We start from the raw sequence: 57671 nt of genomic DNA on the forward strand, positions 1-57671 counted from the left end.
GTTCACTCCGTGCATCCAGGCACTCCGCCCTTCGGGCCATCGCAAGCGATGTTACTCCGGTCGTTCCTCCCTCCGTTGCCGGGTCGAGGCACCATATTAGAGAGAAGCGCTCGACCGGGCGTCCCCACCGCAACATTGACGCTTTTTTCGTTTAGCGGCTGTACCAATTCCCAAGCGCAAGACTTCAACTGGCCAACATCGCTGCGAAACCCTCCCTCTCTTCGGCCCAAATGTCGGAAAAAACCCGCATTTTGCAGCGAACTTGTATTTATCAGCTTCTTTACTAGGCTCAAACAGCACCCGCACAGTACGGGAGCACTCAAATAGAGCAACAAAAGGAATTGATGATGAACAAATCACTAAGTGCACTGACACTGGGCCTGCTGTTGGCCTTTGCTACCACCTCTGCCCAAGCCAAAGACGAAGGCTTCTATATGGGCGCATCTCTGGGCTCGGCCAGTATCGAACAGGATGGCGCGGATCCGGATCTGGGCGACTTCGATTTCGATGAGAACGACTTTGCCTGGAAAATCTTCGGCGGCTACCAGTTCAGCGGTCTTCTGGCCGTCGAAGGTGGCTATGTGGATCTGGGCTCCCCTTCAGACTCTGGCACCAAGGTCGACCCCTATGGGCTGGATATCTTTGCCGTTGCCGGCATTCCCCTGGGCCCGGTCAGGGTCTTCGGTAAGATAGGCGGCATCTACTGGGACTCTGACATCGACATCGGTGACAGCAGTAGCAGCGATGACGGCTTCGATGCTGCCGGTGGCGTTGGGCTGGAGTTCGAGCTGGGCAGCTTTGCCCTTCGTGGCGAAGTAGAGTACCTGGATGTGCTCGATGGCACCTGGATGTATACCCTGGGCGCTACCATCACCTTCTAAAGCTTGCCAGGCCGCCGCTGGCGGCCTGATTCCCCCCGTCATTGCCAATCCGCCCCATAGCCACTAGCTTAAAAGGCAGTCACCCCAAGGATATGGAGCATCTATGATCACCCTCTATGGTTTCCCCCGCACCCGCTCACTGAGAATCTCCTGGCTATTGGAGGAGCTGGGACTGGAGTGGCACTACTCCCTGGTCAACTTCAACAAAGGGGAACACCGCAGCGCCGATTTTCTGGCCGTAAACCCCGCAGGCAAGGTACCCGCACTGACCGATGGCGAACTGACCCTGTTGGAGTCTGGTGCCATCTGTCTGCACCTGGCGGAGAAATATGGTAATCATTGGCTACCCCAGCCTGGCACAGACGACGGCGCACGACATCATCAGCTGCTGCTCTTTACCCTATGCGAGCTGGAACAACCCCTTTGGACCATAGGCAAACACAAATTTGCTCTGCCTGAGGAGTTACGGGTTCCTCAGGTCATTGAGACCGCAACCTGGGAATTTGCCCGGGCCGTCTCCCTGATCGAGCCCTGGGTACCGGAACAGGGCTACCTGTTGGGGGAAAACCCCACCGTGGCCGACATTCTGCTGGCCCACACCCTTAACTGGGCTCACAGTTTTAAGATGCCCTTACCGGAAAAGCTCGAAAGCTACCGCTCAAGGCTGTCTTTGCGCCCCGCCCTGGGCCGGGCACTGAAGCGCGAAACAGAGGCCCTCTCAGACGAGTCGTGACCCGCTCCTGGTAACAAAGGCTGAATTCCGAAGGGATTTCAGCCTCTTTGGCTAGATTTATGGCTAGGCTCAATTTTCTTTGGCGTTTTTTTCATCAAAACACTTGCTTTTAGCTCTACAAAGAGTAATATGCGCGCCCTCGGGATCTATCTCCCTTATTGGGAGGCTATTAGCGCCATACAACGTCTGCCGGCCAGGGCGGCTCTAAATGGGTTGTTGTTTGGGCTAATGCCTCGTTGCTCCGCTTCGCAGCCAAGCTGCGACAACCTGACTGGATATACATGTCTGATACCACTATTGATTTTGCTGGCTTAAATCTGCCGGCTCCTCTGCTTGCGGCCGTTACTGACCTGGGCTTTACCGCCCCCACGCCGATTCAGGCCCAAGCCATCCCTTACATGATTGAGGGCAACGACATTCTGGGTGAAGCCCAAACCGGTACCGGTAAAACCGCTGCCTTTGGTCTGCCCGGGCTGGCCCGTATAGATCCCAGCCAGCGCCACATTCAGATGCTGGTGCTCGCCCCGACCCGTGAACTGGCAATTCAGGTTGCCAAATCCCTGGAAGAGTTCGCTGTAAACCTGCGCGGCCTGCGCGTAACCACCCTGTACGGTGGCCAGCCCTACGGCCCTCAGCTGCGTGATCTGGAGCGTGGCTGCCAGGTAGTCGTGGCCACTCCCGGCCGCCTGATGGACCACATTCGCCGTGGCAGCATCGATCTGGAGAAGGTCAGCTGCTGCGTGCTGGACGAAGCCGATGAGATGCTCAACATGGGCTTCCTCGAAGATATCGAATGGATCCTCGAGCACCTGGACTCCGAGACTCAGATGGCGCTGTTCTCCGCCACCATGCCTCAGCAGATCCGTCGCATCGCCCAGCGCTTCCTGAAAGATCCTAAACACGTCAAGATCGCTGCAGATGTAAACGCGAAGGCCAACATTACCCAGAAAGCCTGGAAGGTTACCGGCGTTTCCAAGCAGACCGCCCTAGAGCGTCTGGCAGAGACCCTGCCCTACGACGCCATGATCGTGTTTGTGCGCACCCGTGGTGACACCGTCGATCTGGCCGCCCACCTGAATGGTCTGGGTTTCAAGGCCTCCGCCCTCAACGGTGACATGAGCCAGCAGCAGCGTGAACACACCGTTGCTCAGCTGCATAAGGGTCGCATCTCCATCCTGATCGCCACCGACGTTGTCGCCCGTGGCCTGGATGTGCCCCGCATCACCCACGTAGTGAACTACGACCTGCCCATGGACTCCGAGTCCTACGTGCACCGTATTGGCCGTACCGGCCGTGCCGGTCGTGAAGGTGAAGCGATCCTGTTTGCCCGCCCACGCGAAATGCGCCTGCTGCGCAACTACGAGCGTCAGACCAAGGGCACCATCATCCCTATGGATCTGCCGACCGCTGAAGAGCTGGGCCGTCACCGGGTTGGCCGTCTGCAGGAGGAGCTGACCACCTGCATCGACGAGCGTGACCTGGAAGAGCTGAAGAGCATGCTGACCGAAATGGCCGAGAAGACCGAGAAGGACATTCTCAGCCTGGCCGCCGCCCTGCTGTTCGAACGCCAACGTAAGAAGCCTCTGAAGCCTAAGCCGGATCCAGAGCCGCGTTTCGAGCGTCGCGAGCGTTCCGAGCGCCGTGACCGCGACGGCGATGATCGTCGTCCACGTCGCGAGAACATCAATTTCGACACCTATCGCCTGGCCGTTGGTCGCGAGCATGGTGCCCAGGTGAAGGACATCGTTGGCGCTCTGGCCAACGAGCTGCAGCTGGAGAGCCGTCTCATCGGTCAAATCCGCCTGTTCGATGCCCACACACTGGTGCAGCTGCCTCAGAACATGCCTCCTTACGTTCAGAACGACATGCGTAAGATCCGCATCCGCAACCGCCAGATAGACGGCCAGATCACCTCTGAGCAGATCCCGCCTCGGGATCGCGATGACAACCGCCGTCCACGCCGCGATGGCGAGTTCCGCGGTCGCCGTGATGGTGAGTTCCGTGGTCGTCGCAACGACGGTGACTCCCGTGGCCGCCGCAACGAAGGTGAATTCCGCCCTCGTCGTGAAGATGGCGAATTCCGCCCTCGCCGCAACGACGGTGAATTCCGCCCTCGTCGCAACGAAGGTGAGTTCCGTGGTCGTCGCGAGGATGGCGAGTTCCGCGGTCGCCGCAACGACGGTTATCAGGGCAAGCGCCCGCGCCGCGAATTCAACGACTAACAGGTATTGAGCGGGTCATTCCGCTTAACACCCAGGTCTGATAAGCTGCCCTCCTTCTTGGAGGGCAGCTTTTTTTTATGAAAAATCTCTTAGTATCTCTGGCATTTATCGCCAGCTTTGGGGCCAACGCCTCCTTTACTGACAACAGCAGTGACCTGCTGGAGTTTGCCCTGCCGGCGGCGGCAGCATCCATCGCCTACTTCGTCGAGGAGGATGAAGAGGGGCTCTGGCAGTTTGGTTACAGCCTGGGTGCCACCGCCCTGACCACCTACGCCCTGAAGGCAGCGGTCGACAAGGAGCGCCCCAACGGCAAGGACAACGATGCCTTCCCCAGCGGTCACGCCGCCCTCACCTTCTCCAGCGCCGGTTTCCTGCACCGCCGCTATGGTTGGCAATACGCCCTGCCGGCCTACCTTCTGGCTGGTTACACCGGCTATGCCCGGGTCCAGACCGACAACCACGAAGTGGTGGACGTACTCGCCGGTGCCGCCATCGGCATGGCGTTCAACCACTTTATTGTGTCGCCGCACCCGGATCTGGCCATCGCTCCCTACTATGATGGTGAGACTGCCGGCCTGGTCGGCCAATTCAAGTTTTAGGAGAGACTATGTTTGAGCTACACGAAAGGCTGGAGCAAGACTCCATGTTGATTGGCCACCTGAACCTGTGTCAGGTAAGGCTCTCCAAGGACGGTCGTTATCCCTGGCTTATCCTGATCCCTGAACGCAATGACATTAAGGAGATCCACCACCTGAGTGACGCCGAGCAGCAGCAACTGATGCGCGAATCCTGTCAGGTCGCCGAAATCATGGAGGAGGTGCTGAGCCCGGATAAGGTGAATGTGGCGTCACTGGGGAACATGGTGCCTCAACTGCACCTGCACCACGTGGCCAGGTTTGCCAGCGATGACGCCTGGCCTGGCCCCATCTGGGGCGCCCACCCGGCGCTGCTGGAGTCTGAGCATGAGCTGGAGCAGAAGAGCCATCAGTGGCAGCAGTGGCTCTCCCGAATCGAAGGCTTTGTGGTCGCCTGATCCCCTTAACCGGCGCGCTGACGGCACTCAGGCTCGACTGAGACGGAGCCGGTTTCGGTGGAGAGCATGCACTGGCCATCCATGATATTGGCCTGCAGGCGGATGTTTCTGTCCGCCAGATCCGCCAGGCCATTGAACGCCTCATCGGACAGGCTCCAGATGGTCAGGTTGTCATGGCGGGCCAGATTACCCTGGTTCTGCTGCCACCACACCTGAGCAGAACGCTCACCATAGTTGAACAGCACCACCTGCCTGGCACGGGCACAGGCTTTTTTCAGGCGCTTCTCATCCGGCTGTCCCAGCTCAATCCAAAGCTCGATCTCTCCGGCATCGTTTTTCAGCCACAGCTCCGGCTCGTCATCAGCACACAAGCCCTTGGTAAACTCCAGCTTCTCCCCGGCATACATGCACCAGGCCAGCAGCCGCACCATCAGCCTGCCGTCGGTTTCCGAAGGGTGGCGGGCCAGAGTCAGACTTTCACTCAGATATTGGTGGCGATCCATATCCGCCAACTCGACGTGGGCACGGAACACCGTCGCTTTCAGGGCCATCAGTTCTCAATTCCAGAAGTAAACAAAGTAACCGATGGAGTGTACCAGCATTTGATTGCTGGCCGTCACCTTCTGGCCAAAATTCAAAGCGGCAAAGACAAATTTCGGGAACCCTGGGTCCAATCACCGGTCATACCCCCTGTTTATACGAATAACCCTTGCATAATGGGCGGTTAGCCCTAATAGTAGTTGGGATGTTTTTAGGGAGAATCCAATGCGCACTCTATTTAAGATCGGCCTGGTAGCCGCAGCCGTCGCTCTGGCCGGTTGTCAGGATAAAGCCGCCGATACTCAGGCAGAACAGGTTAAGCTGGACACCGAAGATCAGAAGATCGCCTACGCCATCGGCGCCTCTTTCGCCGGTAACCTGGCCAGCAGCCTGGACCAGCTGAACGAGCTGGAGATTTCCGTGGACCGTGAGCTGGTTCTCCAGGGTATCAAGGCAGGCCTGGCTGGCAACAACCAGCTGAGCGAAGAGGAGATGGGCCAGCTGCTGCAGGCATTTGACACCAAGATCGCCGAAGCCGCCCAGGCCAAGGAAGCCGCCGAAACTGCAGCCGTGAAGGCTGAAGGCGAAGCCTTCCTGGCAGAAAACGCCAAGAAAGAGGGCGTGAACGTCACCGAGTCCGGCCTGCAGTATAAAGTCATCACCGAGGGCGAAGGCGCCAAACCTGCCGCCACCGATACCGTTGAAGTGCACTACCGCGGCACCCTGATCGACGGCACCGAATTCGACTCCTCCTACAAGCGTGGCGAGTCCATCAGCTTCCCGCTGAACGGCGTGATCAAGGGCTGGACCGAAGGCCTGCAGCTGATGAACGTGGGTTCCAAGTACGAACTGTACATCCCCTCCGATCTGGCCTACGGTGAACGTGGCGCCGGCCAGTCCATCCCTGGCAATGCAGCCCTGGTGTTCGAGGTGGAACTGCTGGGCATCCCCTCCCAGGAGAAACAGGAGATGGGCGTCGAGGAGCAGTAAGCTTCGACCCATCGAAGAAAAGGCGCCCGTTGGCGCCTTTTTTGTATCACTCGCGTTCAGGAGGAAAGATGATCCTGCTTACCGGCACCAGCCGCCCCTTCGGTGATGGCCACAGCGCCATCCATAAACAACCCGTCAACGGAGCGCTGTTCTGCTCTGTTCTGGGACTGCCCGGTGACGACGTGGCCGACCCCAGGTTTCATGGCGGCGCCGATCGTGCCCTGCATTACTACCCGGAGGAGCACTACCAGTTCTGGGCCCATTATTGGCAGAGCCTGGGGCTGGCCGCCGCACCAACCCCTTTCGAGGCTGGCGCCTTCGGTGAAAACCTCTGTGGCCAGGGTTGGACCGAACACACCGTCTGTGTCGGCGATCGCTTCCGCCTGGGGGGAACCCTGCTGGAGGTGAGCGAACCTCGTTGCCCCTGTCACAAGCTCAACACCCGCTTTGACTACGGCCACATGGCCCTGCAGGTTCAGCTGACCCATCGTTGTGGCTGGTTCTTCAGGGTTATCGAGGAGGGCGAAATTGACTCAGGGGACACCCTGGAGCGGGTCGAGAGGGACCCCAGGGGGCTGACCCTGGCACGGTGCAACACAATCCTTTATGGCCAGCCCTTCCACCGGGAGGATCTCACCCTGCTGGCAGAGCACCCCAGGCTGACCGCCGTGTGGAAGAACCATGCCAGGCGGTGGATCGAAACCGGCATCGGCGGGGACTGGCACAAACGCCTGTTTAGTCATCCCGCCACCTCTCAATAACACAGGACAGACCACCGTGCTGAATACCCATTCACATAGACTCGGCAGTGACTCCTTGGAGTAAAACTTCGTTTTAAACACCCAAAATTGTCGTTAACCCAACTGGCAAAACCCGGTATCTTTCCGCCCTAACTTATGCTTTTTTCGTAATATTACCACGAACGATGTTTTTTCCGTCAGTCACTTTCAGAGCAAAATAAACGTAAAATCGGCGATTATTTAACCCGGGATCAAAAATAACGTGATTCAGGTCACACAAGCCAAGGGAAGTCATATTCGCCGCTTGATGGAGGAGCAGTGTCGGTATATGGCTGTGACATCAACTTTTCTGGATAAAAGTTGCTTAAAGAAAATTACTACAATCGCGAGGATAAGATGATGAAAGCAATCGCCTCTACTGCGGCCGCAGTAACTCTGGCTCTGACATCCTTCGTCGCCGGCGCAGCAGACTTCAAACCTGCCGTGGCCTATGACGTAACCGGTAAGTACGACAAGTCCTTCAACCAGGCAGTTTTTGAAAATGGTGTAACCCAGTTCAACAACGACAAAGGTATGAAGATCCGTGAGTTTGAACCTGCCAACGATGCTCAGCGTGAGCAGGGTCTGGAGCGTCTGGCTAAGCGCGGCTTCAACCCCATCGTAGTTGTAGGCTTCATGTACGGCACCGCCCTGGAAAAAGTGGCCAAGAAGTACCCCGACAGCCAATTCGTCATCATCGACTCCGTTGTAGATCTGCCAAACGTTAAGTCCATCGTGTTCAAAGAGCACGAAGGTTCCTTCCTGGTAGGTGCTCTGGCAGCCATGAAGTCCGAGTCCAAGAAGCTGGGCTTCGTTGGCGGCATGGACATCCCTCTGATCCGTAAGTTCGCCTGTGGCTACGAGCAGGGTGCCAAGTTCGTCAACAAAGACGCCGAAGTATTCCAGAACATGACCGGTTCCACCGTTGCTGCCTGGAACGATCCAGCCCGTGGTTCCGAGCTGGCCAAGTCCCAGTTCACCAAAGGCGCTGACGTCGTATTCGCCGCCGCCGGCGGTACCGGTGTGGGTGTTTACCAAGCCGCTAAGGACGAAGGCAAGTTCGCCATCGGCGTAGACTCCAACCAGAACTACCTGCACCCAGGCATCATGCTGACCTCCATGGTTAAGCGTGTTGGTCTGGCAACCTACGAGATGTTTGCCGACGCTCAGAACGGCAAGTGGGACGCTGGCATCAACGCCCTGGGTCTGAAAGAGAACGGCGTAGGCTGGGCTCTGGACGACTACAACCGCTCCCTGGTTTCTCCTGAGATGGAGAAGCAGCTGAACGACATCGCCGCCAAGATCAAGTCTGGCGACATCGTGGTTCACGATTACATGAGCGACAACACCTGTAAGTACTAAGCTTACCGCTCCAAACCCGGAGAGGTCCGCCTCTCCGGGCTTTCCCCTCCCAGCATCTCATGCCAGATAGCAAAGAGAACTCTGCTATGTCAGATCGAACTGAAAAACCGTTCGCCCTGGAACTAAAAGGCATCGACAAACGTTTCGGCGCAGTACACGCCAACAACAATATCGACCTTCAGGTCCCCGCAGGGACCATCCATGGCATCATCGGCGAGAACGGCGCCGGTAAGTCCACCCTGATGAACATCATCTACGGCTTCTACGAGGCCGACAAAGGTGAAATCCTGGTGGACGGAAACAAGTGCAGCATCAAGACCTCCCGGGCCGCCATCGAGGCAGGCATCGGCATGGTGCACCAGCACTTCATGCTTGTAGACAATTTCACCGTACTTGAGAACGTAGTCCTGGGCGCTGAGGAAGGCGCAATGCTGGCAGGGAGCCTGACCAAAGCCCGTAAAGAGCTGACTCGTCTCGCCAAGGAGTACCAGCTGGACGTGCCTCTGGACGCCCTGGTCGAAGAGCTGCCTGTCGGTCTGCAGCAGCGGGTTGAGATCCTCAAGGCGCTCTACCGAGGTGCCCGAATCCTGATCCTGGATGAGCCCACCGGTGTGCTCACCCCCCAGGAAACCGATCACCTGTTCCGCATCCTCGATGCCCTGCGCGATCAGGGGGTCACCATCCTGCTGATCACCCACAAGCTGCGGGAGATCCTCGCGGCCACCGACAACGTATCGGTAATGCGCCAGGGCGCCATGGTCTCCCACGTGGTCACCAAAGAGACCAACAAAGAGGAGCTGGCGGAACTGATGGTGGGTCGCAAGGTGCGTCTTAAGGTGGACAAAGAAGCCTCCAAGCCCAAGCAGACCCTGCTCAAAACCGAAGATCTGCGCGTGGTGGACAGCCGCGGCGTAGAGCTGCTCAAGAGCGTCAATATCGAACTCAAGGCCGGCGAGGTCGTGGGTATCGCTGGTGTATCCGGCAACGGCCAGTCCGAACTGATGGAGGTGTTAAGCGGCTTACTCACCCCCACCAGTGGCATGGTGGTTATCGGCGACACCACCATCTCTGCAGACACCCCCAGCGATCCGGCCTCGGTACGGGAGATGGGGGTGGCGCACGTACCCGAAGATCGTTTGGCCATGGGTCTGGTCAAGCCCTTCGCCGCCAAAGAGTCCGCCCTTCTGGGCTACCACGAGCAAGAGAAGTACAACGGCAAGGTTCTTACCAAGACAGGGGTCATCGAGTCTGAGTGTAAGCGCCTGATGGATGAGTGGGATGTGCGGCCGCGCAACCCCAATCTGCGCAGTTCTCTGTTCTCCGGTGGTAACCAGCAGAAGCTGATCATCGCCCGTGAGGTGGACCAGAACCCTGATGTACTGCTGGTGGGTCAGCCTACCCGTGGTGTGGACATCGGTGCCATCGAATTCATTCACAAGCGCCTTATCGAGCTGCGCGACGAAGGCAAGGGCGTGCTGCTTGTCTCCGTTGAGCTGGATGAGATCCTCTCCCTGTCCGACCGCATCATCGTGATGTTTGACGGCCAGGTGGTGGGTGAAGTCCAGGCTGACAAGGCCAATGAACGAATTCTGGGCATGATGATGGCCAACGTTATTCCAGATGAATTGAAACAGGCCAATTCGGCCGAAGGAGATGCAGCGTGAGCGACTCCAAAATGCCGGCGTGGGCCAATGTAGGCCTGCTGCCGTTGTTGAACGTCACCCTGGCGTTCGCCGTATCCGCCCTGGTTTTCATGTTTATTGGCATCGATCCTGTCGAAGCCGCCGAGGTGATGTTGTACGGTGCACTGGGCTACGAAGAGGGTATTGGTTACACCCTGTTCTACGCCACCAACTTTATCTTCACCGGCCTGTGTGTGGCCCTGGCGTTCTCCGCCGGGCTGTTCAACATCGGTGGTGAGGGTCAGGCCTACATCGGTGGCCTGGGCGTGGGTCTGGCCTGTCTGGCCCTGGACTCAGCCCTGCCCTTCTGGGCCCTGCTGCCCATCACCATGGTCGCCGGCATGGTGTTCGGTGCCCTGTGGGCACTGATCCCTGGCTACCTACAGGCCTATCGCGGTTCTCACATCGTGATCACCACCATCATGTTCAACTTCATCGCCTCCTCGCTGATGGTGTACCTGATGGTGAACGTGCTGAAACTGGACGGCCAGATGGCACCGGTTTCCCGGGTGTTTGAACAGAGTGCCCAGTTGCCCTTCATGCATGAGATCATGGGCTGGTTTGGCATCACCATCGAAGAGTCTCCGCTGAACCTGGCGTTCATCATCGCCCTGCTGACCGGCTTCTTCCTGTGGGTCCTGCTGTGGCACACCCGCTGGGGCTTCGCCATCCGCGCCATGGGCAGCAACCCCACCGCCGCCCGCTACGGCGGCATTGATCCCAAGAAGCTGACCGTTATCGTCATGCTGATCTCCGGTGCCATGGCTGGCCTGGTGGGCATCAACGAGGTGCAGGGTTACTCCGGTCAGATCAAACTGGACTTCGTGGCCGGTTACGGCTTTACCGGTATCGCCGTAGCGCTGATGGGTCGTGGTCACCCGGTCGGCATCATCCTGGCGTCCATTCTGTTCGGCCTGCTGTTCCAGGGGGGCGCCGAGCTGGCGTTCGAATACCCTGAGCTGGACCGTAACATCGTGGTGGTGGTTCAGGCCCTGGTGATCCTCTTCTGTGGTGCTCTTGAGTACATGCTCAAGCCCTACATGGAGAAGTTCTTCGCCGCTGTATCATCCAGCAAGCAGCAGACTGCGGAGGCCTAAGCTATGTACGAGAATATTATCCTGATCCTCGACGCCACCCTGCGGGTATCCACCCCTCTGCTGCTGGCCGCCATGGCTGGCATGTTCTCCGAGCGCTCCGGCGTGGTGAACATCGCCCTGGAGGGTAAGATGCTGTCCGCGGCCTTCGCCGCGGCCGCCACCGCCACGGCCACCGGCAGCGTCTGGCTGGGCCTGCTGGCTGCCATCCTGGTGGGCATCTGCATGGCGCTGATCCACGCCTTCGCCTCTGTGACCCACAATGGTGACCAGGTGGTGTCCGGTGTGGCCATCAACATCCTGGCTGCAGGCCTGACCATCACCCTGGGCCGCTACTGGTTCGGCCTGGGTGGTCAGACGCCAACCCTGACCGATGAGCAGCGTTTCAACCCCATCACCTTCCCGTTTGCGGACGCCCTGGCAGACGTTCCCCTGATTGGCGGGCTCTACTCGACCCTGCTGTCCGGGCACAACCTGCTGGTGTATGGCGCCTTTGCGCTGGTGCCCGTGTGCTGGTGGATCCTGTATCGCACCCGCTTCGGCCTGCGCCTGCGTGCTGTGGGTGAAAACCCTCACGCGGTGGACACCGCCGGTATCTCCGTGGCCTGGCTGCGCTACCGGGCGCTGATCATCGCCGGCATCCTCTGCGGCATCGCCGGTGCCTACCTGTCCACCGGTCAGAACGCCGGCTTCGTACCCAACATGAGTGCGGGTAAGGGTTTTATCGCCCTGGCGGCGCTGATCTTCGGTAAGTGGCGCCCGCTGACCGTGATGCTGGGCTGCCTGCTGTTCGGCTTCCTGGATGCCGTTGCCATCCGTCTGCAGGGCGTGTCCCTGCCCGGCGTGGGTGAAGTACCGGTTCAGGCTATCGAGGTGCTGCCCTACATTCTGACTGTGCTGCTGCTGGCAGGTTTCATCGGCCGCTCCGTGGCACCCAAGTCTGTGGGTGTGCCCTATGTGAAGTCCCGCTAAGGACCCAGCAGAAAAACAAAACGGCGCCTTATGGCGCCGTTTTTTTATGGTCTCTCTCGGGCCTGCAAACTCATCAGGCCGCTTCCACCTGAGGTTCCAACGGCTGGCGACGACCGCGCAGCAACACCCAGATCAGGGGCAGAGCCATCATCAGTGACAACTGCTCCACCGCACTAAGCCCACTGGCACCAAACAGGCCAACGACAATGGCGGCGCCGGTCATCTGGAACAGTCCCAGCAACGCCGAAGCGGTACCGGCCCGGTCGCCGAAGGGGGCCAGGGCACTGCCGGCGCAGATGGCAATCAGGAAGGAGAAGGCCACAGACGCGACAAACACCGGTCCCATAAAGGCGATGGGGGTCATCAGGCCGCGCAGAGCAAACTCCGCCATCCCCGCCAGAGCCATCAGCACCACGCCAAACCACAGGGCGCGCTTCTGTCCCATCCAGGCCACCGCCTTGGGCGCCGCAAAGGCCGCCACGATGTTGATCAGCGCGTTGAACCCGAACCAGATGGCGTAGCTACGGGCATCAAGGCCCAACTCCACCATCAGCCTGCTAGGCGACTGGGCCACATAGCCAATGATCATCGCCATCCCCAGCAGGGCCAGTACCGCGTAGAAGCGAAACGCCTCCACCTCAAGCACACTGGCGTAGCGGCTCCAGGAGAGCAGCCTGCCTTCGCTGCGGGTACTCGCTGGCCGGGTCTCAGGCAACATCAGCCAGAGTACTGCACTGACCAGGACACCATAGCCGGCCATAAACCAGAAGTTGGCGGTCCAGCCCCACCAGTGGGTCAAGAGGCCACCCAACAGGGGGGCTGCCGCCGGGACGATACAGATGACGCCGTTGAGATAGCTGAACATTGGCTTGGAACGCTCGGCTCCAAAGAAGTCGCGCACACCGGCAAAGGCCGCCACAGACAAGGCACAGGCTGAGAAGCCCTGGCCCAGCCGGGCCGCCATCAGCAGCGCGTAATCGGACGCCAGGGCCGCCATGGAGGAGGTCAGGATGTAGAGCAGGGTTCCGGTCAGCGCTACCGGCCTGCGGCCGTAACGGTCCGCCAGGGGACCGGCCAGCAGTTGCCCTATGCCGAAGGAGAGCATGAACATGGGCAGGCTCTGTTGCACCCAGGACACAGGTACCGACAACGCCTCGGCCATCTGAGGAATGGCGGGGAGGAAGATGTCGATGGCCAGGGGTGAAAACAGCACCATCATCATGAACAGCGGCAGAGGGTTGGTTAAACGCATGACTACTCCTTAAACGTCGATGCGTCTATTGTAGGGAACGCCTGATATGAAATAAAATGACCAATAATCCTAACCCGATAGTCCAGCAAGGAATATCATGATCCGTCATACCGACCTGAACCTGCTCAGAATCCTGTTGACCCTGCTGGAGGAAAGGAGCGTATCCCGCACCGCCGAGAAACTGTTCCTGACCCAGTCGGCAGTCAGTAAGCAGCTGGCCAGGCTACGGCAGCAGTTGGGGGATCCCCTGTTTGTCCGCCACCCCAAGGGGCTCACCCCCACCCCCAGGGCACGCGCTCTGGAGCCTCAGGTAAGAACCTGGCTGGCCTTGGCCGATGAGATTCTGGAGCCCCAGGGGTTTGAGCCTGCCAACAGCCAGCGGCGCTTCCGCCTGGCCCTGACCGAGACCTGCTTCGCCACTCTGCTCACCCGTTTCCTGGGGCCGATGATGGCGGCGGCCCCAGGCCTCATGCTGGAGACCAAGAACTGGGATACCGTCGGCCTGCGTCAGCTGTGCAAAGGGGAGGTGGACTTGGCCATCTTCGCCAGGGACAACGACTCACGCTCCCCCCACCCCTTTCACATCGGCAGTCTGCCCAAGAATCTGGAATATGTAGAGCTGAGCAGGGACGACCATGTCTGCCTGGTGCATGACCAGCACCCGGTGCTGGGAAAAGAGTGGAATCTGGAACAGTACGTTGGGCTGTCCCACCTGAAGATCGAGTGTGAGGGCAGTGACTCCTGGCTGCTGGATCAGGTGCTGGCGGAAACCGGCCATCAGATCACCGCCTCCATGCGCACCTCGGACTTCTACTCAGCCGCACTGCTGTGTCAGCACAGCGACCTGGCATTCACCTGCACCCGCAGCTTTGCTAACCGGGTGTCTGAAAGCCACAATCTGGTGAAGTTGCCGCTGCCGTTAAAGATGGAGCCCCTGAGCAACCTGCTCGGCTGGCCTGCCCACCTCTCTGCGGACCCGGCCCACCGCTGGCTGCGGGATTTTATTATCGCCCAGTGCCAGCCTGATCAGGGCGCGCACTGCCCCTGATCACAGGGGTCTCCGGCTTCACCCAGAGGTTCTGAAGGCAGAACGCGCTCCACTCTCATCAGCAGGGTTCGGCTGACAATGTCCTCCTCCAGGGTGATGGCCCCCCGGCCAAAACGCTCTCCCTGGCGGTAGAGATCCAGCAGCTGCGGCCCAGTTGGTGCATAGCGGCCCTGGTAGGTCCACAGCAGCAGACACTCCTGTTCCTGGCAGTGGTTGCTGACCAATTCAAAAGTGTGATGCGGCTCCTGCGCAGAGACGGGAAACAGCACCGCCGCCCCCAGCCAGGCAATCCATTTTGTCATTGGAACCTCCCCCAAAATACCGGTTCTCCATCCTTGAGAGACAACCGCGGCGGCCCATACCAAGGGTATGATGCCGCCGTTTTTTGCCTCTATGCTGTAAGTCTAGGACAGGGTTCTGGGCCTGGTTGAGAATTTGTGTATAATCCAGCTCCGGCTTGTGAAACGGCGTAAAAATTGGGCAACCTCAAAGGGGTCCGAACGCGGCAAGCCGAATATGGGGAGGTGACTTTCGGTCCGGTTCAACCGGACGGTCACCAAACTTGTTGGGGGGAAGCAGAGCGTCATCTGCTAAACCGATAATCAGGACGGCGTGCACTCAAGTAACCTGTCCGACCTTCAACAGGAGTTAGAGCAATCATGCTTTTTTTCGAAGGGTCTGAGAAGAAGATCGAGGTGGTTCTCCAGCCGGGTCAGCCTTCACTCAGACAATTGGAACGCGAATTCTGGCAGCAGATCGTTGCCAAGGCCAATGCCACCATTCTCTCCTCTGTGCACAACGAGGAGTGCGATGCCTATCTGCTGAGTGAATCCAGCCTGTTCGTCTGGGAAGATCGTTTCCTGATGCTCACTTGCGGCACCACCACCCTGGTGGACGCCGTAGTCAGCTTCCTGGAGCGTTTCTGTACCGACAACCTGGCCATGCTCAGTTATCAGCGCAAGAACGAGTACCAGTCCCACCTGCAAAGGAGCTCCTTCGAAGAGGATGTGAAGGCGCTGCAGCAACAGGTCAAAGGGGTGGGCTACCAACTGGGCTATCTCGACGGGCATCACAACTACATCTACCACCTGGATCGTCCCTACCAGCCGAATGAGAACGATGCCACGGTAGAGCTGCTGATGTACCACATCAACGGTGCCAATGCAGAGTATCTGCGCAGTGACGAGCAAACTCTGGAGGGGATCCGTCAAAGGCTGAACTGGGAAGCACTTCTGCCCGGTTTCCAGCTGGATGACTTTCTGTTCGAGCCCTTTGGCTACTCCATGAATGCCATCCGCGGCGATCGCTACGCCACCATGCACATCACCCCGCAGGAAAACAGCTCCTACGTCAGTTTCGAAACCAACCTGGAAGGTGAAGAGGCCAGCCAGGTACTGAATGCCCTGCTGAAGACTCTGCAACCAGACAGTTACGATCTGATCAGCTTCAGTCAGGAGCTGCATCTGGATCACCAACCCGGGGTGATCTGCGTAGACCAGGCCATTCAGCCCCTGAGCTGTGGCTATACCCTGCGCTTCGCCCACTTCCTCAGGCCCACCTGCGCCGTACGCAGTGCCGACCTGTTGACTCTCTAGTTGGGCCTGTCGTTGGCGGCTGGTGACAGCCGCCACATCTTCACCTGGTTTTTGCCATGCTGTTTGGCCAGGTACAGCTGCTGATCGGCAATGCGCACCAACTGGTCAAACTCCTGAAACTGCTTGGTCAGATCCGCTCCGGGTTCAATCAGAGCTACGCCAATGCTGGCACTGATCGGGCGCTTGAGCAGGGCGGTCGACTTGTGCAGTCGCTCGATGTGGCCCCTCAAATTCTCTGCCAGTTTCGCCACCGTTTCGGGCAACACCTCCACATAGATGATGCAAAACTCCTCCCCACCGTAACGACAGGCGATATCCTCACCACGCCGGGCCACCCGCTTAATCTCTCTGGCCACGCACACCAGGCAGTCGTCCCCCGCCTGATGGCCAAACTCGTCGTTGTAGGCTTTGAAGTCGTCGATATCCAGCATCATCACCGCGGCACCATACTTGGCTCTGCACAGACGCCGCCATTCGCGAACGGCAAAGTGATCCATACCCCGCCGATTGGCCAGCCCGGTCAATGAATCGGTCTGACTGAGATCCTGCAACTGCTTACGCTGTTTCTCTACCCGACCGATCAAGCCATTGAAGGCATTGACCAGATGCTGGAACTCCCGCACGTACATGTTGACGGTAAGTTTTCGGTACTGGCGTTCACGTTCCATCTGTCGAAGCTGGGCGCTGCCAAACTCTATGGGAGTAACAAAGACCCTCCACAACAGGAAGTTGGTGGCAGGCAACAACAGCACCAACAGAACGAAAGCAATCCACTCCCGCTGCTCCACCCCATGTTTCACCTGTGCTGAGTAGGCGAGAGTGACCACCCAGGCCCCCTTGGCCAGGCTGTCCCTGACAAGCAGTTCCCGCTGATGGGCGGGCGTATCGAACTCGGTCAGGGTCATCAGCCCGGGGCGGGACAGGTCATCCAATGTGGTAGGGCGGGCTGACACCTTGATGCCCAGGGTGGCAAAGCTGGCCTCTATCTCACTGGCCCTGAGGGGCTTTAGCAACATCAGGTAGCCGAGGCTGCACCCCAGTTTCTCCATGCTGCAAACGGTAGAGGCGCTGTAGCTGTAGAGGCCCTCTTCCACCCACAGCAGACCGGAGGTGGACATCTCACGTTCCGGCAGCATGGCAGGCATCAACCTGGCGCGCTCGTAGGCAACCTCCTCCACCAGCATCGGAAAATGCTGCGGCTCCTGAGTGGTATGGGCAACGAAACTCTTCAGGGTGAGGTCAGGGCCGTACACCAGGGCGATCTCCACCCCCCTGGTCAACCTGGGAGTGGTCTCCCCTCCGGTCAGCACCCCCTTGGCCCATCGGTCGTAACCTGGTGAAGCCGCCAGCTCAGTAAGCAGCATCTGTTGTTGAGAGAAGTACTGGCGAACCGTCAGGGTTTCATGCCACTGCAAGGTTGCTACCTCTCTTTCGAGCATGGGGACGATCACCAGCATGCGAATCAGCCAGTAACTCGCCACCAACACCAGTATCAACACCATGGATAGCAGTAACGCCAGCCTTTTCAGAGTCATCTGTTTACCTCAGCCCGAGAGGTAAAGTGTGGCACGGCTTCGCCGTTTTGGCAGGAAAACGACAAAAGGACGCCGAGGCGTCCCTTAAAAATCAGTTGGCTGGACTGAACCGGCTAGACGACTTCTGCAGTCAGCGGTGTCAAAGTACGCGGAGCGTAAAAGTCCTGATCCGCCAGCAAACGGTCACGCCTGAAGCCCGCCTGCACCAAGCGAGCCATGGTGGCATCCACCATGGTGGGCGAACCGGTCAGCACCACCCGGGCACGGCTTCGTTCCAGCGGCGTCATCCAGCCCAGGCGCTGCAGTGCCACGTCGACCACATAGCCCTGGCTGTTGCTCCACCCTTCTGGCGGATTCTCCAGAGCCAGGTCCGCCATAAAGCGACGATCGTCCAGCCACTGCTCTAGTTGTGGCAGTTCGAACAGTTCATTTTCATCTCGCCCTCCCCAACACAGGTAGACAGGCTGGGCGCTGTTGCCGGCCAGTCGGTGCTCAATCACGCTGCGCGACTGGCTGATGCCACAGCCGGCACTGAGCACAATAAGAGGATCATTGTCCCACTGCTCTTCATAAACGATCTCGCCGTCCACCAGGATGGACACCTCGGAGCGACTGGTCAGGGTCTTGATCACCTGATCACAGGCTTTGCCCTCGGGGAAGTGCTGAATGTACATCTCCAGCTCGCCCCCTGGCTGAGGGTCATTGGCCATGGAGTAGGGAACGCACCAACCATTGTCCAGACAAACCTCCACATACTGCCCGGCTCGCGCAGCCATGGGGCTGTGTGGGCGCAGACGTACGTGGTAGACATCCTGATTGACCAGCTGAGCGCTGACAACGGTGGCGATGGTGGCGTGCATGGGAACCTCGACTCTTGGGTAAGCAACCGCAGTCTAAACCCAGCTGACACCCCGGAGTATCGATCACCGCAAACAGTGTGATCCAACTCCCTCGTTACTCGTCAGTTTCCAGAGAAATAGGCACCTATCTCCCCCACCAGCAGGCAGGGAGCGGCACTCAGGAAGGGGATGAGGCTGGCCAGCATCACTTTAGGCGCGGCAAGCCCACAGCGATTCTGGTGCAGGGAGTAGAACAACCCATAGAGGTAGAACGCCGGATAGAGCAGTATGGTGATGGAGGCATAGTAACTCACCAGGGCCATCGGCACCGCCGCCAATGATTGAGGCAGACTGAAATCCACCAGGCCGAGGGCCATCATCCAGAACATCATCTGAATCCCCAGGGGAAGATAGATAAGGGCAATCCACCCCTTGAGCCAGGGGCGACTCAAATCCTTCTCCTCTCTTGGCATAACACCAGCACTCCTTACTTGCTCTTCCCACGGAAGACTATTGAATCCAAGGCAAAAGTGTATCCCAGATCACATTTTTTCAGAAGGGATCAATCCCTTGCATTCCCCTCGGAAATCCGCACACTTAATCCTCGTTTTTCGGAAGGAGCCCCAATGCTGGAAGTCGCCTGCGCCCTGATCGTCCATCAGGACAAGTTGTTGTTATGCCGCCGCCACCCCGATGGCAGCCAGGGCGGGCTGTGGGAGTTTCCCGGTGGCAAGTGCGAGCCGGGAGAAACCCTGCAACAGGCCCTGGCCAGGGAACTGAAAGAGGAGTTGTGCATCGAACAACAAGTTGGTCACCACCTGGGCACCTCAGAGCACCATTACGGCAGCAAGGGGGTCAGGTTGCATGGCTACTGTTGTCACTGGTCCCCTCAACCCATCCAACTGACCGGCAGTCACGACCGCTACCTGTGGGTGGAACCCACCCAGGTGGACCTGGCCACCCTGGCACCGGCGGACCTGCCGCTGCTGCAGGCACTGATCGATGAACAGGGATCACTCCCCAAGGCCTGAGCCATTGACCCTGCTGAGCTTTAGGCCTAGGGTCTGATGATCTTTGGTGCAAGGGCTTGGCCGAGAGTGACGGTAGCCAATCAAGGCGTGCGATGGCAGGCAGGGTACCAACACAATGTGGTGGCTGTGTCGCTCAGAAGTTGCCATGAGTGATGAATCAAGGCGTGACTCTGAAGGAATGGTATTGCCCTTCTAAGGAGTCACAACACAGAGTCAGCTCTCAGGGCAACTTCCCTGCGGGTTGAGTCAAACGGACTTCATGCTGCGTTTGATTTCAACTGAGCTCGCAGATATCACTTTGTATTGGTACTGCATCTACGTCAAGATCGAACAACGCTGAGTGGCTGCCGTTAAGTCGGCCCCGAAGGGCGCAACGACATCGCCAACAGCTCACCCAGACCGAATGAAGACCAATCTATTTGGCTTCACAACAGCCAAATGTTGGCGCAAGACGACTCAGCAAAGTTCAACAGGCCCTACACTTTTGGCCAATGAAAATACAAGGAACACCCTATGAGCAACCCGGTATCTGACATCTTCGATCCCTCCCTGTGGGAGGAGGTGGAAGGGTTCGACTTCGAAGACATCACCTATCACAGAGCAAAGGACCAGGGCACGGTTCGCATCGCCTTTGACCGCGCAGACTGTCTGAACGCCTTCCGTCCCAAGACGGTGGACGAGCTGTATCTGGCGCTGGACCACGCCCGCCAGTGGTCTGATGTTGGCTGCGTGCTGCTGACCGGCAACGGTCCCTCCGCCAAGGGACAGTGGTCCTTCTCCTCCGGCGGCGACCAGCGTATCCGAGGCAAAGATGGCTACAAGTACGAAGGTGAAGAAAAGGGTAAGGCCGATGTAGCCCGCATGGGCCGCCTGCACATCCTGGAAGTCCAGCGCCTGATCCGCTTTATGCCCAAGGTAGTGATCGCGGTAGTGCCCGGCTGGGCCGTCGGTGGCGGACACAGCCTGCACGTGGTGTGCGACCTGACCCTGGCCTCCAAAGAGCACGCGGTATTCAAACAAACCGATCCGGATGTGGCCAGTTTCGACTCCGGCTACGGTTCCGCCTACCTGGCGAAGATGATCGGCCAGAAGCGTGCCCGGGAGATCTTCTTCTGTGGCTTTAACTACAGCGCCGATGAAGCCTTCCAGATGGGCATGGTCAACAAGTCCGTGCCCCACGCCGAGCTGGAAATGGAAGCCCTTCGCTGGGCCAAGGAGATCAACTCCAAGTCCCCCACCGCCATGCGCATGCTCAAGTACGGCTTCAACCTGCCGGACGACGGCCTGGTGGGCCAGCAGCTGTTTGCCGGTGAAGCCACCCGTCTGGCCTATGGCACCGAAGAGGCACAGGAGGGGCGCGACGCCTTCCTGGAGAAGCGTGACCAGGATTTCGGCAAGTTCCCCTGGCACTACTAAAAAGTGTCGATTCAAAGGGCCGTCCGGTGGGACGGCCTTTTTTGTGGCGCAAAAAAAGCGCCCTTTCGGGCGCTTTGAGTCACTGAAAGTAATGATGATACTTAGAGCTTATGGCCATGGTGGGCCATCACCTTGTCAGGGGTGTGGCACACGGCACAGGCTTCCTGAGCCGCCTGGGCCTGGGCCTTGTCGTCACCGAAGTAACCACCGTTGCTGATCATGTGAGACATGGCCGCATCGGACAGATACTTCTGGTGGCAACTCATGCAGGCACCCACGTCGGGAGAGGCGTACCAGGTCTGGGCCACATCCTTCTCCTTGACTGTGCTGGGCACCGTCAGGGCGCTGCCGGCATTGCGCCCCAATTCAAAGCCGTAATCGAAGCCTCCCCATCCCTGCTCCGCAGAGTGACAGGTCATGCAATCGGTCTTGAGCAGGGTGCCACTGCCACCGTGACCATTGTCATGCCCCTCGGCCTTGTGGGCCTTGTACATGAAACTGGAAGACTTCAGGTAGCCGGTAGGCTGATGGTCCACCTCAACGTCGACCAGTTTCTTGTCATTGGTGTGGCAGGCGATGCAGTTGGCACCATTGGAGTCGTGATAAAACTCCTTGGAGTGGCAACCCAGGCAGTTGGCCTCATCGATGATGGCACGGCGCTGAGGCACCTGGGCTTCACTGTCCCCCAGAATGGTGCGCAGCGGCGCACTCTGAACATAGGCCGGGTAGGCCCCCTCGCTGCTGCAATCGGTACGAACCGAACTGTTTGCCTCGAAACACACCTTCACCAGAGGCAGAACCTCCAGGGTTCTTTGGGCGATATCTGCAGGCAGGTCTAGGGTGTAGGTGGTTCCCCGCTTGACCTTCTCGGTGGTCAGATGGAAGGTGCCATCGGCGTAGGTGGTGGAACCGTCACCCTTGAGGCTGAAACGGCGATGCTCATAGGTGGTGCCCTCACTAAAGCCCTCACCCGCCAGGGTCACCAGCTGCGCCGGGTAGTCCTTCTCCACATCCCAGCTCACCACAATGTAGGGATTGGAGTACCCCTGCTGGTAGACCTCATCGATGGTGACCAGGCCGCCCTCTGCATCGGTGACCTGAATGTCCATCTCCAGCAGGTTGTCTGCATTGACCAGGATGTTCGACACCGTCACCGAATAGCCTGCCGCAGCGTCATAGGGAGCGCCATGCTTGCGGTGGTCTACGCCGCTGTGGCAATCGGTGCAGGCCAGCTGTGGATTCTTGGCCGAGTTGTGCTGTGCCGGGCTGTCGGTATGACAACCGATGCAGGCGTTGGCGTTGGCATCCTTCAGCCACAGGTCGGCATCGGCCAGGGACTCGTCCCCGGTGTGACAGACGGTGCAATCCATGAAGGGTTTGGTGGGAAACGCCGGGTAATCGAAGGCATGGGGGCCGTGATAGCCGGACACCGTATAGGGCATGGGCACCACGTTGCCCTGGTCATCCTTGCCCTGACGATTCGGCCCCATGTGGATGGCGTGAATCATGTGGCCCAGCTCCACTGAGACCCCTTCAGGATCGGACACCAGTCCATTGTGGCAGGACTGACAATTCTCCAGATCCAGGCGCCGTCCACCATGGGCCTTCAGGCTGTCGGGCTGGTGACAGGTATAACAGGTTTCCATCAGCAGCAGTTCCCGGGTCTCCACCCCCTCCTGAGCGCCACTGGCAGGAATCCAGTCATAATGGGCATTCTCAGCCAGCTCATGACCGGAGTCATACTCGAACTGCATCTCAATGGCCAACCTCTGGGTCAACGCCGGATCGAAAGCGATGCCCGCAGGATCCTGCCACTGCAACAGGTTGGTGTGGAATCGGTAGCTGTAACTGCCATCTCGGTTGTCCTGAAGGCAATCAGGGCAGTCGTTCAGTTTCTCAAACCCCTGCTCAAAGGTGGTGCCGGCATCGTTGGTGGTCTCATTGAGCAGCGACTGCCACTGTTTGACGTTGCCCTCTGCCGCCAGCTGCGCCACCGAAAAACGGAAGTCATGGAAAGGGTTACTGCCATCCAGCCCATACAGGCCAATGCCCTGGGCATTGGTCAGCTCAAACTCCAGGGTAATAATACCCTCTGCGTAAGTTGCCCCTTTTATCTCGGCGATGGCTTCCTGAGCCATGTCGATATGCAGGCCGACGCTGCCCGGCGCACCAGGGTCGCCCGGCTGTCCCGGTTGCCCTGGCTGTCCATCCTTGCCATCGTCGCCATCCCCGCAACCGCCCATCATCAGGGCCGACGCAATCAACAGCGCCAAGGGCGCCTTAAGTGTTTTCATCATTATCATCTCCGTAAAACCATCATCACTGTGGTCGCAGCCATGGTAGGTATCTGAGCCACTGCGGGAGTTGATGGCCGTCACCCCTGAACAGAGATCGCCAAAAAGATGAATGCGCGCGCCAATCCTAGCAAATCAACACCATCACACCAGTGAGGCAACCCTTCGCCAGCGTAATCCTCGGGGAATTGCGTCCAGCACAGAACATTCACAAAATTCAACGATGCGAATTACCCAATGTCGACTTTTGCAATTCTCAATTTTGTCCGTTGAACCACCCCTGGCGTGGACAGGATCACGAAACTCAACTGAGGCCCTGACAGAGACTGACTTTCAATCAGAAGGCGATCGCCAACTTCGACAGAGCTGGGTAGATTAACCTGAGTCTTTCTCAGGGATCGGAACCGTGAACAAGCTGCAACACTGCACCCTCTTCCAGTTGAACCTTTTCGTGGAGGTGTTTGAGCGCCTTAACGCCAAGGAGGTGGCCACCTCCTTAACAACCACTCCGGCGGCCATCAGTCGTGGACTGAACGCACTGAGAGACAGCCTGGACGACCCTCTCTTCATCCGGCGTCAACCGGGTTTCGAGCGCAGCCAGGTGGCCGAGCAACTCTACCCTGTATTCAAGCGAATGCAGCAGCTCTGGCAACAGCATGCCTGCTTCCCCAGTCTGGCAGGCAGCATGTCCAAACTCAGCCTCGCCAGCCTGGATCTCTTCTGCCAACTTTACAATGGCAGAGGCATCGCCCAACTGGCGGAACAGTTGGAGATGACGACATCCAAACTCAACCGCAAGCTCAAGAGTCTGAGGTTGGCCCTGAAAGACCCTCTGTTCAGCCGGCAGCAGGGGGGAATGCAGCCCACGGAGACCGCCCACGATCTCTACCCTTTGATGCGCCAGTTGGTCATGCTGGCAGAGGAAGCCTGCGGAACCGGAGAAGCCCTGCAGGATGGCAGTAGCGCAAGCCTGACCATCATCACCGTCCCCCAACTGGCCATGTCACTGCCCCTGGCATTGCATCAGGCTGCCGAACGACATCAGACCCGGCTGACTCTCAAGATGGAGTATTGGAACAAGGAGAGTGTAAATCGGCTGAGCGGCAATGAGGCCGATGCGGTGATCGCCTTTGAACCAGCCGTGCGGGATGGGATATTCAGCAAAAAGGTGATTCAGATAAGGGCCGGCTATCTGGTGGCCAGAGACGACCACCCAGTTTGGGAGAAACCCTGCCCAGAGCAGCTGATCAGATACCCCCTGGTGAAACTGGCCTCCCTGCCCTTCCCCGACAACCAGTCTCCCCTGGCCTGCTACGCCCGCTCCAGGGGGAAACTCCAGAGTGAACTGGCGACGGTGCCCGACCTGGGCTGCGCCGCCCACCTGCTGCTGAACAGTGAAGGAGTGATCATTGTCGGCATCCGTTCTGCCGTTGACTATCTGCAGCAGTTCAAGGGGCTCAGATTTCAGAAGATGGGTTACCAGCAGGACAAGCAGGTACTGGATCATTTCAGTCCTCCCAGCACTTACCTCTGGCTGAAACAGGATACCCAAGGACGCCTGGCAACCCCGCCCTGGCTGCAGCGCTGCCTGGAAAACTACATACTGGAAGCGCATCAATAACAAGGCCGCCCCAACAGGGCGGCCTTGTTCAGTGCCCTTGCGCGAGGTTCAAGGACCCCACCATCGTAGCGCAGCCAACATCAAATTCTCGTCAAAAAACCTAACTTTCTCCACCGAGTTTTCGCTTTTGCCGAGATGTTATCGGTTCCGGTTGACACCACTTTTCCAGCGAGCGCCGAGGCCGTAGAGTCTGTGAGTGATCACAGTGAAAGGGGGAAGATCATGCGCGCCATCCACTCTCCTGCCCCTCGGCAGGAGCACCCGATGCCACCCAGCCTGGAGCAGCTTCGGCAACATCTTAGAGAGATGATTCTGCCCCTGGGCTTCTCCGGCTTCTGGTATCAGGGGATCCCCCATCATGCCCACCAGAGTTATGTCACACCCTGTCGAAGCCAGCTGTTTACCCCGGCAGCCCTGCGCCGCCCGGTGGCCACCTTGGCCTCCTCCAGTCAGGTGCAGAGCCTGCAACACCTCTACCTGGCCCGGGCCGCACGTCATGATCCCAACTTCGAACCCAGCCTGGATCTCTCCGCCCCCTATCGCTACTGTCTGGACCCCACCGTCGCCCCGCAGACAGCCCGACTCTTCCGTAACCATGGTGTCAGCTCGGTACTGAGCTGGCCCCTGCCAAGTTTTGGGCTGAGCACCTGGAGCGGCCGCTTTATCCTGCTCGGTGCTGGGACCGTGGGCCCGGCCGCATCGGATGAGCTGGAGCAGATCCTCAGGCAGGGGCAGGCTCTGCTGCTGGACAGTCACCGGGCGCGGTTCAACCCCTACAGACAAAGCCGGCTATTTAACCCAACGGCCATCGAAGTGCTGAAAATGGCAGCACAGGGCTTGTCCAATCACGAAATTGCCGAGCGGCTCCACATTACGGCCCGGGGAGTGGAATATCATATGGAGTCGTTGAGAAATAAGCTTGGGGCGGCCAATCGAGCCAACCTGATTCATATTGCCCACCAATTCGAGTTGTTCTGAAATATGTTGGTACTCCTGGTCGAAGACAATCACCTTTTAGCAAAGAACATCCTCCATTACCTGGAGCTTCGGGATATCGAATGTGATTACGCAGACACCCTCGAGCGGGCTGAGCAACGTCTGTCTCAGCACCACTTCGATGCCATCATTCTGGATCTGAACCTGCCGGACGGCGATGGCGTCACCGCCTGCCGACGCTGGCAACAACAGTGCATCAATACACCAGTGATCATGCTTACCGCCCGGGGTGGCCTCAACGACAGGCTCGACGGCTTCGATGCCGGTGCGGATGACTACCTGGTCAAGCCCTTCGCCATGGAGGAGTTGGTGGCCAGGCTGAAGGTGATCTCGCAGAGACGCCCGCCCCCCAAGACTCTGAAGCTGGGCGATCTGGAGATCGACTTTGCCGGCCACTGCGCCCATCGCCAGGGCCAGCCATTGACCCTCTCCAAAACCGGATGGCAAATCCTCGCTCTGCTGGCCAGACGCAGCCCGGAGATCGTCGAGCGTGAAGAGATAGAGCGCACCTTGTGGCCAGACAGCCCCCCGGACAGCGACAGCCTCCGCAGTCACCTCCACCTGCTGCGTCGGGTGGTAGACAAGCCCTTCGACGCCAAACTGCTGCACACCGTCAGAGGTGTCGGGCTCAGCCTGAGGAGCATCAACGATGGCGCGTAAACTCAGTCTCAAGCGCACCTACCAGCTCTACGGCATCGGGTTTCTGGTACTGACCCTGGCTCTCAACAGCATCATTCCCCTTTGCATGATGTGCACCGGCATGTTTTCCATGCATGAGATCACCATGACCAACGCTGGACAGTCCGCTGTGCAGTGGTTTCAGCTGACTGACCAGCCCTATGAAACCAAGAACCTCAAGGTCTATCGTCGCTGGTCAGAGGTTCCGGATCTGGCGAAGGAACTGAATGAGTACACACTGCCGAAACCGGAACAGGGTGTACTCCATCATCACGATGACGGTGCCTATATCGACGCCCTGATGAACTATCAGGGCGATGACGGTCAGAACTACTTCATCTGGCTGAGGTACGACGCCACCCACGATCTGGTGTTCGCGCCCAAGAACATGACCGCCATACTGCTGCTGATCACCATGACCTTTTTTGTGGTTGCCAGTCTGGCTTTCTACATGCAGAACCAGGTGATCACTCCGGTGCATCAAATAAGCCGAGCCATCAAGCAGCACGACTGGCAGAATATGAAGCCCTTCAGCTTTCCCAAGCAGTGCTATGCCGAGCTGCAATCCATCGTGGACGCCCTGGATAACTCTCTGAAAAAACTTCAGGACGCACAACAAAGAGAGCTCAACTTTCTCCGCTTTGCCAGCCACGAACTGCGCACACCCATCGCCATCTGCCAATCCTCCTTTGAGATCCTCAACCTTCAGCAGGGGCAACTCAGCGGCCCCACCCTGCACGCCAGCCAGGCCACGGCTCAGATGAAATCGATCACCGAAACCCTGCTCTGGCTTACCAACAAGGAGTGCAGTCCCCTGGATGAGGAGGCCGTCGACCTTGGGCAACTGCTGGAAGAGGTGGTTGCCAGCCAACGTCAGGCTCAGGGGTATCAGGCCCTGATTGAGGTAGAAAGGGATGACACTCAGCGACAGCTTCTGAAAGAGCCTCTGGCCATCATGCTCAACAACCTGGTCCGCAACGCCATGGAGCACGGTGGCCAGGGCATCGTTATCTGTCAGCGGGGGGAACTGATAGAGATCACCAACCCCACCAGTCAAGACAATCACAGCGGATTTGGCCTGGGGCTGATGCTGGTCAAGAGACTGGCCAAACAACTGGGGTGGCACTTCGAAACGTCGAGAGAGCAGGGGCGCTTCTGCGCCAGGCTGCGGATAGAGTCTTGACCACAAAGATGGCGGCCTATCGGGCCGCCATCTTTGTCTTCGTGAAAACACTGTTGAAGTTATTGAGAGTTTTGACACCTATTTGACATTGAGATTATTTTCGCGGGAAAACACCTCAAAAACACCACCGGTTTTGTTAATTCGCCCACAGCATACCGGTGAATTCTATAAACCTTTTTCCATTACTTCCTAAACCCACAGAGTTATATTCCACTTAAAAATCAGCGCGAACCAACTCACATTAATCCCCGAACCAATGGTTATTCTGTCCCGGTCAATTATAAGGGGACACTCATTATGAAACTCAAACTCCTGACCGCGGCCATCGCCCTGGTCGCCACTCCGGTCCTATCCGCGACCTCTCTGGATATCGGCTACAAGGCTTACACCTCCGACACCAAGGATGACAACCGCGGCGCTTATGACCAGCCGTTTTTCAAACTGAGTCATTTTAACAAGGCCGACTGGGGCACCCTGTTTGCCTATGTGAAACTGGAAAATCCCGGTGAGGTCAAAGATGCCCAGCACGGCGCCGATGGCAAGCTGACGGTCAAATCCCTGACCATTGTCGACAAACAGATTGGCGACTCCGCCTACAACTGGTGGCTGCAGAACTTCCTGGTCTCCAACCGCACCGTCATGGAGGACAACCTCTACCTGGGCTTCACCACCAACCGCAAATATGGCCAGCTGTTTATCAACGCCGGCCTGGGGATCAACTACTCCGCTGCCTCCTTCAGCCCCACCAGCGCCAGCTTCGATGGGTTGTCCGGCGGGGCCGCGGTGATCAATGCCCGCTATCCGCTTCAGTTCCTTGGGCTCAAGCACTCCCTCAGCCTCAACTACGAGGGTCAATTCGGCCGGGACGACGAGCACAAGGCCACCCTGGGCTACGACAGCTACGGCCATCAGATCATCACCACCCTGAAAACCAGCCTGGGCGAGGGCATCTACACCAAGCTGCACCTGACCCAATTCGACAGCTGGGGCGCCACGCCCAACGATGGCATCGAGTACGGCCTGGCCATTGGCTTCAGTTTCTGATCGAGAGGACTCCTGAATGACTAAGAAATCCCTTATCTGCGGCGCCATCCTGGCGTTGATGGCGGGCTGCAGTGCCCAGACCGAACAACCCAACATCACCAGCCAGGGCAAGGCCTTTGGCAAGCATGGTGAAATTCAGGTTCAGACCGAAACCCAGGGCGGTCAGCTGGTGGATATCCAGGTACTGAAGCAAAACGAAAACAAGGTCCTGGCCGGTGCGGTGTTCACCGAGATGAAGGACGCCATGCTCCAGGCCAACAGCACTGAAGTAGACGGCATCAGTGGCGCTACCATCACCTCTGGCGCCTTCAAGGAGGCGGTCAACAACTCCCTGGATGCCGCCGGCGTGACCCTGATCGCCGGTGCCGCCAAGGCAGGCAAGAAAGAGAAGGCTCTGGACGCAGAACAGAACTTCGACGTAGTGGTAATTGGTTCCGGCGGCGCCGGTTTCAGCGCCGCCATCACCGCCAAGAACGCCGGTGCCAAGGTGGTGATCATCGAGAAGATGCCCACCGTTGGCGGCAACTCCCTGATCACCGGTGGTCAGATGAACGTGCCCGGCAACTGGGTACAGAAAACCATGGGCATCGAAGACAACATCGAGCTGTACATCAAGGACACCCTCAAGGGGGGTGACTACAAGGGCAACCCTGAACTGGTGCGCGTCCTGGCGGAGAACGCCCTGCCCGCGGCCGAGTGGCTGCGTGACTACATCAAGGTCGACTTCTACAAAGACGAGCTGTTCCAGTTTGGCGGCCACAGCGTCAAGCGCGCGCTGATTCCCAAGAACCACACCGGTGCCGAGTGGATCAGCAAGTTCATGGCCAAGGCCGACGAGCTGCAGATCCCAATCCACACCCGCACCAAGGCCGTTGCCCTGATCAAGGACCAGAACGGCAAGGTGATTGGCGTGGAAGCCGAGCACAAGGGTGAGAAAGTAGTCTACAACGCCAGCAAGGGCGTGATCCTGGCCACCGGCGGCTTCGGCGCCAACGTGGAGATGCGCACCAAGTTTGTCCCCGAACTGGACAACCGCTACGGCACCACCAACGCCCGCGGCATCACCGGCGACGGCATTGTGATGGCGGAGAAGCTTAAAGCCAAGACCGCCAACATGAGCTACATCCAGACCTACCCCATCTGCCACGTAGACACCGGCGTGATCTCCCTGATTGCCGACTCCCGCTTCTTCGGTGCCATCCTGGTGAACAAAGAAGGCAACCGCTTCGTGGAGGAGCTGGAGCGTCGTGACGTGATCAGCCGTGCCATCCTGGCTCAGACCAACCAGCAGGCTTATGTGCTCTGGGGCCAGGAGATCGAGAAGTACGCCCACACCGTGGACGTGCACAAGGAGGAGTTCGAAGAGCTGCACCGCAAGGGCTTCATGTACAAAGCCGACAGCATCGAAGAGCTGGCGGACAAGTTTGGCATCGACCAACAGGCGCTGATGGCCCAGGTCGCCCAGGTCAACCAGTTCGCCAAGGCGGGCAAGGATGAGCAGTTCAACCATCGCGGTGGCCTCAAGACCCTGCTCAAGCCCCCCTTCTACATGCTGGTGGCCAAGCCCTCGGTGCACCACACCATGGGTGGCCTGGCAACCGACACTCACACCCGGGTGATTGGCGAGAACGGCAAGATCATCCCTGGCCTGTTTGCCGCCGGTGAGGTGACCGGTCTGACCCACGGCACCAACCGCCTTGGCGGCAACGCCATTACCGATGTGACCGTATTCGGCCGCATCGCAGGTAAGGAAGCTGCCAACCTCTAAGGGGAAGGATTCCGCCCCTTTTTGCCGGCCCTTGCGGCCGGCTTTTTTCTGGAGGCCCCATGAACCGCCCCTCTAACACCCTACTCGCCCCCCTTTGGCTGATGCTGCTTCTGCTGAGTCTGAGCGCATCCGCCAACAACTCCTTGCGCCAGCTCCATGGCACAACCATGGGCACCAGCTACAGCATCCGCTGGCAACAGCAAAACCCGGAGCAAAATCCGGCCCAGGTACTACACCGGGTCGAGCAACAACTGGAGAGAATCAATAAGCACTTGTCTGTATTTCGTCAGGACTCTGAAGTTGTGGCCCTGAATCGCTCACCGTTAGGCCAGCCCATCAGCCTGTCGCAGGAGGCGGACAGGGTACTGAGCCTGGCTAAGCGCATACACAGGCAGACTGGGGGTGCCCTGGACATCACCCTGGGTCCCGTCATCGAGTTCTGGGGCTTTGGCGTTCAACCCAGAGATCTCAGCCATAAGAATCTTGGGCAGCTGGAGCTGGCCCGCAGCAGGACGGGAATGGATGGATTTGAGCTCAAGCGAGGGCGATTCACCAAGCTCATCCCAGGGCTGGAGCTCAACCCCTCAGCCGTGGCCAAAGGTTATGGGGTCGACCTGATCGCCGAAGCGATGAGTAATATGGGCATAAGCCACTTCCTGGTCGAGGTGGGCGGTGAGCTGCGCAGCCGGGGACACTCTCCGCAGGGGCGTCCCTGGCAGGTGGCGGTCACCCGCCCAGAAAAACTGAGCCTGGAGTTTCAGCAGCTGGTGCCACTCAAAGATCTGGCCATGGCCACCTCGGGCAACTACGTCAATGTGATTCAGGCACAGGGCCACAGCCTGGGACACATCATCGACCCACGCACGGGGTTCCCTGCCACCACAGGCCCGCTGTCGGTCACTGTGCTACACCCCAGCTGCGCCGTCGCCGACGGCTACGCCACCGCCATGATGGTGCTGTCCCCTGCACAAGCGCTTGCTTTGGCCACACAGCTGAACCTGGCGGTGATGTTGGTGGAGCGCGGCCCAACAGGCCCACTCAGCCGCTTCAGTCCGGCCCTTCGAAAGCTCCTGGATGAAAGTTGAATCGCAGAAACTAAAAAACCGGCTCAGTGAGCCGGTTTTTTAACGGGAATCTTGGAGCGGCTAGAGGGAATCGAACCCTCATCACGAGCTTGGGAAGCTCGGGTAATGGCCATTATACGATAGCCGCGTCAGACACTTAGCTTATGCAATTCCCTTATGGCTTGGCAAGGGGCAATCCACCCTTTGTCGCTTCTCTGACCAACACCATAAAAAAACGCCCCGCAGTGCGGGGCGTTTATCAAACAGAGGCGGTGTTACTCAACCACTTCCATCTCTTCCAGCAGGTTATCGGCACCGTCCAGGTACTTCATCACCCACAGCATGTAGCGGCTGTCCACATGAATGGAGCGGCTCAGGTCGTTGTTGTAGCTCCAGTCGGCGGTGATGGACTCATACACGCCGTCAAACAGCAGACCCACCAGCTCGCCACGACCGTTCATGGTTGGGGAGCCGGAGTTACCACCGGTGGAATCCAGGTTGGTCAGGAAGTTCACCGGAACGCTGCCCAGGGACTCCTGCTTGTAGGGGCCATAAACCTTGTCCTTGATCAGCTGAAGTTGCTTGTCAGAGGCGTGGAACGGCGCTTCGCCGGTTGCCTTGGCAGCCAGGCCTTCCAGGGTGGTGAAAGGTACGGCAACCAGGCCATCCTGCGGAGAGTAAGGCACCACGGTGCCGAAGGTCAGGCGCAGGCTGGAGTTGGCGTCGGCGTAGACCGGCAGACCCAGGCTCTCGTTGTAGGCGATGATGGCGTTCATGTAATCAGGGCGAACCTGCAGCAGGCGACCGGACAGATCCTTGGCTTGCTTCTCACGCTTCATCTTGGCGTCGTAGGTGGCCACGGCGTAGCGGATGAAGGGGTCGTTGCTGGCCTGGAACTCTTCAGGCGTCTTGTCCAGCCACGCCAGGCGGGTCTCCGCCTTGCCCAGATCGGTGGTGGCGTACATGGCGTCCAGCTTGCTCTTCAGCGCGTCGGCGTCGAACTTGCCGCTCAGGCCGAAGACACGGTCCAGATCTTCCAGGTGCTCGGACGCAGGCAGCTGGGCGTACTTGCCCAGTTGCAGGGCCAGGATCGCCTTGTCCACTTCGACGTCGTAGCGACGGTCTACGCGCTGCATGGCGGCCTTGATGCCATCCCAGTCACGCTCTTGGTAGCCAGGCTCACGCTCCAGATCCGGCTTCTGCTTCTCCTGGGACAGGCGGTACAGGCGAGCCGCGATGCTGGTCATCTGGTTGTAGCGCAGGTAGCCCAGGATGATGTCGCGATCCAGGTGGGCGTGGTCCTCTTCGATCAGCGCATTCAGTTGGTTGATCACGTCACCGTACTGCTTGGCACGCTTGCTGTCGCTGTTGATCCAGTCCAGCAGCGCCTTCTCCTCGCCCATCTTCTTGGCCAGGATACCGGTCTTGGCATAGCCCTCGATCATGGACTGGAAGTTCTTGGCATAGTTGGCCAGGCTGGCCAGGGTGCTCTCGTACTTGATGCGGGCATCGCTGCCTTCGGCAGAGGTGGTCTTGATCAGGTCGATGATCTCTTCACGAGCCACCTTGGACTTGGGGTAGATCGCTTCGAAGTAAGTCTGAACCTCTTCGGCGGTACGGTAACGGTTGGTGCGACCCGGGTAGCCGGCCACCATCACGAAGTCACCGTTTTCAACACCCTTGGCAGAAACCTTGAGGAAACGCTCGGGCTGGAAGGGCACGTTCTCTTCGCTGTAGTCCGCAGGACGGCCGTCTTTACCCACATAGGCGCGGAAGAAGGAGTAGTCGCCGGTGTGACGGGGCCACATCCAGTTGTCGATGTCGCCGCCGTACTTGCCCACGGACATGGAGGGGGTGTACACCAGGCGCACGTCGCGGATCTCCAGCTCCTTGATCAGGAAGTACTGGGCGCCGCGGTGGAAGTTATAGACGTCACAACGGTAGTCATCGCTCACTTCACACTCGGCAACCAGGGCCTTGGTGTTGTTTTCGATGGTGTTGTAGTACTCCTCACCATTGTTGGCGGACTGAGTGCCGGAGAGCACCTGGTCGGTAACGTCGACCATGGACTCGGTGGCCCAGATCTTGTAGCCAGGTACCGGCTCTTTCTCTTCGGAGCGGGTCTTGGCCAGGAAGCCGTTTTCCAGGATGTTGTCTTCCGGAGTGGAGTGGTACTGAATGGCGCCGTAACCACAGTGGTGGTTGGTCACAACCAGGCCGTCGGGAGAGACGAAAGAGGCGGTACAGCCACCGAAGTTGATGATGGCGTTCATGGGGAAGGCACCCAGATCCGCCATGGACTTGGCGTCGATCTCAAGACCCATCTTCGTCAGTTTGTCCTCCAGGGAGGGGATTTGATAGGGCTGCCACATGCCCTCGTCGGCAAGCGCCGTCAGCGGCAGTGCTACCACTGCCGCGGTTAACCAAGCTCTCATTGCTGTTTCCTTCTCAGATTCCGTCTCTTAATACACGGACGGATCATCCTTTAGGGTGGGTGGCGGCAGGTCCACCTGCCGCCAGAATAGTTCCGGGACACTCTATCACAAGCGATTGTGCGGAATAACCTCGCTGTAACATCATGAAGCAATTTGGCTGGAAATCAGGTTCATATTCCACCAGGTCGTTCAGGCTCACATCAGCTGGGCCAGCACAATGAGCGCCCCCAACAGCGTCGCCAACACCAGTGCCGGTGTGCCGCCCGCCACCCGGTAGGGCGCATCGAGTGTGCGGCGCAGCTTCAGTACCGCCGCCACCGGCAGGAACACGATCAATACCGCCAGCGGCACCGCCGCAAATCCGAGTACGGCGATAAAGCCCTCCGGCAGAGCCAGTGCCAACACCAGAGGCGGCACAAAGGTGATCAGCCAGGTGCCGACCCGGCCGCCTTGGCCCTGGCGCAGCTCGGCCAGGTACTCGAACAGGCTCAGGGTAACGCCGATGAAGGAGGTGACCAGGGCCAGGTCGGCGAACAGGGTCACCAGGGTGGCGATGCTGCTGGAACCGGTCAGGGTGGCGATGGCGTTCACCAGGTTGGCCAGGCTGTCCCCCTGGGCCAGACTCGCCAGTTGCTGCTGCCCCAGCGGGCCAAACACCGCCAGCAGCCACAGGGTATAGCACAGCAGCGGCAGGGCACTGCCCATCAGGAACACCCTGCGCAGAGAGCGCACGTCGCCCTCGAGATAATCCACCAGCGGCGGGATGCAGACGTGGAAGCCGAAGGAGGTGAAGATCAGCGGCAAGGCGGCCATCAGCAGACTGCCCTGTCCCTGATCGGAAAGCGCCGGGGCCAGGTTATGCAGCTCCACCCGGGGCAACAGCAGCACCACCAGAATCACCAGGGCCACCATCTTCAGACTGAACAGCCCCCGGGTCAGCAGATCCACGTAACGCACCCCAAAGGCCGCCACCAGTCCCAGGGTACAGGCGAAGATCAGGGTGGCACTGCTGCCACCCAGCTCCAGGGCCAACAGGCTTTTGGCCTTGAGGGCCACCAGCGAAGCGCCACCGGTGAGGTAGGCGGCAGTCAGGGCATAGAGCAGCGCCAGGAAACTGGCGGAGCACAACAGCTGACCGCCCCGGCCCAGACTCTCCCCCATCATCCGGTGAAAGTTGAGGCCACGACCGGTGGCCAGGTTGGCTTCGGTAAGCAGCAGGGCGGTATAGCCGGAGAGGCCCCAGATCAGCAGCATCAGCACAATGGCGGGCCAGAAGCCAATGTTGGCCACGGCGATGGGCAGTGCCAGCATGCCAGCGCCGATGCTGGTGCCGGCCACGATCAAGGTGGCGCCTACGAGTTTGGTGTTCAATGTAAAGTATCCCGGTGTTGTCAGTAAAAACGGTAGACAGTGGTCGGGAGATTGAACAGGAGGGGGAGCAGGAAGAGACACACCACCTTGCCAATTGAATCCCGACGACTGTCGGTTCAATTAGCCCCAATGGCATGGTCAGCAAACTAGTTAACTATTTCGCTCCACCTTGCCATTGAGGCTGGCAAAATCGAGCGATAAAAACGATGGAGTGCAGCATCATCTCTACCTGAAAATTAAATGGCTCGGCGTCGGGCCGAGCCATCAGACTATCAATGGCGACGCCGCCTCAACAAGAGACGGCGATCACAGTTTCTACAAGGGTAAACCGGGTTCGGTCAGGCATTGACCGCTTCAATGGCCCGGGCCACCCGTTGGCCATACTCCTCATCGGCCAGATTGAGCTGCGCCAGCATCCGCTGCTGCACCGGTTCACTGGCCTGGCTCAGGCTGGCGGCGATGGTGTCCACCAGTGCCTGGCGCTGGGCCTCGCTCATCAGCCGGTAGAGATCACCAGCCTGGGCAAAGTTCTCCTCGCCGAAGCGGTCATAACGGTCCAGATCTCCGCTGATCTTCAGAGGCGGTTCGGCAAACTGCGGCTGCTGCTCAGGGCCTCCCTGGGTATTGGGCCCATAGTTCACCCCGCTCTCTTTAGCCTCACCGTGGTAAGGGCAGCCACTGCCCGCCATGGCGCCAGCCCTCTGGTAATGATTGGCCTGAGACGCGTGGGGGCAGTTGACCGGCAGTTGGTTGTAGTTGGCCCCAACCCGATAGCGCTGGGCATCGGCATAAGCAAACAGCCTGGCCTGCAGCATCTTGTCCGGGGAGGCGCCCACACCTGGCACCAGATTGGAGGGGGCAAAGGCCGCCTGCTCCACCTCGTTGAAGTAGTTCTCAGGGTTGCGGTTCAGCTCTAGAATGCCCACCTCAATCAGCGGATAGTCCTTGTGGGGCCACACCTTGGTCAGATCGAAGGGGTTGATCTGGTACTGCTCCGCGTCCAACTCGGGCATCACCTGGATAAACAGGGTCCAGCTGGGGAAGTCACCGTCGGCGATGGCGCCAAACAGGTCCCGCTGGGCATGATCCGGGTCGATCCCTTTCAGCTTATCCGCCTGGGTATTACTGAGGTTTTGGATCCCCTGGCGGGTCTTGAAGTGAAACTTCACCCAGAAGCGTTCGCCCTGATCATTCCACAGCGAAAAGGTGTGGGAGCCGTAGCCATTCATATGCCGATAGCTGGCGGGAATCCCGCGGTCTGACATCAAGATGGTGACCTGATGCAAGGCTTCAGGGTTCAGTGACCAGAAGTCCCACATCGCCTCGGGGTCTTTCAGGTTGGTCACCGGGTTGCGCTTCTGGGTATGGATGAAGTCGGGAAACTTGATGCCGTCTCGCAGGAAAAACACCGGAGTATTGTTACCAACTATGTCGTGATTACCATTTTCAGTGTAAAAACGCACCGCAAATCCCCGGGGATCCCGCTCAGCATCGGCACTGCCCGACTCTCCCCCCACGGTGGAGAAGCGCACCATCACTTCGGTCTGTTTTCCCACCCCATTGAAGTGATCCGCCAGGGTGAACTCAGACATATCCCGGGTCAGGGTAAAGGTGCCGTAGGCACCGCTTCCCTTGGCATGAACCACCCGCTCTGGGATCCGCTCTCGATTAAAATGGGCCAACTTTTCAATCAGGTGCCAATCCTGAAGTGCCACCGGCCCTCGTGCTCCTACACTCAGGCTGTTTTGGTCATCGGCGATGGGGGCGCCGTTCTGTGCTGTCAGTCGTTTGCTCATTATTCTGCTCCTGGGCGCCGCAGCGCCACTCAATCCACTCATAGAGGCCTTGCCACATAACCCCTACGCTAATCGACAAAACCAATTGTGGATCCCAACATGAACTCAACAAAGCGAACAAAAGGCATCCTGTCATTCGCTTTTATCGATTGAGAATTTGAGCTAAAGGTTGAAATACACTCAGGAGCGATCCGGTCTACCCTGAAGAATGAGGTAGCAAATGGAGAAGCACTATGAAGTCATTGTTATTGGTAACTCTGGTTTTCAGCGGCGCAGCCATGGCCACTGGCGGCGGCGGCGGAGGCGGCTATCCCGGCCCGGCATACGCAAATGCAAACTCTGCCACCCACTGTTACGATGCACAGGGTAAGCGCATCAAGAACAGCGCCGAGATGAAGAAGGAGCGTCAATGCCCCGTCACCGGCAACGATGCCATCGATCTGTTGAACTACAACAACTTCTACGGCAACAAGCCCAAGGGTGAAACCCTGAGCATGATCCGCTCCCAGAATAAATAGGGTAAGCTGAGGCCACGGCCTCGTTTAAGGATCAAAGAATTATGCAGTTGGTGATGCTACATGGACTGTATATGCACCACACCATCATGCGACCCCTTGCGGCCCAACTGACCACCTTGGGCTGGCAGATAGAGGGGTTCAGTTACAACAGCCTGGCCATTGATGCCGGGCTGTTGTTTGAGCGGCTCTCAGCCCTGTCCCGCCCGGGAGAGCCTCAGTTTCTGGTGGGGCACAGCCTCGGCGGGGTGCTGGCTCGGCGTTATGCCGAACAGATGGAGCTTCCCGAAGGCTCCCGCATCGTCACCCTGGGCTCTCCTCATAAAGGCGCCGCCATCGCCCGTCGCCTGGCCCAGTGGAGTCTGGAGGGAGTGATGGGCAACGCCCATCAGCATGGACTTCTGAATAACCCCAACGACCACTATCAAGGCTCGGCAGAGCTGGGCAGCCTGGCGGGTAACGCCGGCATCGGCGTGGGCCGACTGCTCCTGCCCGACGAAGAGTCGGACACTGACGGTACCGTTCTGGTTGAAGAGACCCGCCTGGAGGGCTTCCGTGACCACATCGTTCTGCCCCACAGCCACACCTCCATGCTGTTCTCCTCAGAGGTAGCCAGACAGACGGATCTCTTCCTGAGACAAGGGCGCTTTCAGCAGCCTGAATGAGCGGTCCCCTCCCTCTAGCCAACAAGGAGTCTCCCGCGTGCGTGAGCCACCTTATGCCTCGGTCCCTGTCACGGAACTGACCCGGGACCAGGCTGATTTTGAGCCCGATCACAGCTCCCAGGCTGCCAGGATCACACTCTCAAACTCAGGTACACAATCGGCCTGTTTCGGGCTTTTTGTTACCTGTTTTGTACCCGGTTTCAGCATTACTTTCACAGGTGCACAAACCTTTTTGCCCAGGCGTTTAATCAGCCTCGGCACCAGACTGTGTCACCTAACAAAGGGAAATGATGATGAAACGCTATGCGCTCAATGCGCCCCTGAAAACACTGACCGCAGCCATGCTGCTCAGCCTGCTGAGCGCCTGTGGCGGCGATAACGACAACAACGACGGCGGCGATCCTGTCGCACCCGGCAATACCCCTCCGGTCGCCAATCCCGTGGACGCCAGCGCCACCATGGGCAGCCCCAGCATGATTGATGCTCTGGCCAATGACACCGATGCCGACGGCGATGACCTCACCCTGGAGACCGTTACCCTGTTCGACGGCCGGGGTGTCGCCACCATCGATGGCAACCGCATCCGCTTCGAACCCCTGGAGGTTGGGACCACCATCCTCAACTACAGCATCTCTGACGGCAACGGCGGCCACGCCAGCTCCACGGTCACCATCTCCGTATCCGCCCAGGCGCTAAGCTATGTGGGCTCAGAGGCCTGCCTCTCCTGCCACACCGACAAGAAGAGCTATCTGGAGACGGGCCACAACTTTAAGCTGACCAAGGTGAACGGTGAAGAGCCCCTCTACCCCTTCACCTCCATCACCGGTGCACTGGATCTGCTGGATGTGCACAATACCCTGGGTAACCCCAATGGCTGGGAGGACATCAGCTACGTGATTGGTGGCTACATGCGCAGCGCCATGTTCATCGACCAAAATGGTTACATCTTCTCGGGCGACAAGGCCGGTGTCGGCGTGGCGCCCAAAGGGGGGCAGGTACCCTATGCCTTCCCCTACAGTGCCAACGATGCTCCCGACTCCCACGGCTTCGATTACTGCGGCCGCTGCCACACCACAGGCTGGAGGGACTACACCGAAGGCAGTCACGACAACCGCAACCTCAACCGCCAGGATGACATGCCTGGCATGGGCGGCACCTTCGCCCTCACCGGCATCCAGTGCGAAGCCTGTCACGGCGCCGGCCTGGCCCACATTCAAAAGCCTTCCAAAGACAACATCGTCAAGGTTGCCGAGCCCCGCTCCACTAACGACTTCCTGGCAGAGGATATGGGCTTCGGCAAGCCTATCGCCTGCGCCGAGTGTCATAGCACCGATGATGCGGTAAGGCGCTATCCAGACTACGTGTCGCCTCATAACCAGGAGTTTGGCGGCGACAGCCTGGAAGCGCGGCTGAAGGTGATGACCGGCTTTGGCCCCGAAGGCCGTCGTGATGGCCGGGGTGGTCGTCAGGCGGCGACGGAACTGCTGGGCACCGATCCGGACACCGGCGAGGCCATGGGCAAGAAGAAGGGCTTCACCTGCTCAACCTGTCACAACCCGCATCAATCCAAAGTCAATATGGATAAACCCGGCCACGAAAACGCCATGGTGCGCCAGTGTACCGACTGTCATACCCAGGCGTTCAACAACGCTCCGGGCAGTGACATCGCCGCTGCAGCCCACGAGTTCACCGCCACGTGCCTCGATTGCCACATGCCCGGGGGCTCGGACTCGCACATGTTCAAGATCGATCTCGAGGGTGCCAAGGATGACCCAAGACACTTCTCGGCGAACGGTGACTACGTGAAACCCTGGCTGCGTGCTTACGACAGCTGCTCCGGCTGTCACGAGGAAGACTACGACGAGCGCGCTGCTCGCATTGGCACCATCCACAACTAAAGCCAAGGGCCAGCGACAGTCGTCGCTGGCTTTCTCTAAGCTTACTGACACCTCCCTCCGGAGGTGTCATCATTACAAGCAGGCTTTAACAGGAGATCTCGTGGACAACTGCGATCCCATTCCCGATGTCAGCTACCGGGCTCCGTCCCTCGAAGAGGCCGGATTAGAGATACTCGACCTCGAGCTGTTTCGAGCAAGGCTGAAGCGCTACCACTTTGACCCCTATCAGCCCCACAGGGTGAAATACTACTGCTTCCTGTACATCACCGAAGGTAAGGGGGAGCACCTGATCGACTTTGAGCGCTATCCCTATGACTCTGAGAGTGTCATCTTTATCAACCCAAACCAGGTGCACGCCTTCGATGTCAATGATCGGCCCCAGGGTAAGATGATCAACATGACACCCTCCTTTTTTGCCGCCAGTGCCGCCAATATCCGTACCACCTATTTCATCCCCACCCACCTAAACCGCGCCTCCTCACCGGTTCTTCACCTGTCTCCTCAGCTGAATCAGAGCTGCCACACCCTTCTGGAGGAGGTCAGGCTTGCCCAGCAGGAACGGGATAAGGACGACCTTGTAGTACAGCTGCTGTTTATCGCCCTTCTGGTCAAGTTGAGCCGTCAACGGCAGGGCCATATGGCCCACCTCAGCGAGCAGCAAAAGGAACGTTTTGGCCTGTTTCTCAGCCTGGTTGAGCAGAATTTCGGTCAGCTCAGAGAAGCCTGTCAGTACGCCGCCCTGATGCACACCAGTTACAAAAGCCTCAATCAGCTGTGCAAGAGTTGCTGCGGTCAGACCGCCAAGCAGCTTATCGACTTCCGCACCATTTTGGAGATAAAACGCAAGCTGGTAATGGACGGACTATCCACCCAGGACATCGCGTCGGACCTCAGCTTTGAGGACACCAGCTACCTGAACAAGTACTTCAAGCGTCTGACCGGACAGACTCCGGCTGCCTTTAAACGAGACAACGAGTTCTGAAAGCCGCAAGCCAAGCTGTTTCACCACTGAAAAGCAGCTTTTTGAGATCCAACCCCGGATAAGGCCACGGCGACGATCACATTCCCGTCACAGAGTACATTAACGGCAATTTTCGAGACTTTTCCGACCTGTTTCCGCGATGTGTTCACCATTACTTTTCCTATTGCACAGCCGGGCTCTGTTGGTCCCTGCAACCTCAGGCTCCCGTGTCACCTACTAAAGGGAAATGATGATGATGAACCCCACCGCGCTCCATGCGCCCATGAAAACACTGACAGCCGCCATACTGTTCAGTATGCTGACCGCCTGCGGCAGCGACGACAACAACGGAGAGTCCGTCACTCCTCCGCCTCCGCCGCCCCCACCGCCGGCAAACACCGCTCCAGTCGCCAACCCGGACACCGCCGAAGCGACCGTTGGCACGCCGGTCACCATAGACCTGCTGGCCAACGACACCGACGCCGATGGTGACCCCCTGACCCTGACCCGGGTCGATCTGATCGAGGGAAGCGGCACCCTATCCATTGAAGACAATAAGCTTCTGTTTAATCCGGAATCTGCCGGTGAAGCCAAGCTGACCTACGCCGTCAGCGATGGTCAAGGAGGGGAAGCCTCTTCGACAGTCACCATTAACGTAGAAGCCAAACCCGTGGCTCAGCTGAGCTATGTGGGTACTCAAGCCTGTCTGACCTGCCACGGTGACAAGGAGATCTTCCTGGAGTCCGGCCACCCCTTCAAACTCAACAAGGTGGTCGATGGCGAGATGCCCGAATATCCGTTCACCAACATCATCGGCGCACTGGAGATGCTGGAGGGCGTAGTCAACCCGGGCGGCGCGCCAACCAGCTATGAAGATGTCTCCTACGTCATCGGTGGCTACAAGAAGCAGGTGATGTGGCTGGACCTGGATGGCTATCGCTACACCGGTGACAAGGTTATCGGCAAGCTCGACGAAACCGGCTACGTCTATGAGATGTGGTCATGGGGAGATAACCTGGGGCCGGAGCGAGCACCATTCTACTGCGGCCGTTGTCATACCACAGGCTGGAAGGATTTCACCTCTGAAGAGGGCGATGATCGTAACCCCCACCACCAGGACGGCATGGAGGGAATCCTGGGCACCTTCGATCAAACCGGAGTCCAGTGTGAGTCCTGCCACGGGGCAGGTAGCGAGCACATCAAAGCCCCATCCAGCAGCAACATTACCCGCCTGGCCGAACCTCGCACCGTGGCGCAGATGAAGGCGGACGATCAGGCCTTTGGCCAAGCGGTAGCCTGCGTTGAGTGCCATACCCACGGTGGTGACAAGTCCTACCCAGAGTATCTGACCGAATACACCGAGAAGTTTGGCGGTAACGATGCCGTCGGAGGCCTGATTGCCAGAGATGCGGGGGGCCGTGGTGGCCGTGGTGGCCGTATTGCCGCCGACACCATGATGGGCTATAACCCCGAAACAGGGGTGGCCGAAGGCAAGAAACGCAATATGCACTGCAACACCTGCCACGAAAGCCATATGTCCACCCACTTCAGGGATAAGCCTGGACACGAAGACGGCTTGAAGAAAGCATGCACGGATTGTCACCAGATGGAATTTGCCAATGCCGAAGGCGGTAACGGCCTGGCTGCCATGGTGCACGGCGGCGCCGACTGTACCAGCTGTCATATGCCGAGCCAGTCACACCTGTTTAAGGTGGACATCTCGGCTCCCTCTGAAGATGGTCACCACTACTCCGAAGACGGAGAGTACAGCCAACCCTGGTTGCGCCCCTCTGACTCCTGTCAGGGCTGCCATGCCGAGGACTATGACGCTCGAGCCGCTAAGATGAAACAAGTACACCTCTAAGGTACTTGGGTTCGGGAGGTGTCAACGATTCAAGTTGACACCTCTTTTTTCAACAAGGAGCCTAGATGCTTCTGCACAGCTACTATACCGGATCCTCTTGAGAAGCCTGACAAATGGATAGAACTGACGACATTCCCCAAATCACCTACGACAGCCCTCAGCTGCGTAAAACAGGCATGGATGTACTGGATCTTGAGGAGTTTCTTCAGGATATCTGTGACCAGGGCGCCAATCCCTACCAAACTCACAGGGTCAGTCATTTCTGTCTTATTTTTGTGGAGCAGGGTGAAGGTGAGCACTTCATCGATTTCCACTCCTACCACTATGAACCGGACTGCATCATCTTTCTCAACAAAGAGCAGATTCATGGGTTCGACAGAGAGAACAGGATCAAAGGCAAGCTGGTGCTGATGACCAGAGAGTTCTTCTCTGCCAGCTCCGCCAACATTCGCACCTCCTACTTTGTCCCGGTCCATCAAAGCCTGAGCGCCTTTCCGGTACTCCACCTCTCCACAGAGATGAATGAAAGCTGCAAGGCGATGCTGACCGAGATGATGCGAGCACTGAACGAGGGGCCGGACAGCGGCGTCATAGTGCAACTTCTGCTGTCAGCCATGTTGCTCAAACTGGCCAAGCAGAGAGAGAGTCATCTTATCCACCTGAGTGAACAGCAGAAAGAGCGTTTCGGCGAGTTCCTGCGCCTGGTGGATGAGCATTTCACCGAGATCCGCGAGGCGAGCCAGTATGCCCAGTTGATGCACAGCAGTTACAAATGCCTGAACCAGATGTGTAAAACCTGCTGCGGCCACACAGCCAAACAGCTGATCGATTTTCGGATCATTCTGGAGATCAAACGCAAGCTGACCATGGACGGACTCTCGGTCCAGGACGCTGCCTTTGAATTGGGATTTGATGACATCACCCACTTTATCAAGTACTTCAAACGCCACACAGGAAAAACCCCGGCGGCCTTCAAACGTGAGCTGGAGGGTTGAGGCTCAGCTGGCCTCCTCCGCCTCGTGGCGGTAGATCTTCACCAGGTAGTAAGCGTCAATGATCACGATAAAGGCGTTCACCAGCATCACCGGATAAGCCTCAATGGCCCAGCCATACAACACAAACAGGGCGGCACCCAACAGGTTCCACCACCTCAGCTTCTTGATGTCCGCCATGGTCAGCGAAATCGCCACGACGATGGACGCCGCGTAGCCGACCCAATCCCATATCCAATGCAGTTCCATGCTTATCCCTCCGGTCACCCCTCCCATTGTAGTCCTGCCCCCAAACTAAGTCAGTCCGGGCCTATCCTTATATGAACGAGTCAGCGGCTCCTGTCTGATGGGTGCTTCAATCCTTTTAGTGATTATTAAATCCATGTTAACCAATGCAATAGGGTTAACAATTACTGAATTTGATACACTGCCGCTTCCGATGGAACTCAGGGATACAGCCGGATGGCGCAGACAGGAACACCCAAGCCGGGATCGAAGCACATCGCCAAATGGGTGTTTGCCGCCTTTCTCCTGATCACTGCTATGTTGGCTTCCATGAGCTGGCTCAGCGTCAAGACCGGTTTTATGGTTCAGGAGGACTCGCGGGAGATGGTGGAGCGCCACATCCCGGAGCTGGAGACCATCGGATTCCTGCAGCGCGCCCTGAGTAACCGGGTCAACCAACTCTATCTCTACTACGCCACCACCGAGCGGGACGCCTATCTCTCGGGACTCCGCGTCGAGGACAGCAAGATAGACCACAGCATCGATTACCTGATGCAGCTGGGCATCAGTGAGCAGGACGCACAGGCGCTGCGCGTCACCCTCGCCAAATTGCAGCGTCATGCCGGCAGTTTCGACCGTGAGATGGCCCGAGCCGACAGTGATTGGGACCGGCTGAGGGAACATCTCTCCGACGCTCAATCCGCCGCCGTCGAAGCCCAAAGCCAGCTGGATCTGTGGCAGGCCAACATTCGCATGGTCACCATGCAGGACAGTGAAGCCGCCCTGACCGAGGTGGACCGCCTGGCTCAGCTGCTCTCAGGCTTTACCATCGCCATTGTGGTGGTCTCCCTCTTTGTTCTGGTTGCCCTCTACTCGAGGCTGAAAGACAGGGATCAGCTGTTCCGGTTTGCCTTCTATGACAGCCTGACCGGCCTGCCCAATCGCCGCTCCCTGGAAGAAGCCCTGCAACAGACCCAACAGGAGCAGGAGAGCGGTGCCCTGCTGTTGCTGAAACTGGAGCGTTATTCACTGATCACCGGCACCTATGGTCACGCCTTCGGCGGCGAAATGATTCAGCACATCGGACAGTGGATCCAGGAGAGGCTGCGAGTCAGCCCCTGTGACGCCCTCCTCTACCGCTACAGCGACGACACCTGGGCGGTGCAACTGACCTGCAGCAACAATCCCGACCAGCTCAGACAGCTGGCCTGCTCTCTGGCCACCATGTCCGACGACCCCTTCTGCATCGACAACCGTCTGCTGAACCTGAGCGTCAAGATCGGCATCACCCGCTACCCCCAGGATGGTTCAGACAGCGACAGGCTGATGCGCAATGCCGATGCCGCCATCCACGCCCTGGTGGAGCCTGGCCGCATCTCCCGTTTTTACGACGCCGAGCTGACGGCACGGACCCAGCGCTGGCTGGCAACCGAAAGCGCCCTGCGTAACGCCCTCAGAGACGATGAGTTTGAGCTCTTCTACCAGGCAAAAGTGACCGCCAACAGCGCCCAGGTTGCCGGAGCAGAGGCCCTGATACGCTGGCGCCGCAACGGCGAACTGGTCAGCCCGGGGGAGTTTATTCCCGTCGCCGAGCAATCCGGACTGATCATGCCTCTGGGTAGCTGGGTGTTGAATGAGGCCTGCCGACAACTGGCCCAGTGGCAGGCCAGGGGCATCAGCCACTGCCCGGTGGCGGTCAACGTCTCCGCCCAACAATTTCAGGACAGTGGTTTCCCACAACTGGTGGCCGACACCGTGGCGCGCCACCGCATCAACCCGGGGCTCCTGGAGCTGGAGATCACCGAAGAGGTGGCCGCCAACGACCCCCAGAGGGTGGTCGACACCATGAAAGAGCTGAAAGCCAGCGGTGTCACCATCGCCATGGACGACTTTGGCACCGGCTACTCCTCCCTCTCCTATCTGAAGCGCCTGCCCATCGATACTCTGAAGATCGACCGCGCCTTCGTTTCCAACCTGGACAGAGTTCAGGACAACGCCGCCATCGTGGACATGATTCTGGCTCTGGCCCACCAGGGCGGACTCAAGGTGGTGGCTGAAGGGGTAGAGACCGAAGCGGAATATTTGGTGCTGCAACGCAAGGGGTGTGATCTGGTGCAGGGCTTCCTCTTCTCCCGGCCAGAGCCTGCGGCCCAGTTCACCCAGAAGCTCTGCCAATCGACAGAGCCAGCAATGCTGCAGGAAGCGTAATAAATACAAAGAAGTAGCATCACCCTTTATTCCAATTAGGATTCAGGGCCCGCGACTCCGATCCGGTAAATAGTGAAAATGCAGCCTAAAGTAGCCTCGAATATGTCAGAATTGATCAACTGATATATTGAACATATCCCTCATCTGCATCAATTTCACTTATTGCAAGAATCAAAAAATCAGTCACTTATGGCAGGTTTTGGCCGATTTAACAACAAAGAAAGTACAGAATTCAACGCAGTTCTGTGATTTGCGTCAGGAAACCCCTATCTGCAATACCGTATAGTTGCACAAAACCGATATGGGCCCGGTGATGGACAGACTTAAAGACATCAATATTTTCTCATTCCAGGTGTTTGTGCTCGTCTATGAGTCACTGAACTCCCTCAGTGTTGCCCAAACCCTGAATGTGCCTGCCTCCAAGATCAGCCGCTGCCTCAACAGCCTCCGTCATGCTCTGGATGACCCACTGTTTTACCGCAAACAATACGGGTTTGAGCCCAGTGAGATGGCCACGCGCATCTATCCTGAGATGAAGAAGATCCTGGAGCTGGCTGGGCAGGCGTGCACCGTAGACATGGACGACAACAACCGGCTGAAGCAGGAGTTGACCATCGCCTGCCCTACCGGCCTGTGTGTCAGGCTGTCCCGGAGCCTTCAGGAACATGCCCAGCGGCATGACCAACACTTCACCTTCATCGTCAAACCCATCAATCATCATGTGGATAACGAGATCCAGCATGGCAACGTGGATGTGGCCATCTCCTTCGAGCCCAGCAACTCTGAAGGGGTGAAGAGTGAATTTGTCACCAAGGGGACCGGACTCTATGTGGCGGGCGGTCACGACCACCCCATTTGGCGGCGCGCTTCCCAGCCACAGCTGACGGAGATCATCGACTACCCCTTCATTGTGGCCGATTGCCCTGCCTTCAATGATCGCATCGATCCTCTGGAGGTATACGCCAATGACATCGACCGCAGCCTGGAGGTTGAGGTCAAGGTCAGCGGGCTGACGGAACTGGCGGATCAGCTGGACAACTCATCCAGCCTCACCTTTGTGGGCCAGAAATACGCCGCCGAGTTTCTGAGTCGCATGTCCGATCTCAAGGTCCGGCGTCTGCCCCAGGATCAGTTTGATCTGCTGCACCAGCGCATGGGGGTTCCCAGCTACTTCCTGCTGAGCCCCCCCCGAGGACGGAACCTGCCGGAGTGGCTGCTGCCGGCCATCAGTGAATTTGTGACCAGCACGGTGGTCCTGCCTGAAGTCGGCGAAGAGGAGTAACAGAGTGCCAGCAACCAACATAGATAAACTGAAAGACATCAACCTCTTCGTCATCCGGGTATTCTGCCTGGTGTTTCAGCACGGTAACTCCATCGCCGTCGCCAGCATCCTGGACGTGCCGCCCTCGAAGATCAGCCGAAGCCTGAATGCCCTGAGGCAATCATTCTCAGACCCGCTGTTTATCCGTCGTCAGCATGGGTTCGAACCCACTCCGCTCTCCTGTCGTCTCTACCCCATCCTCAGCCGGCTTCTGGGGGAGTCTGAATCGGTCGCGGCCATCAGCCACTTTCAGGAGATGGATCAGCACAAGAACCTGCACATCGCCACACCACCTCAACTGGCGATCAACCTGATTCAGAAGGTCCGGCGGGCTTCGGAGACCCATGACGATCCCCACAGTGTCCACCTGCGGATGTTCAATGACTCCAGTCTGGATGACCTGGCGGCCAACAGAACCGATGCGATTCTCAGCTTTACGCCGGCAGAGCGCGATGGGGTAATCTCCAAGGCGATCGCCTCCCCCAAGAAGGTGTTCCTGGTGGCCAGGGAAACCCACCCGGTCTGGCATAATCCGGTGCTGGAGGAGATTGCCCGTCACCCGCAGATCCTCTATGGCAACAGCTGCTACCCCAACAGCCAGTCACCGATGAAGTTCTACTGCCGCCGCAAGGGCGTTCCCTTCAGGCTGGACTCCATCGCCTCAGACATGGGGGCCGTTGCCCATTCACTGCAGGAGTCCGACGCCCTTTCCGTGCTGGAGTTTGATTCCTGCGCCAATTTCTTCAGGGAATTTAAGGGCCTTAAGGCGATTCAGCTCAGCTCCGAGCAGTTTGATGAGCTGGTGAGCTACAAGACCCCGAAAACCATCTATCTGTGGCTCAGGCATGACAGCGATGGCAGGGTCACCACCCCCTTCTGGCTGCAGCAGATCCTTGAGCAGCATATCCGTCAGGCACTGGGCCAGGCCAGTTAGCAGTAGTGAGTCAGAGAACCTGAGAGCCTGTCACACAGGCTCTCGCTGACGGCTCCCAGCCTGGCCCAGAACCATCACAGAAAACAGGGCGACCCGTTCCCGCCGCCTCTGAGACCACGGTCAAGAGCAAAAAAAGCCATGAAATTCCCATAATGGCCGGCAAACAACGCGCATATTCCATAAAAAATCATGAAATGAGCTTAACGGGAACCAACAGGGTTCACTCATGGCTCAGCGTCAGAACTCCTTACGCCAGGGGTCCGTTTCCGAGCCTCCTCCAGCAACAGGGTGTGCAGAGTTCGAGCCGCCACCCCGGTCTGCTCCCCTTTAGGCAGGCACAGATGCAGGGGCACCTGATAGCAGCCTCCTCCCTCCAGAGTCAGGGGTACCACTTCTGAGGCATCCCGCAAAGTCAGCCTGTGTTCCGGCATTCTGCAGAATCCAACTCCTGCCCTGACCGCGTCCCAGGCATGATCAAAATTGTCCACCGTCACCCTGAGCTGCGAGCGCAACCAGCCCACATCCTGTTGCTCACTCGGCTCGGTCTGCCCCAAATCCCGAACCACGATCTGGGTATGGGCAATCAGCTCCTCCACCGTCACCGACGCCAGTCGCGCCAGGGGGTGGCTGTGGGCCACCACAGGCACCATGGTCACCACTGAAAACGGGTCGCTCAGGTGATTCTCTATGGGCAGGGTGATGATGGACACATCCGCCTGACGCTGAGTCACCGCCCGTTCGGTTGCAGACAGGGAAGTTTCACGTATCTGCACCGAGGTTCCTTTAAATTCATCGAAAAACCGCGATAACGGACCCATCAACCATTCGCGACAGCAAAGATGATCCACCGTCAGGGTGATTTCAGGCTCCACACCCAGAGCCATCTGACTGCTGACCACCTCCAGCGTCCTGGCCTGCTCCACCATGGGAGCAGCCCGCCTCAACAGGGACCTGGCCTGCTCGGTCAACACCGTGCGCCGTTGCTCGATGCGAATCAGTTCGATGCCCAACTGCTGCTCCAGCTTGCGCAGGGCGTAGATCAGGGTGGTGTGGCTTTTATTCAGTGCCTGAGCAGCCCCTTGTATGCTGCCTGCCCTGTCCACCTCAATCAGGGTCAGCCACTGCTCCAGGGTTGTTTTTAACTTCATGGTCTATTTCATCTACACATAAACGTTATATTTTGTACTTTAACATGAATTTTTAGACCAATAATATGAAGCCTCACCAAGAGGAGAACCCTTATGAAAACCATGTTGCAAGTCGACTTCCCCTATCAGGGCCCCATGGGGCAGGCCCTGAGCGACCAGATGAAAGAGCTGGCAGAATCGATCAACCAGGAGCCGGGAGTGGTGTGGAAAATCTGGACCGAAAACCCCGAAAGCGGCGAAGCCGGTGGCATCTATCTGTTTGAGGATGAAACCAGTGCCCGAGCCTATCTTGAGATGCATACCGCCAGGTTGAAGCAATGGGGCATTGGCCCGGTAAACGGCAAACTGTTCTCCGTGAACGCGCCTCTGACCGCCATCAACAACGGCCCCGTATAAGGGTGGACTACCCCGGTTGCCTCTCTGTCTCTATACTGGTGCCTCCCAAGGAACCCGAGACAGGGAGCAACATGAGTCTTACCCGTTTCTACCCAGTAGGCACTCCAGGTCAGCCCTGGACCCAGGCCCATAAAGCGCAGTGGCTGGCACGCATCGGCCGCAAACGCAGCTATCAGGAGGAGGTGGTCAGCAAGATCACTCCCCTGAAAGAGAAGTTCGAGCTGGTGCAGTATGGCGCCCTCAGCTATGACCCGAGGCGCTACCCCCTGTTTGCCCTGAAATCCCTCAACTGGGATGACAGCAAGCCTGTGGTGCTGATCACTGGCGGAGTCCATGGCTACGAAACTTCAGGGGTTCACGGCGCCCTCTCCTTTGCAGAAACACAGGCCGCCAGGTTCGAAGGGGCCGTGAATTTCCTGATTGCCCCCTGCGTCAGCCCCTGGGGCTATGAGGTGATCAACCGCTGGAACCCACAGGCGCTCGACCCCAACCGCTCCTTCTACCCGGACAGCCCCTCCGAGGAAGCCGCCGCCCTGATGGCACTGGTCAGCACCATCGGCAGCGCACCCCTGGTGCACTTCGACCTGCATGAGACCACCGACAGCGATGAGGAGGAGTTCCGCCCCGCCCTCGCCGCCCGCGACGGAAAATCGTTTGAACCCGGCATCATTCCGGATGGCTTCTATCTGGTGGGAGACAGTGACCAGCCTCAGCCCGAGTTTCAGAAGGCGATGATCGAGGCGGTGCGACGGGTGACCCATATTGCTCCTGCGGACGACCAGGGCAACATCATCGGCGCGCCGCTGGAGCAGGAGGGCGTGATCAACTACCCCACCAAAAAACTGGGACTGTGCGCCGGCCTCAGCGATGCCCGCTATGTCACCACCACCGAAGTCTATCCGGACAGCCCCACAGCCAGCCCACAGGAGTGTAATGAGGCTCAGGTGGCCGCCATCTGTGGCGGGCTGACGTTTGTTCTCAGTAGCCAATAGACACCGAAGAGGAGGCTCACGCCTCCTCTTTTCCCATCAATACACCATCAATGCCTTCAGGTTGCTGCGAAACTCGGTTTCAAGCTCATCCAGCCATTGATAGCGCTTGGTGTAGAGCCTGCGCTTGCTGCGCTTGAGCTCCGCCACCTCCTTGCGAACCAGGGTTAGCGGCAGGGCATACAGATAGGGGTCCACAGGCTCGGCGCCGTGCTCCAGCCAAAGGGTGTCATAATCGAAGCTCACTTTGCCCCGCTTCCTGCGGCCCAGGTACCTCAGGCTCTGATAGATGTGGCCCCGGTTCGATACCCCGTAGACCCTGGCAAGCTGAAACTCCCGTGCCAGCATCAGCAGCAACTCGACGATCAGCGCTTTTGGACGAAGGCCATGCATCGCCTTGGTCAGGGAGCGGATCACCCTCTCCCGACCTTCAACCTTACTCGATGGTCCCTGAACCGCCCCCACATATAGACTGCCATTCTCTCTTGAGGAGAGGCTGAATGTGGAGGAAAACACCCCCACATCATTGGCATCCCTTAATGCAATCCCCAGACTCCCCTCTTTATTGTGCCCCTGCTCAATATAGAGGTGATATATATTCCCCTCCTCATCATTGATCTGTAGGAGCTTTACTTTCTTATAGGTGTAAACTTGATCAATGGTATTTGGAAAAAGTTGAGAAAGAAGCTGAAAATGGCTCGCCACCTCCTCCATCCTTCTCTTTCTGCCCCAACTGCGACACACATATGGCTTAAACGGCTTTTGAATCACCTTTGGGTTAAGGCGAATCACCGGATTCAGAGTCTCGCACTTCAATACCGACGACAACCGCCGTATCCCTTTGGCGTGCATGAAGCCCCAGGTCATGAATGAAGTAGTCCGAAGCAGGCGGCGCACAGCACGCTGGTCGCCATGAATATCATTGGCCAGAGAATAAAGCTCCCTGACAAAGCTCACTTTGTCATTCGATTGCATTTTTACCCGTCAACAACCAGAAGTTAATTCATGGTCAAATTCGATGGCTTCGATCACCTTCGACAAACAATGAATTAACTTAAAAATAGAAATGAGTTCATATATGACTTGGCAGATTTATTGCCAAGAAGAGTATTGGCGCCAAGAGTAAATCAGATAGGAGATTGAATAATGGGTCTAGGATGGAAAAATATATTCTCTTACATACGATGACAATATGTCGAAAGGTAAATAAAACACTAAATCTCTGTGGAAAAAGATCAGCTAAAGTGACGCACCCTCTCATCGTAGAGCTTCTCCAGCGCCTCGGCCACGGTCAAGCTGTCGTCCCTGTCCAGATACCGCCGAACGGCATTAACGACATAGCGCCTGGACTGATTGTGGACCTTGGCAAACTCACCACAAAGGCGGTTCATCTGACGCTCCTCCAACTGCTTGCGCTGCTGTTGTTGCAGGGACAGGATCACCGCTTCCAGATTGTCATTGTGCTGCTCCAGCCCCAGTGCCAGCTTGCCCTGACTGATGCCGTATGCCTTGGCAGAGTACTCCAGGGCAGCCTTGATCCCCTCGAAACGTCGACCAAACACCACCACAGGCTGACTGGCCGTCTGCTCCACAGCCACGCGGCTGCCATCCACCTCGTAGCTGAAACCCGGATAATTCGACCGGCGATGGGACTCCTCTCCCAGGGTCAGGCCTGCAGCGATACTGTGCTTCAGTGAGCGATCCAGCTCCGCCACCTCCTCCTCGCTCCAACGCAGATAGACGTTGATCGCCTTCTTATACTTGGCAGCCAGTTTGGCCTGGACCACGTCACGACGCTGCTGCAGCAATCCCATGGTGCAGCTCTTTAACAGGGTGACGCACTCCTTACACGCCGGAATCTGCAGGTTATCCGCCGCCTGACGATGATGCTCAAACGCGCCCCAATGTGCCTGAGGCGGCGCAAAATCATGCTCTGTGGCGATGCAGCCGCAGTAGAAGCAGGTGTGAAAGTGGGCTTGGTCAGCGGCGCGAAGCAGCCGGTAGCGTTCATCCAGTTGAGTCATCGGGGAAGTGAGTCACAAGTCAGGGGGAGCCATTCTAGCCCAAGGGGAAGAGGGTTGGCGACCGCCTGACTGGCCGAACGTGTGAAATGGGAAGGCACGAACGGAAGCGGTCGCCGTAAAACTAGTGCCTTTACTCCGGTATAAGTCAGAATTGCTCGCATTTCCAGTCAGAGTAGGGAATTTCCGCCTTTCTCACTACCCGTGCAACCGTTCAGACGGCGCGCTGCGGCTTAACACCTTGCCTATCTCATGGCTGGGCAGTGGCCTGTACAGCAGATACCCCTGGGCGTATTCACACCCTTGCAGACTCAGCTGACGGTAGCTGCTGTACTCCTCAATGCCCTCGGCGACCACCTGCATTCCGAGTCCATGAGCCATGTGAATGATGGCCTTGATCAACTCAACATCCCTGGGAGAGCTCTCCAGCTCTCTGACAAAGGTCTTGTCTATCTTCAGCTTCTGGAACGGCAGCTGCTTCAAGTGACTCAAAGAGGAGTGACCCGTTCCAAAATCATCCAACGCCAGCCCTACCCCCAGGCTCCTCAGCCGGGACAGAATCTGCGGCGAGGACTCTATATCCTGCATGGTGGTGTCTTCGGTTACCTCGATCACCAGTTGGTCCGCCGGCACCTCTGTCTCAACGAGCACCCGCTCCACCATGGCCACCAGATCATAGCGACTGTACATCATCGGCGAGATGTTGACCGAGACCTGGGGCGGATTCAGCCCCTCGGCACGCCAGGCCATGTTCTGGCGGCAGGCTTGGGTCATCACCCAGCAGTTCAGAGACTCGGCCAATCCCGACTGCTCGGCAATGGCGACCACCTCCAGAGGCGAAATGTCCCCATAGACGGGGTGGCGCCAGCGCAGCAGCGCCTCCACCAGAATCACTCGGCGGCTCTTCATCGAGACGATGGGCTGATACAGCTGTTGCAGTTGATCCTGGGCAATGGCACGCGCCAGATCATCGGCAAGGATCCGCTTTCGCAACGCCCTGTTCTCCATCTCCTGCTCGAACAGACGACAACACATCTCCTCGTTCTTAGCGGCGTACATGGCAGTATCCGCGTTGTTGAGTAGCTTATCTGGCTGGCGGGCGTCTTCAGGAAACAGGCTGACGCCTATGCTGAGCCTGGGGGAGATACGCTGCCCCAAGATGGTCACCGGAGTATTGACCTCAGCCGCCAGTTGCCGGGCAAACACCAGGGCTTGATCCGACCCCGCCACATTCTGCTGAAGAATGCCAAATTCATCGCCGCCGAGTCTGGCCACCAGCTCTCCCTCGCCAATGGAGTTCTTCAGCCGTGCGGCCACCTCCCGCAAAAGCTGATCGCCGGCGGCGTGGCCCAGCTGGTCGTTGATCTCCTTAAAGCCGTTCATGTCCATCATATAGACGGCGACTCGTTGCTGTTTGCGCCGTCCTTTGGAGATCGCCAGCTCAAGGCGCTTCTGAAAGAGATTCCGATTAGGCAGGTTGGTGAGACTGTCATGCAGCGCCTGGCGGCGATTGTTGCGACTCTCACGAATCACCAGGATCACCAGCACCGCACCGCTGATCAGAAGCCCAAACAGGTAGATATTGGCCTCATACTGAAGGTCAAACACCCTTTTAAGGTTAAACAGGGCGCGGTCTCCGGAGAAGCTCTGCACATTGAGCTGGCGCACCAGTGCCTCCATGGGTTGCAGCTGTTTCATCAGCTCCAGAGCCCGGAGATCCCCGTCGGTGAGGGCCATGACCTGAGAATCCAGATGGACCAGGGAGGCCCCGAGATCCTGCAGCAGCGGCTCGACGCCAGGGTGACTCCGGAAATCCCGAGCCTCCTCCCCCACCGCCAGCACCTGGACCCGACTCCATAAGATCTCAAACCTCAACCTGGCCTCATCGGCTGGCAGGTCGGACAGGGCAACTCGTCGAAACGCATGCTGCAACTTGATGAGCTCCATCTCCAGCTCCGCAGCTGACCAGCTGACCGTCTTCATGGAGTGGGAGAGCAGATTGCTCATCTGGCTGTGACGCTGACTGCTTATCACCGAACTGAAGGCAAACAGCAGCACGACCCCGGCGAGCACCAGCAGCTTGAATCTCTTCATTCAAGCACATCCAGATGTCGCAGCTGCCAAATCATCTTTTCGTGATATTTGACCTCATCCAGCTCGGGAAACTCAGACAAAGGCAATATCAGCCAGATGGGCCCCTTATCCCTTACCCGCATCTGTTTGCCATCGACACGGGTGGCCAGCAGCAGTGGATAGCGCCCCAGCTCCGACAAATCGAGATAGGTGAAGTATTCATTAAGGGCACTGGCTTTAATCCGATGACCCGACACCTGCAGATACTGCAACAGGTCCGACAGCAACACGCCTTCGTAGCGGCGCGGCTGCTCGGTCCAGGGAGTCAGGGTGGTCACGCTGCTTTGAGGCAGGCGAGACAACATCTGCCGGTCGAGACGAGCCTCCCCGGCGGCATTGGTTCGCTCAATCTTGCCGCTGACGGTCAGCAGCACCCGCCCCTGAGGCGACTCCAGCTCCGAGGCTGACACCTGAGGCATCAAACAGAAGGCGAACATCATCGATACGCAGCGTTTCCACAGGCTATTAATATTCATTATCTTTTACGAAAGTTCTCGGACAATTCCTGCATCTTTCGGATAAGAAGCTCCACAACGAAGATGCGCCCTTATGAAACAGAGATGCGAAAATCTCACGGATCGAGACCGATGTTAAGAGTGCCGAATGTAGCATGAATGGCGCGAATGAGAAGGGAAGAGAACAAATCTAAAGACGCACATTAGCAGCGCTAACGCGACATAAAACGGTGTTCCTGCGGATTCAGGCGATGCCTTAAATCTAGGTTGTTCATATTATTTAAGTTAATTAACTGGCACCTCAAGGTGGTCTCCGTCCTTACCCCCAATAATAAGAAACATTCGCCCCAAAATTAGAGTTAATACTCTCGTTCCGTGATGGACAAATCAATCTGCCAGCACCACGGAGTCGGAAACATAGTCAAAAATGGCCTCAATCAGCCACTCCGGATAACTGTGCTGACGTGAAGAGCTGAGCAGAAAGAAGTTGGGCGCGCCCATGCGACCATGAAGCAGGGCCATCTGGCCAGGAGGAAGGCGCTGCACCTTGATCCCCTCTATCCGCTCCAGCAGTGCCACGGCCGGCAGGCCGCCGACAAAGGAGAGAGACTGAGTGTCCAGAAGCTGATTGGCCAGTTCGGCAATGTCGCACACCCTGGCCTCAATCCTGAGCTCACGCCCCAGATCCCGGGCATAGACCTCCAGGGGATCGATTCGATCATTGAATGCTGGAATGCCATTGACCACAAAAGGGAAACGGATGATCTCTTCCAACATCCTATCCTCGGCAACCTGCCATATGGGGTGATGCCGGCAGCCAACCACAAACACCGAGTTGGACTGGGTAATGAACTGACTGTTTACGCCTTCTGCCACCGAGGACTCATTGGAGATGCTGAGATCGATCTCCCCCTGACGAATATCCCGCTCTGCATAGTAGTTGGTGGGTTTGACCACGAAGATGCAGCTCTGGTTGTGCTGGTCCGCCAGCTTCTTCAGGTGAAGGGAGAGGCCAACCCTGAGGCCGGACGGGGCGGCAATGCACACCTCTCTCTTGAGCCGGCTGTGCTCATCCAGGTCCAGTGAACAGGCCTGTTCGGCCAGTTCCAGTACCCGCTTCATTTCTGGGTAGATGCGTACTGCCATCTCGCTGGGCTCAAATCCATACTGCTTTCGGTGAAACAGGGGATCATCCAGAGCGTGACGCAGCTGATTCAGGATTCGGCTGACTTTCGAGGCAGGCACATTCAGGGCCTGCGCCACTGTCATGGAGTTCAGCGACTCATAGACAAGCACAAACACCTGGAACGAAAAGATACTCACATCATTGAGCCGCTTCATCGCATCCCCCGATATCCCAAAGGGCTAATATAGGCGATCCCTGTGCGGCCTTTGCAGAGCTCGGTCACGGAAATACAGTCACTCATAACAGTAAGAAGAACTTTATTTTCCTTTATTATTCATAATCTTCCATTGCACTAAAAAAAGCGCCCGAAGGCGCTTTGGCTTGGTGCGTTGCAGGGAAATGCAAACGCTAGTGCGCAGGACCGCTGTGCACTGAATCGATACCGTAGGTCTTACCCTCGGCATGACACACACCGCAGCTCTCAATGCTCACGTCCGCGGCGGTGGCAGCAGGCTCGTCGGTAAGAGTCGCGCCGTTGGCGATGAAGTGAGCCTTGGCGGCATCGG

51 protein-coding genes and 1 tRNA gene (1 of these 52 running past the window's edge) are annotated in these 57671 nt (G+C 58.0%); 33 read left to right on the top strand and 19 right to left on the bottom strand.

The window, feature by feature from the left end:
- Nucleotides 1-347 precede the first annotated feature (347 nt).
- From G505_RS0108300 to G505_RS0108320, 5 genes are all read left to right on the top strand, one after another.
- Nucleotides 348-881, top strand: a complete 534-nt coding sequence (locus tag G505_RS0108300) for an outer membrane beta-barrel protein (RefSeq protein WP_028109142.1) — start codon at nucleotides 348-350, stop codon at nucleotides 879-881.
- Between the two features lie 103 nt (nucleotides 882-984).
- Complete coding sequence (locus G505_RS0108305; RefSeq protein WP_028109143.1) at nucleotides 985-1614, top strand: glutathione S-transferase family protein; 630 nt, start codon at nucleotides 985-987, stop codon at nucleotides 1612-1614.
- Nucleotides 1615-1895: 281 nt separating this feature from the next.
- A complete protein-coding gene (locus tag G505_RS21000; protein ID WP_035385222.1) occupies nucleotides 1896-3836 on the top strand; it encodes a DEAD/DEAH box helicase in 1941 nt (646 codons plus the stop codon).
- A gap of 77 nt (nucleotides 3837-3913) precedes the next feature.
- Nucleotides 3914-4435 carry a phosphatase PAP2 family protein gene (locus tag G505_RS21005; RefSeq protein WP_051215999.1) on the top strand — a complete coding sequence of 174 codons (522 nt, stop codon included), beginning with the start codon at nucleotides 3914-3916 and terminating at the stop codon, nucleotides 4433-4435.
- A gap of 8 nt (nucleotides 4436-4443) precedes the next feature.
- Nucleotides 4444-4869, top strand: a complete 426-nt coding sequence (locus tag G505_RS0108320) for an HIT domain-containing protein (RefSeq protein ID WP_028109144.1) — start codon at nucleotides 4444-4446, stop codon at nucleotides 4867-4869.
- A 5-nt stretch (nucleotides 4870-4874) separates the two neighbouring features.
- On the opposite strand, the gene G505_RS0108325 is transcribed toward G505_RS0108320, so the two are convergent.
- Nucleotides 4875-5420, bottom strand: coding sequence for a YaeQ family protein (locus G505_RS0108325; RefSeq protein WP_028109145.1), 546 nt, complete (start codon nucleotides 5418-5420; stop codon nucleotides 4875-4877).
- Between the two features lie 214 nt (nucleotides 5421-5634).
- Between G505_RS0108325 and fkpA the strand changes: the two genes are divergently transcribed.
- From fkpA to G505_RS0108355, 6 genes are all read left to right on the top strand, one after another.
- Nucleotides 5635-6399 (top strand): FKBP-type peptidyl-prolyl cis-trans isomerase, encoded by a 765-nt coding sequence (gene fkpA, locus G505_RS0108330; protein WP_028109146.1) that lies wholly within the window; start codon nucleotides 5635-5637, stop codon nucleotides 6397-6399.
- 68 nt (nucleotides 6400-6467) lie between these two features.
- Nucleotides 6468-7160, top strand: coding sequence for an MOSC domain-containing protein (locus G505_RS21010; protein WP_051216000.1), 693 nt, complete (start codon nucleotides 6468-6470; stop codon nucleotides 7158-7160).
- A gap of 375 nt (nucleotides 7161-7535) precedes the next feature.
- Nucleotides 7536-8540, top strand: a complete 1005-nt coding sequence (locus tag G505_RS0108340; protein WP_035385237.1) for a BMP family lipoprotein — start codon at nucleotides 7536-7538, stop codon at nucleotides 8538-8540.
- An 86-nt stretch (nucleotides 8541-8626) separates the two neighbouring features.
- On the top strand, nucleotides 8627-10204 hold the full coding sequence (locus G505_RS0108345; RefSeq protein ID WP_035385223.1) for an ABC transporter ATP-binding protein: 1578 nt from the start codon (nucleotides 8627-8629) through the stop codon (nucleotides 10202-10204).
- A complete protein-coding gene (locus G505_RS0108350; RefSeq protein WP_028109149.1) occupies nucleotides 10201-11319 on the top strand; it encodes an ABC transporter permease in 1119 nt (372 codons plus the stop codon). Before G505_RS0108345 ends, G505_RS0108350 begins: the two co-directional genes overlap by 4 nt.
- Before the next feature lie 3 nt (nucleotides 11320-11322).
- Nucleotides 11323-12288 carry an ABC transporter permease gene (locus tag G505_RS0108355; protein ID WP_028109150.1) on the top strand — a complete coding sequence of 322 codons (966 nt, stop codon included), beginning with the start codon at nucleotides 11323-11325 and terminating at the stop codon, nucleotides 12286-12288.
- Nucleotides 12289-12361: 73 nt separating this feature from the next.
- Here the strand turns inward: G505_RS0108355 and G505_RS0108360 are convergent, their stop codons facing one another.
- Nucleotides 12362-13540 (bottom strand): multidrug effflux MFS transporter, encoded by a 1179-nt coding sequence (locus G505_RS0108360; protein WP_035385224.1) that lies wholly within the window; start codon nucleotides 13538-13540, stop codon nucleotides 12362-12364.
- Between the two features lie 97 nt (nucleotides 13541-13637).
- Between G505_RS0108360 and G505_RS0108365 the strand changes: the two genes are divergently transcribed.
- Nucleotides 13638-14588 carry a LysR family transcriptional regulator gene (locus tag G505_RS0108365; RefSeq protein WP_028109152.1) on the top strand — a complete coding sequence of 317 codons (951 nt, stop codon included), beginning with the start codon at nucleotides 13638-13640 and terminating at the stop codon, nucleotides 14586-14588.
- Here G505_RS0108365 and G505_RS0108370 read toward each other — a convergent pair.
- Entirely contained in the window at nucleotides 14567-14890 is a 324-nt protein-coding gene (locus G505_RS0108370; RefSeq protein ID WP_028109153.1) for a hypothetical protein, read from the bottom strand. The two genes, G505_RS0108365 and G505_RS0108370, sit on opposite strands and share 22 nt — an antisense overlap.
- 357 nt (nucleotides 14891-15247) lie before the next feature.
- On the opposite strand from G505_RS0108370, the gene G505_RS21015 reads away from it, so the two are divergent.
- The gene (locus tag G505_RS21015; RefSeq protein ID WP_035385225.1) at nucleotides 15248-16183 is read left to right on the top strand and encodes an adenosylmethionine decarboxylase; all 936 of its coding nucleotides are present in this window, start codon (nucleotides 15248-15250) and stop codon (nucleotides 16181-16183) included.
- Here G505_RS21015 and G505_RS22410 read toward each other — a convergent pair.
- From G505_RS22410 to G505_RS0108390, 3 genes are all read right to left on the bottom strand, one after another.
- Entirely contained in the window at nucleotides 16180-17718 is a 1539-nt protein-coding gene (locus G505_RS22410; RefSeq protein ID WP_051216001.1) for a sensor domain-containing diguanylate cyclase, read from the bottom strand. The two genes, G505_RS21015 and G505_RS22410, sit on opposite strands and share 4 nt — an antisense overlap.
- A 113-nt stretch (nucleotides 17719-17831) precedes the next feature.
- Entirely contained in the window at nucleotides 17832-18578 is a 747-nt protein-coding gene (locus tag G505_RS0108385) for a ferredoxin reductase domain-containing protein (RefSeq protein ID WP_028109154.1), read from the bottom strand.
- 101 nt (nucleotides 18579-18679) lie between these two features.
- On the bottom strand, nucleotides 18680-19009 hold the full coding sequence (locus tag G505_RS0108390) for a hypothetical protein (protein ID WP_169628204.1): 330 nt from the start codon (nucleotides 19007-19009) through the stop codon (nucleotides 18680-18682).
- Between the two features lie 174 nt (nucleotides 19010-19183).
- Here G505_RS0108390 and G505_RS0108395 point away from each other — a divergent pair, with 174 nt between their 5' ends.
- On the top strand, nucleotides 19184-19588 hold the full coding sequence (locus tag G505_RS0108395; protein WP_028109156.1) for a (deoxy)nucleoside triphosphate pyrophosphohydrolase: 405 nt from the start codon (nucleotides 19184-19186) through the stop codon (nucleotides 19586-19588).
- Nucleotides 19589-20101: 513 nt separating this feature from the next.
- Nucleotides 20102-21004 (top strand): 1,4-dihydroxy-2-naphthoyl-CoA synthase, encoded by a 903-nt coding sequence (locus G505_RS0108400; protein ID WP_028109157.1) that lies wholly within the window; start codon nucleotides 20102-20104, stop codon nucleotides 21002-21004.
- Nucleotides 21005-21105: 101 nt separating this feature from the next.
- Here G505_RS0108400 and G505_RS0108405 read toward each other — a convergent pair whose 3' ends face one another.
- Nucleotides 21106-23301: an OmcA/MtrC family decaheme c-type cytochrome gene (locus tag G505_RS0108405; protein WP_211219951.1), complete on the bottom strand. Its 2196-nt coding sequence runs from the start codon at nucleotides 23299-23301 to the stop codon at nucleotides 21106-21108.
- Nucleotides 23302-23704: 403 nt separating this feature from the next.
- Between G505_RS0108405 and G505_RS0108410 the strand changes: the two genes are divergently transcribed.
- From G505_RS0108410 to G505_RS21025, 7 genes are all read left to right on the top strand, one after another.
- On the top strand, nucleotides 23705-24919 hold the full coding sequence (locus G505_RS0108410; protein ID WP_051216002.1) for a LysR family transcriptional regulator: 1215 nt from the start codon (nucleotides 23705-23707) through the stop codon (nucleotides 24917-24919).
- A 264-nt stretch (nucleotides 24920-25183) separates the two neighbouring features.
- Nucleotides 25184-25897, top strand: a complete 714-nt coding sequence (locus G505_RS0108415; protein ID WP_028109160.1) for a response regulator transcription factor — start codon at nucleotides 25184-25186, stop codon at nucleotides 25895-25897.
- Nucleotides 25898-25900: 3 nt separating this feature from the next.
- Entirely contained in the window at nucleotides 25901-26575 is a 675-nt protein-coding gene (locus G505_RS0108420; protein WP_028109161.1) for a response regulator transcription factor, read from the top strand.
- Nucleotides 26565-27776 (top strand): sensor histidine kinase, encoded by a 1212-nt coding sequence (locus G505_RS0108425; RefSeq protein ID WP_028109162.1) that lies wholly within the window; start codon nucleotides 26565-26567, stop codon nucleotides 27774-27776. Before G505_RS0108420 ends, G505_RS0108425 begins: the two co-directional genes overlap by 11 nt.
- A 297-nt stretch (nucleotides 27777-28073) precedes the next feature.
- Complete coding sequence (locus G505_RS0108430; RefSeq protein WP_028109163.1) at nucleotides 28074-28820, top strand: outer membrane protein OmpK; 747 nt, start codon at nucleotides 28074-28076, stop codon at nucleotides 28818-28820.
- Between the two features lie 16 nt (nucleotides 28821-28836).
- Nucleotides 28837-30588, top strand: coding sequence for a flavocytochrome c (locus tag G505_RS0108435; protein ID WP_028109164.1), 1752 nt, complete (start codon nucleotides 28837-28839; stop codon nucleotides 30586-30588).
- 59 nt (nucleotides 30589-30647) lie between these two features.
- Nucleotides 30648-31673, top strand: a complete 1026-nt coding sequence (locus G505_RS21025) for an FAD:protein FMN transferase (protein WP_051216003.1) — start codon at nucleotides 30648-30650, stop codon at nucleotides 31671-31673.
- 52 nt (nucleotides 31674-31725) lie between these two features.
- Here G505_RS21025 and G505_RS0108445 read toward each other — a convergent pair.
- The 4 genes from G505_RS0108445 to G505_RS0108460 all read right to left on the bottom strand — a co-directional run bounded on the left by G505_RS0108445 (nucleotide 31726) and on the right by G505_RS0108460 (nucleotide 37254).
- Nucleotides 31726-31800: transfer RNA gene (locus G505_RS0108445), tRNA-Gly, on the bottom strand.
- Nucleotides 31801-31927: 127 nt separating this feature from the next.
- Nucleotides 31928-34087: a S46 family peptidase gene (locus G505_RS0108450; RefSeq protein WP_028109165.1), complete on the bottom strand. Its 2160-nt coding sequence runs from the start codon at nucleotides 34085-34087 to the stop codon at nucleotides 31928-31930.
- A 195-nt stretch (nucleotides 34088-34282) separates the two neighbouring features.
- Complete coding sequence (locus tag G505_RS0108455; protein WP_028109166.1) at nucleotides 34283-35458, bottom strand: amino acid permease; 1176 nt, start codon at nucleotides 35456-35458, stop codon at nucleotides 34283-34285.
- A 338-nt stretch (nucleotides 35459-35796) separates the two neighbouring features.
- The gene (locus G505_RS0108460; protein ID WP_028109167.1) at nucleotides 35797-37254 is read right to left on the bottom strand and encodes a catalase; all 1458 of its coding nucleotides are present in this window, start codon (nucleotides 37252-37254) and stop codon (nucleotides 35797-35799) included.
- 233 nt (nucleotides 37255-37487) lie between these two features.
- On the opposite strand from G505_RS0108460, the gene G505_RS0108465 reads away from it, so the two are divergent.
- The 6 genes from G505_RS0108465 (at nucleotide 37488) to G505_RS0108490 (ending at nucleotide 44152) form a co-directional block, all read left to right on the top strand.
- Nucleotides 37488-37772 carry a hypothetical protein gene (locus tag G505_RS0108465; RefSeq protein ID WP_028109168.1) on the top strand — a complete coding sequence of 95 codons (285 nt, stop codon included), beginning with the start codon at nucleotides 37488-37490 and terminating at the stop codon, nucleotides 37770-37772.
- Nucleotides 37773-37843: 71 nt separating this feature from the next.
- Entirely contained in the window at nucleotides 37844-38434 is a 591-nt protein-coding gene (locus tag G505_RS0108470; protein ID WP_157509129.1) for an esterase/lipase family protein, read from the top strand.
- A 293-nt stretch (nucleotides 38435-38727) separates the two neighbouring features.
- Complete coding sequence (locus G505_RS0108475) at nucleotides 38728-40332, top strand: Ig-like domain-containing protein (protein WP_245568349.1); 1605 nt, start codon at nucleotides 38728-38730, stop codon at nucleotides 40330-40332.
- Between the two features lie 100 nt (nucleotides 40333-40432).
- Nucleotides 40433-41314 carry an AraC family transcriptional regulator gene (locus G505_RS0108480; protein WP_028109171.1) on the top strand — a complete coding sequence of 294 codons (882 nt, stop codon included), beginning with the start codon at nucleotides 40433-40435 and terminating at the stop codon, nucleotides 41312-41314.
- A 232-nt stretch (nucleotides 41315-41546) separates the two neighbouring features.
- Nucleotides 41547-43157 carry an Ig-like domain-containing protein gene (locus G505_RS0108485; protein ID WP_028109172.1) on the top strand — a complete coding sequence of 537 codons (1611 nt, stop codon included), beginning with the start codon at nucleotides 41547-41549 and terminating at the stop codon, nucleotides 43155-43157.
- 113 nt (nucleotides 43158-43270) lie between these two features.
- The gene (locus tag G505_RS0108490) at nucleotides 43271-44152 is read left to right on the top strand and encodes an AraC family transcriptional regulator (protein ID WP_028109173.1); all 882 of its coding nucleotides are present in this window, start codon (nucleotides 43271-43273) and stop codon (nucleotides 44150-44152) included.
- A gap of 3 nt (nucleotides 44153-44155) precedes the next feature.
- Here G505_RS0108490 and G505_RS0108495 read toward each other — a convergent pair whose 3' ends face one another.
- Nucleotides 44156-44398, bottom strand: coding sequence for a YgjV family protein (locus G505_RS0108495; RefSeq protein ID WP_028109174.1), 243 nt, complete (start codon nucleotides 44396-44398; stop codon nucleotides 44156-44158).
- Between the two features lie 213 nt (nucleotides 44399-44611).
- Here G505_RS0108495 and G505_RS21030 point away from each other — a divergent pair, with 213 nt between their 5' ends.
- From G505_RS21030 to G505_RS0108510, 3 genes are all read left to right on the top strand, one after another.
- Nucleotides 44612-46582, top strand: coding sequence for a putative bifunctional diguanylate cyclase/phosphodiesterase (locus G505_RS21030; protein ID WP_051216004.1), 1971 nt, complete (start codon nucleotides 44612-44614; stop codon nucleotides 46580-46582).
- A gap of 313 nt (nucleotides 46583-46895) precedes the next feature.
- Nucleotides 46896-47864 (top strand): LysR family transcriptional regulator, encoded by a 969-nt coding sequence (locus G505_RS0108505; RefSeq protein ID WP_169628205.1) that lies wholly within the window; start codon nucleotides 46896-46898, stop codon nucleotides 47862-47864.
- 4 nt (nucleotides 47865-47868) lie between these two features.
- Nucleotides 47869-48837, top strand: a complete 969-nt coding sequence (locus G505_RS0108510; protein ID WP_028109176.1) for a LysR family transcriptional regulator — start codon at nucleotides 47869-47871, stop codon at nucleotides 48835-48837.
- A gap of 224 nt (nucleotides 48838-49061) precedes the next feature.
- Here G505_RS0108510 and G505_RS0108515 read toward each other — a convergent pair whose 3' ends face one another.
- Nucleotides 49062-49985 (bottom strand): LysR family transcriptional regulator, encoded by a 924-nt coding sequence (locus G505_RS0108515; protein ID WP_028109177.1) that lies wholly within the window; start codon nucleotides 49983-49985, stop codon nucleotides 49062-49064.
- 93 nt (nucleotides 49986-50078) lie between these two features.
- Between G505_RS0108515 and G505_RS0108520 the strand changes: the two genes are divergently transcribed.
- Both G505_RS0108520 and G505_RS0108525 read left to right on the top strand, forming a co-directional pair.
- Complete coding sequence (locus G505_RS0108520) at nucleotides 50079-50381, top strand: monooxygenase (RefSeq protein WP_028109178.1); 303 nt, start codon at nucleotides 50079-50081, stop codon at nucleotides 50379-50381.
- Nucleotides 50382-50452: 71 nt separating this feature from the next.
- Nucleotides 50453-51373 carry a M14 family metallopeptidase gene (locus tag G505_RS0108525; RefSeq protein ID WP_028109179.1) on the top strand — a complete coding sequence of 307 codons (921 nt, stop codon included), beginning with the start codon at nucleotides 50453-50455 and terminating at the stop codon, nucleotides 51371-51373.
- Nucleotides 51374-51409: 36 nt separating this feature from the next.
- Here G505_RS0108525 and G505_RS21035 read toward each other — a convergent pair whose 3' ends face one another.
- The 6 genes from G505_RS21035 to G505_RS0108555 form a co-directional block, all read right to left on the bottom strand.
- On the bottom strand, nucleotides 51410-52345 hold the full coding sequence (locus tag G505_RS21035; protein ID WP_051216005.1) for a VirK/YbjX family protein: 936 nt from the start codon (nucleotides 52343-52345) through the stop codon (nucleotides 51410-51412).
- Between the two features lie 260 nt (nucleotides 52346-52605).
- Entirely contained in the window at nucleotides 52606-53394 is a 789-nt protein-coding gene (locus G505_RS22415; RefSeq protein ID WP_051216006.1) for a hypothetical protein, read from the bottom strand.
- Nucleotides 53395-53589: 195 nt separating this feature from the next.
- A complete protein-coding gene (locus tag G505_RS21045) occupies nucleotides 53590-55485 on the bottom strand; it encodes a putative bifunctional diguanylate cyclase/phosphodiesterase (RefSeq protein WP_051216007.1) in 1896 nt (631 codons plus the stop codon).
- Nucleotides 55482-56000, bottom strand: a complete 519-nt coding sequence (locus G505_RS0108545) for a putative pterin-binding protein (RefSeq protein WP_028109180.1) — start codon at nucleotides 55998-56000, stop codon at nucleotides 55482-55484. The genes G505_RS21045 and G505_RS0108545 overlap by 4 nt, the downstream gene beginning before the upstream one ends.
- Nucleotides 56001-56366: 366 nt before the next feature.
- Nucleotides 56367-57320 carry a LysR family transcriptional regulator gene (locus tag G505_RS0108550; RefSeq protein ID WP_028109181.1) on the bottom strand — a complete coding sequence of 318 codons (954 nt, stop codon included), beginning with the start codon at nucleotides 57318-57320 and terminating at the stop codon, nucleotides 56367-56369.
- Between the two features lie 193 nt (nucleotides 57321-57513).
- A protein-coding gene (locus tag G505_RS0108555; protein WP_084643927.1) for an OmcA/MtrC family decaheme c-type cytochrome crosses the window boundary here: on the bottom strand, nucleotides 57514-57671 show its 3' end. The gene runs 2137 nt beyond the window's last position; 158 of the gene's 2295 nt are visible here — the last part of the coding sequence; its start codon lies off the right edge, out of view; its stop codon occupies nucleotides 57514-57516.

Origin of the sequence: Ferrimonas futtsuensis DSM 18154, assembly GCF_000422645.1 — a bacterium.
In the GTDB taxonomy this organism is placed as follows: domain Bacteria; phylum Pseudomonadota; class Gammaproteobacteria; order Enterobacterales; family Shewanellaceae; genus Ferrimonas; species Ferrimonas futtsuensis.

Excerpts from the sequence above, each read along its gene's own strand:
- G505_RS0108300 (WP_028109142.1), top strand. The coding sequence starts at position 348 with ATGAACAAATCACTAAGTGCACTGACACTGGGCCTGCTGTTGGCCTTT.
- G505_RS0108305 (WP_028109143.1), top strand. The coding sequence starts at position 985 with ATGATCACCCTCTATGGTTTCCCCCGCACCCGCTCACTGAGAATCTCC.
- G505_RS21000 (WP_035385222.1), top strand. The coding sequence starts at position 1,896 with ATGTCTGATACCACTATTGATTTTGCTGGCTTAAATCTGCCGGCTCCT.
- G505_RS21005 (WP_051215999.1), top strand. The coding sequence starts at position 3,914 with ATGAAAAATCTCTTAGTATCTCTGGCATTTATCGCCAGCTTTGGGGCC.
- G505_RS0108320 (WP_028109144.1), top strand. The coding sequence starts at position 4,444 with ATGTTTGAGCTACACGAAAGGCTGGAGCAAGACTCCATGTTGATTGGC.
- G505_RS0108325 (WP_028109145.1), bottom strand. The coding sequence starts at position 5,420 with ATGGCCCTGAAAGCGACGGTGTTCCGTGCCCACGTCGAGTTGGCGGAT.
- fkpA (WP_028109146.1), top strand. The coding sequence starts at position 5,635 with ATGCGCACTCTATTTAAGATCGGCCTGGTAGCCGCAGCCGTCGCTCTG.
- G505_RS21010 (WP_051216000.1), top strand. The coding sequence starts at position 6,468 with ATGATCCTGCTTACCGGCACCAGCCGCCCCTTCGGTGATGGCCACAGC.
- G505_RS0108340 (WP_035385237.1), top strand. The coding sequence starts at position 7,536 with ATGATGAAAGCAATCGCCTCTACTGCGGCCGCAGTAACTCTGGCTCTG.
- G505_RS0108345 (WP_035385223.1), top strand. The coding sequence starts at position 8,627 with ATGTCAGATCGAACTGAAAAACCGTTCGCCCTGGAACTAAAAGGCATC.
- G505_RS0108355 (WP_028109150.1), top strand. The coding sequence starts at position 11,323 with ATGTACGAGAATATTATCCTGATCCTCGACGCCACCCTGCGGGTATCC.
- G505_RS0108360 (WP_035385224.1), bottom strand. The coding sequence starts at position 13,540 with ATGCGTTTAACCAACCCTCTGCCGCTGTTCATGATGATGGTGCTGTTT.
- G505_RS0108365 (WP_028109152.1), top strand. The coding sequence starts at position 13,638 with ATGATCCGTCATACCGACCTGAACCTGCTCAGAATCCTGTTGACCCTG.
- G505_RS0108370 (WP_028109153.1), bottom strand. The coding sequence starts at position 14,890 with ATGACAAAATGGATTGCCTGGCTGGGGGCGGCGGTGCTGTTTCCCGTC.
- G505_RS21015 (WP_035385225.1), top strand. The coding sequence starts at position 15,248 with ATGCTTTTTTTCGAAGGGTCTGAGAAGAAGATCGAGGTGGTTCTCCAG.
- G505_RS22410 (WP_051216001.1), bottom strand. The coding sequence starts at position 17,718 with ATGACTCTGAAAAGGCTGGCGTTACTGCTATCCATGGTGTTGATACTG.
- G505_RS0108385 (WP_028109154.1), bottom strand. The coding sequence starts at position 18,578 with ATGCACGCCACCATCGCCACCGTTGTCAGCGCTCAGCTGGTCAATCAG.
- G505_RS0108395 (WP_028109156.1), top strand. The coding sequence starts at position 19,184 with ATGCTGGAAGTCGCCTGCGCCCTGATCGTCCATCAGGACAAGTTGTTG.
- G505_RS0108400 (WP_028109157.1), top strand. The coding sequence starts at position 20,102 with ATGAGCAACCCGGTATCTGACATCTTCGATCCCTCCCTGTGGGAGGAG.
- G505_RS0108405 (WP_211219951.1), bottom strand. The coding sequence starts at position 23,301 with ATGATGAAAACACTTAAGGCGCCCTTGGCGCTGTTGATTGCGTCGGCC.
- G505_RS0108415 (WP_028109160.1), top strand. The coding sequence starts at position 25,184 with ATGCCACCCAGCCTGGAGCAGCTTCGGCAACATCTTAGAGAGATGATT.
- G505_RS0108420 (WP_028109161.1), top strand. The coding sequence starts at position 25,901 with ATGTTGGTACTCCTGGTCGAAGACAATCACCTTTTAGCAAAGAACATC.
- G505_RS0108425 (WP_028109162.1), top strand. The coding sequence starts at position 26,565 with ATGGCGCGTAAACTCAGTCTCAAGCGCACCTACCAGCTCTACGGCATC.
- G505_RS0108430 (WP_028109163.1), top strand. The coding sequence starts at position 28,074 with ATGAAACTCAAACTCCTGACCGCGGCCATCGCCCTGGTCGCCACTCCG.
- G505_RS0108435 (WP_028109164.1), top strand. The coding sequence starts at position 28,837 with ATGACTAAGAAATCCCTTATCTGCGGCGCCATCCTGGCGTTGATGGCG.
- G505_RS21025 (WP_051216003.1), top strand. The coding sequence starts at position 30,648 with ATGAACCGCCCCTCTAACACCCTACTCGCCCCCCTTTGGCTGATGCTG.
- G505_RS0108450 (WP_028109165.1), bottom strand. The coding sequence starts at position 34,087 with ATGAGAGCTTGGTTAACCGCGGCAGTGGTAGCACTGCCGCTGACGGCG.
- G505_RS0108460 (WP_028109167.1), bottom strand. The coding sequence starts at position 37,254 with ATGAGCAAACGACTGACAGCACAGAACGGCGCCCCCATCGCCGATGAC.
- G505_RS0108465 (WP_028109168.1), top strand. The coding sequence starts at position 37,488 with ATGAAGTCATTGTTATTGGTAACTCTGGTTTTCAGCGGCGCAGCCATG.
- G505_RS0108470 (WP_157509129.1), top strand. The coding sequence starts at position 37,844 with ATGCACCACACCATCATGCGACCCCTTGCGGCCCAACTGACCACCTTG.
- G505_RS0108475 (WP_245568349.1), top strand. The coding sequence starts at position 38,728 with ATGAAACGCTATGCGCTCAATGCGCCCCTGAAAACACTGACCGCAGCC.
- G505_RS0108485 (WP_028109172.1), top strand. The coding sequence starts at position 41,547 with ATGATGAACCCCACCGCGCTCCATGCGCCCATGAAAACACTGACAGCC.
- G505_RS0108490 (WP_028109173.1), top strand. The coding sequence starts at position 43,271 with ATGGATAGAACTGACGACATTCCCCAAATCACCTACGACAGCCCTCAG.
- G505_RS0108495 (WP_028109174.1), bottom strand. The coding sequence starts at position 44,398 with ATGGAACTGCATTGGATATGGGATTGGGTCGGCTACGCGGCGTCCATC.
- G505_RS21030 (WP_051216004.1), top strand. The coding sequence starts at position 44,612 with ATGGCGCAGACAGGAACACCCAAGCCGGGATCGAAGCACATCGCCAAA.
- G505_RS0108505 (WP_169628205.1), top strand. The coding sequence starts at position 46,896 with ATGGACAGACTTAAAGACATCAATATTTTCTCATTCCAGGTGTTTGTG.
- G505_RS0108515 (WP_028109177.1), bottom strand. The coding sequence starts at position 49,985 with ATGAAGTTAAAAACAACCCTGGAGCAGTGGCTGACCCTGATTGAGGTG.
- G505_RS0108520 (WP_028109178.1), top strand. The coding sequence starts at position 50,079 with ATGAAAACCATGTTGCAAGTCGACTTCCCCTATCAGGGCCCCATGGGG.
- G505_RS0108525 (WP_028109179.1), top strand. The coding sequence starts at position 50,453 with ATGAGTCTTACCCGTTTCTACCCAGTAGGCACTCCAGGTCAGCCCTGG.
- G505_RS21035 (WP_051216005.1), bottom strand. The coding sequence starts at position 52,345 with ATGCAATCGAATGACAAAGTGAGCTTTGTCAGGGAGCTTTATTCTCTG.
- G505_RS22415 (WP_051216006.1), bottom strand. The coding sequence starts at position 53,394 with ATGACTCAACTGGATGAACGCTACCGGCTGCTTCGCGCCGCTGACCAA.
- G505_RS21045 (WP_051216007.1), bottom strand. The coding sequence starts at position 55,485 with ATGAAGAGATTCAAGCTGCTGGTGCTCGCCGGGGTCGTGCTGCTGTTT.
- G505_RS0108545 (WP_028109180.1), bottom strand. The coding sequence starts at position 56,000 with ATGAATATTAATAGCCTGTGGAAACGCTGCGTATCGATGATGTTCGCC.
- G505_RS0108550 (WP_028109181.1), bottom strand. The coding sequence starts at position 57,320 with ATGAAGCGGCTCAATGATGTGAGTATCTTTTCGTTCCAGGTGTTTGTG.